At 73.7% G+C, this 54,950-nt stretch carries 55 protein-coding genes (2 of these 55 cut by a window edge); 29 read left to right on the top strand and 26 right to left on the bottom strand.

Annotated elements, in window-relative coordinates:
* On the top strand, positions 1-256 hold the final stretch of the coding sequence (locus tag ACGF3A_RS05135) for a multifunctional oxoglutarate decarboxylase/oxoglutarate dehydrogenase thiamine pyrophosphate-binding subunit/dihydrolipoyllysine-residue succinyltransferase subunit (RefSeq protein WP_393725889.1). The gene continues 3,584 nt to the left of window position 1, outside the view; 256 of the gene's 3,840 nt are visible here — the last part of the coding sequence; its start codon lies beyond the left edge, outside the window; its stop codon occupies positions 254-256.
* 62 nt (positions 257-318) lie between these two features.
* Here the strand turns inward: ACGF3A_RS05135 and fxsT are convergent, their stop codons facing one another.
* The 7 genes from fxsT to ACGF3A_RS05100 all read right to left on the bottom strand — a co-directional run bounded on the left by fxsT (position 319) and on the right by ACGF3A_RS05100 (position 12,366).
* The gene (gene fxsT, locus ACGF3A_RS05130) at positions 319-3,357 is read right to left on the bottom strand and encodes an FxSxx-COOH system tetratricopeptide repeat protein (RefSeq protein WP_393725887.1); all 3,039 of its coding nucleotides are present in this window, start codon (positions 3,355-3,357) and stop codon (positions 319-321) included.
* A gap of 51 nt (positions 3,358-3,408) precedes the next feature.
* Positions 3,409-4,866: an aKG-HExxH-type peptide beta-hydroxylase gene (locus ACGF3A_RS05125; protein WP_393725885.1), complete on the bottom strand. Its 1,458-nt coding sequence runs from the start codon at positions 4,864-4,866 to the stop codon at positions 3,409-3,411.
* 252 nt (positions 4,867-5,118) lie between these two features.
* Entirely contained in the window at positions 5,119-5,328 is a 210-nt protein-coding gene (locus tag ACGF3A_RS05120; protein WP_393725883.1) for a hypothetical protein, read from the bottom strand.
* 165 nt (positions 5,329-5,493) lie between these two features.
* Complete coding sequence (locus tag ACGF3A_RS05115) at positions 5,494-8,568, bottom strand: SAV_2336 N-terminal domain-related protein (protein ID WP_393725881.1); 3,075 nt, start codon at positions 8,566-8,568, stop codon at positions 5,494-5,496.
* A 6-nt stretch (positions 8,569-8,574) separates the two neighbouring features.
* Complete coding sequence (locus tag ACGF3A_RS05110; RefSeq protein WP_393725879.1) at positions 8,575-9,675, bottom strand: AAA family ATPase; 1,101 nt, start codon at positions 9,673-9,675, stop codon at positions 8,575-8,577.
* 17 nt (positions 9,676-9,692) lie between these two features.
* Positions 9,693-11,864 (bottom strand): trypsin-like peptidase domain-containing protein, encoded by a 2,172-nt coding sequence (locus tag ACGF3A_RS05105; protein ID WP_393725877.1) that lies wholly within the window; start codon positions 11,862-11,864, stop codon positions 9,693-9,695.
* A 124-nt stretch (positions 11,865-11,988) separates the two neighbouring features.
* Positions 11,989-12,366 (bottom strand): CU044_2847 family protein, encoded by a 378-nt coding sequence (locus ACGF3A_RS05100; protein ID WP_393725875.1) that lies wholly within the window; start codon positions 12,364-12,366, stop codon positions 11,989-11,991.
* A gap of 17 nt (positions 12,367-12,383) precedes the next feature.
* On the opposite strand from ACGF3A_RS05100, the gene ACGF3A_RS05095 reads away from it, so the two are divergent.
* Positions 12,384-13,229 carry an endonuclease/exonuclease/phosphatase family protein gene (locus tag ACGF3A_RS05095; RefSeq protein ID WP_393725873.1) on the top strand — a complete coding sequence of 282 codons (846 nt, stop codon included), beginning with the start codon at positions 12,384-12,386 and terminating at the stop codon, positions 13,227-13,229.
* Positions 13,230-13,437: 208 nt separating this feature from the next.
* Here ACGF3A_RS05095 and ACGF3A_RS05090 read toward each other — a convergent pair whose 3' ends face one another.
* Positions 13,438-13,800 (bottom strand): nuclear transport factor 2 family protein, encoded by a 363-nt coding sequence (locus tag ACGF3A_RS05090; protein ID WP_393725871.1) that lies wholly within the window; start codon positions 13,798-13,800, stop codon positions 13,438-13,440.
* 134 nt (positions 13,801-13,934) lie between these two features.
* On the opposite strand from ACGF3A_RS05090, the gene ACGF3A_RS05085 reads away from it, so the two are divergent.
* The 3 genes from ACGF3A_RS05085 (at position 13,935) to ACGF3A_RS05075 (ending at position 19,462) form a co-directional block, all read left to right on the top strand.
* Positions 13,935-14,855, top strand: a complete 921-nt coding sequence (locus ACGF3A_RS05085; RefSeq protein WP_393725869.1) for a LysR family transcriptional regulator — start codon at positions 13,935-13,937, stop codon at positions 14,853-14,855.
* Positions 14,856-14,993: 138 nt separating this feature from the next.
* On the top strand, positions 14,994-17,375 hold the full coding sequence (locus ACGF3A_RS05080) for a dynamin family protein (RefSeq protein ID WP_393725867.1): 2,382 nt from the start codon (positions 14,994-14,996) through the stop codon (positions 17,373-17,375).
* Positions 17,376-17,377: 2 nt separating this feature from the next.
* Entirely contained in the window at positions 17,378-19,462 is a 2,085-nt protein-coding gene (locus tag ACGF3A_RS05075; protein ID WP_393725865.1) for a patatin-like phospholipase family protein, read from the top strand.
* 43 nt (positions 19,463-19,505) lie between these two features.
* On the opposite strand, the gene ACGF3A_RS05070 is transcribed toward ACGF3A_RS05075, so the two are convergent.
* Entirely contained in the window at positions 19,506-20,684 is a 1,179-nt protein-coding gene (locus ACGF3A_RS05070; protein ID WP_393725863.1) for a sensor histidine kinase, read from the bottom strand.
* A 156-nt stretch (positions 20,685-20,840) separates the two neighbouring features.
* Between ACGF3A_RS05070 and ACGF3A_RS05065 the strand changes: the two genes are divergently transcribed.
* A complete protein-coding gene (locus ACGF3A_RS05065) occupies positions 20,841-21,056 on the top strand; it encodes a hypothetical protein (RefSeq protein ID WP_393725861.1) in 216 nt (71 codons plus the stop codon).
* Positions 21,057-21,100: 44 nt separating this feature from the next.
* On the opposite strand, the gene ACGF3A_RS05060 is transcribed toward ACGF3A_RS05065, so the two are convergent.
* A complete protein-coding gene (locus ACGF3A_RS05060; RefSeq protein WP_393725859.1) occupies positions 21,101-22,564 on the bottom strand; it encodes an MFS transporter in 1,464 nt (487 codons plus the stop codon).
* A 183-nt stretch (positions 22,565-22,747) separates the two neighbouring features.
* Here ACGF3A_RS05060 and ACGF3A_RS05055 point away from each other — a divergent pair, with 183 nt between their 5' ends.
* The 3 genes from ACGF3A_RS05055 to ACGF3A_RS05045 all read left to right on the top strand — a co-directional run bounded on the left by ACGF3A_RS05055 (position 22,748) and on the right by ACGF3A_RS05045 (position 24,924).
* Positions 22,748-22,933, top strand: coding sequence for a DUF6104 family protein (locus tag ACGF3A_RS05055; protein ID WP_393725857.1), 186 nt, complete (start codon positions 22,748-22,750; stop codon positions 22,931-22,933).
* Positions 22,934-23,063: 130 nt separating this feature from the next.
* Positions 23,064-23,981 carry a DUF4097 domain-containing protein gene (locus ACGF3A_RS05050; RefSeq protein WP_393727155.1) on the top strand — a complete coding sequence of 306 codons (918 nt, stop codon included), beginning with the start codon at positions 23,064-23,066 and terminating at the stop codon, positions 23,979-23,981.
* Position 23,982: 1 nt separating this feature from the next.
* Complete coding sequence (locus tag ACGF3A_RS05045) at positions 23,983-24,924, top strand: helix-turn-helix transcriptional regulator (RefSeq protein WP_393725855.1); 942 nt, start codon at positions 23,983-23,985, stop codon at positions 24,922-24,924.
* A gap of 187 nt (positions 24,925-25,111) precedes the next feature.
* Here the strand turns inward: ACGF3A_RS05045 and ACGF3A_RS05040 are convergent, their stop codons facing one another.
* Positions 25,112-25,690 (bottom strand): PadR family transcriptional regulator, encoded by a 579-nt coding sequence (locus ACGF3A_RS05040; RefSeq protein WP_393725854.1) that lies wholly within the window; start codon positions 25,688-25,690, stop codon positions 25,112-25,114.
* A 66-nt stretch (positions 25,691-25,756) separates the two neighbouring features.
* Between ACGF3A_RS05040 and ACGF3A_RS05035 the strand changes: the two genes are divergently transcribed.
* The 3 genes from ACGF3A_RS05035 (at position 25,757) to ACGF3A_RS05025 (ending at position 27,802) form a co-directional block, all read left to right on the top strand.
* A complete protein-coding gene (locus tag ACGF3A_RS05035; protein WP_393725852.1) occupies positions 25,757-26,476 on the top strand; it encodes an SDR family NAD(P)-dependent oxidoreductase in 720 nt (239 codons plus the stop codon).
* The gene (locus tag ACGF3A_RS05030; RefSeq protein WP_393725850.1) at positions 26,473-27,213 is read left to right on the top strand and encodes a leucine-rich repeat domain-containing protein; all 741 of its coding nucleotides are present in this window, start codon (positions 26,473-26,475) and stop codon (positions 27,211-27,213) included. The genes ACGF3A_RS05035 and ACGF3A_RS05030 overlap by 4 nt, the downstream gene beginning before the upstream one ends.
* A 64-nt stretch (positions 27,214-27,277) precedes the next feature.
* A complete protein-coding gene (locus ACGF3A_RS05025) occupies positions 27,278-27,802 on the top strand; it encodes a hypothetical protein (RefSeq protein ID WP_393725848.1) in 525 nt (174 codons plus the stop codon).
* 120 nt (positions 27,803-27,922) lie between these two features.
* Here the strand turns inward: ACGF3A_RS05025 and ACGF3A_RS05020 are convergent, their stop codons facing one another.
* Together ACGF3A_RS05020 and ACGF3A_RS05015 are read right to left on the bottom strand one after the other, a co-directional pair.
* Entirely contained in the window at positions 27,923-28,903 is a 981-nt protein-coding gene (locus ACGF3A_RS05020; protein WP_393725846.1) for an acyl-CoA dehydrogenase family protein, read from the bottom strand.
* A 1-nt stretch (position 28,904) separates the two neighbouring features.
* Positions 28,905-30,050 carry an acyl-CoA dehydrogenase family protein gene (locus ACGF3A_RS05015; protein WP_393725844.1) on the bottom strand — a complete coding sequence of 382 codons (1,146 nt, stop codon included), beginning with the start codon at positions 30,048-30,050 and terminating at the stop codon, positions 28,905-28,907.
* 66 nt (positions 30,051-30,116) lie between these two features.
* Here ACGF3A_RS05015 and ACGF3A_RS05010 point away from each other — a divergent pair, with 66 nt between their 5' ends.
* Genes ACGF3A_RS05010 through ACGF3A_RS05000 form a run of 3 tightly spaced genes read left to right on the top strand, consistent with a single transcriptional unit; the run spans position 30,117 to position 32,850 of the window.
* Positions 30,117-30,935 carry an SDR family oxidoreductase gene (locus tag ACGF3A_RS05010; protein ID WP_393725842.1) on the top strand — a complete coding sequence of 273 codons (819 nt, stop codon included), beginning with the start codon at positions 30,117-30,119 and terminating at the stop codon, positions 30,933-30,935.
* A gap of 28 nt (positions 30,936-30,963) precedes the next feature.
* Positions 30,964-31,623 carry a TetR/AcrR family transcriptional regulator gene (locus tag ACGF3A_RS05005; protein ID WP_393725840.1) on the top strand — a complete coding sequence of 220 codons (660 nt, stop codon included), beginning with the start codon at positions 30,964-30,966 and terminating at the stop codon, positions 31,621-31,623.
* A gap of 45 nt (positions 31,624-31,668) precedes the next feature.
* Positions 31,669-32,850: an acetyl-CoA C-acetyltransferase gene (locus tag ACGF3A_RS05000; protein WP_393725838.1), complete on the top strand. Its 1,182-nt coding sequence runs from the start codon at positions 31,669-31,671 to the stop codon at positions 32,848-32,850.
* Positions 32,851-32,864: 14 nt separating this feature from the next.
* On the opposite strand, the gene ACGF3A_RS04995 is transcribed toward ACGF3A_RS05000, so the two are convergent.
* From ACGF3A_RS04995 to ACGF3A_RS04980, 4 genes are all read right to left on the bottom strand, one after another.
* Positions 32,865-33,014 (bottom strand): 2OG-Fe(II) oxygenase family protein, encoded by a 150-nt coding sequence (locus ACGF3A_RS04995; protein WP_393725834.1) that lies wholly within the window; start codon positions 33,012-33,014, stop codon positions 32,865-32,867.
* Positions 32,978-33,346 carry a 2-oxoglutarate and iron-dependent oxygenase domain-containing protein gene (locus ACGF3A_RS04990; protein WP_393725832.1) on the bottom strand — a complete coding sequence of 123 codons (369 nt, stop codon included), beginning with the start codon at positions 33,344-33,346 and terminating at the stop codon, positions 32,978-32,980. The genes ACGF3A_RS04995 and ACGF3A_RS04990 overlap by 37 nt, the downstream gene beginning before the upstream one ends.
* A gap of 118 nt (positions 33,347-33,464) precedes the next feature.
* Complete coding sequence (locus ACGF3A_RS04985) at positions 33,465-34,340, bottom strand: hypothetical protein (protein ID WP_393725830.1); 876 nt, start codon at positions 34,338-34,340, stop codon at positions 33,465-33,467.
* Entirely contained in the window at positions 34,337-35,566 is a 1,230-nt protein-coding gene (locus ACGF3A_RS04980) for an FAD-dependent oxidoreductase (RefSeq protein WP_393725828.1), read from the bottom strand. Before ACGF3A_RS04980 ends, ACGF3A_RS04985 begins: the two co-directional genes overlap by 4 nt.
* 81 nt (positions 35,567-35,647) lie before the next feature.
* On the opposite strand from ACGF3A_RS04980, the gene ACGF3A_RS04975 reads away from it, so the two are divergent.
* Together ACGF3A_RS04975 and ACGF3A_RS04970 are read left to right on the top strand one after the other, a co-directional pair.
* On the top strand, positions 35,648-36,100 hold the full coding sequence (locus tag ACGF3A_RS04975; protein ID WP_393725826.1) for a MarR family winged helix-turn-helix transcriptional regulator: 453 nt from the start codon (positions 35,648-35,650) through the stop codon (positions 36,098-36,100).
* Positions 36,101-36,134: 34 nt separating this feature from the next.
* Positions 36,135-36,536, top strand: a complete 402-nt coding sequence (locus tag ACGF3A_RS04970; RefSeq protein ID WP_393725824.1) for a GNAT family N-acetyltransferase — start codon at positions 36,135-36,137, stop codon at positions 36,534-36,536.
* Positions 36,537-36,565: 29 nt separating this feature from the next.
* Here ACGF3A_RS04970 and ACGF3A_RS04965 read toward each other — a convergent pair whose 3' ends face one another.
* Positions 36,566-37,507, bottom strand: coding sequence for an SDR family oxidoreductase (locus ACGF3A_RS04965; protein ID WP_393725822.1), 942 nt, complete (start codon positions 37,505-37,507; stop codon positions 36,566-36,568).
* A 32-nt stretch (positions 37,508-37,539) separates the two neighbouring features.
* Positions 37,540-38,340, bottom strand: a complete 801-nt coding sequence (locus ACGF3A_RS04960; RefSeq protein WP_393725820.1) for an SDR family oxidoreductase — start codon at positions 38,338-38,340, stop codon at positions 37,540-37,542.
* 52 nt (positions 38,341-38,392) lie between these two features.
* Here ACGF3A_RS04960 and ACGF3A_RS04955 point away from each other — a divergent pair, with 52 nt between their 5' ends.
* Genes ACGF3A_RS04955 through ACGF3A_RS04935 form a run of 5 tightly spaced genes read left to right on the top strand, consistent with a single transcriptional unit; the run spans position 38,393 to position 42,490 of the window.
* Entirely contained in the window at positions 38,393-39,142 is a 750-nt protein-coding gene (locus tag ACGF3A_RS04955) for an enoyl-CoA hydratase family protein (RefSeq protein ID WP_393725818.1), read from the top strand.
* The gene (locus tag ACGF3A_RS04950; RefSeq protein ID WP_393725816.1) at positions 39,139-39,999 is read left to right on the top strand and encodes a CoA transferase subunit A; all 861 of its coding nucleotides are present in this window, start codon (positions 39,139-39,141) and stop codon (positions 39,997-39,999) included. Before ACGF3A_RS04955 ends, ACGF3A_RS04950 begins: the two co-directional genes overlap by 4 nt.
* Entirely contained in the window at positions 39,996-40,724 is a 729-nt protein-coding gene (locus ACGF3A_RS04945; RefSeq protein ID WP_393725814.1) for a CoA-transferase subunit beta, read from the top strand. The genes ACGF3A_RS04950 and ACGF3A_RS04945 overlap by 4 nt, the downstream gene beginning before the upstream one ends.
* Before the next feature lie 26 nt (positions 40,725-40,750).
* Positions 40,751-41,806, top strand: a complete 1,056-nt coding sequence (locus ACGF3A_RS04940) for an NAD(P)H-dependent flavin oxidoreductase (protein WP_393727153.1) — start codon at positions 40,751-40,753, stop codon at positions 41,804-41,806.
* 45 nt (positions 41,807-41,851) lie between these two features.
* Complete coding sequence (locus ACGF3A_RS04935; RefSeq protein ID WP_393725812.1) at positions 41,852-42,490, top strand: DUF1266 domain-containing protein; 639 nt, start codon at positions 41,852-41,854, stop codon at positions 42,488-42,490.
* 29 nt (positions 42,491-42,519) lie between these two features.
* On the opposite strand, the gene ACGF3A_RS04930 is transcribed toward ACGF3A_RS04935, so the two are convergent.
* Positions 42,520-42,852, bottom strand: coding sequence for an antibiotic biosynthesis monooxygenase family protein (locus ACGF3A_RS04930; RefSeq protein WP_393725810.1), 333 nt, complete (start codon positions 42,850-42,852; stop codon positions 42,520-42,522).
* A 138-nt stretch (positions 42,853-42,990) separates the two neighbouring features.
* On the opposite strand from ACGF3A_RS04930, the gene ACGF3A_RS04925 reads away from it, so the two are divergent.
* The 4 genes from ACGF3A_RS04925 (at position 42,991) to ACGF3A_RS04910 (ending at position 45,742) form a co-directional block, all read left to right on the top strand.
* Positions 42,991-43,803 (top strand): hypothetical protein, encoded by an 813-nt coding sequence (locus tag ACGF3A_RS04925; protein ID WP_393725808.1) that lies wholly within the window; start codon positions 42,991-42,993, stop codon positions 43,801-43,803.
* Positions 43,800-44,480, top strand: coding sequence for a DUF4166 domain-containing protein (locus tag ACGF3A_RS04920; RefSeq protein ID WP_393725806.1), 681 nt, complete (start codon positions 43,800-43,802; stop codon positions 44,478-44,480). Before ACGF3A_RS04925 ends, ACGF3A_RS04920 begins: the two co-directional genes overlap by 4 nt.
* Positions 44,477-45,136 (top strand): TetR/AcrR family transcriptional regulator, encoded by a 660-nt coding sequence (locus tag ACGF3A_RS04915; protein ID WP_393725804.1) that lies wholly within the window; start codon positions 44,477-44,479, stop codon positions 45,134-45,136. The genes ACGF3A_RS04920 and ACGF3A_RS04915 overlap by 4 nt, the downstream gene beginning before the upstream one ends.
* Before the next feature lie 84 nt (positions 45,137-45,220).
* Entirely contained in the window at positions 45,221-45,742 is a 522-nt protein-coding gene (locus ACGF3A_RS04910) for a DUF6624 domain-containing protein (protein ID WP_393725802.1), read from the top strand.
* Here ACGF3A_RS04910 and ACGF3A_RS04905 read toward each other — a convergent pair.
* The 3 genes from ACGF3A_RS04905 to ACGF3A_RS04895 form a co-directional block, all read right to left on the bottom strand.
* Positions 45,733-47,163, bottom strand: a complete 1,431-nt coding sequence (locus tag ACGF3A_RS04905) for a selenium-binding protein SBP56-related protein (protein WP_393725800.1) — start codon at positions 47,161-47,163, stop codon at positions 45,733-45,735. The genes ACGF3A_RS04910 and ACGF3A_RS04905 overlap by 10 nt on opposite strands.
* A gap of 123 nt (positions 47,164-47,286) precedes the next feature.
* Positions 47,287-47,910 (bottom strand): GNAT family N-acetyltransferase, encoded by a 624-nt coding sequence (locus tag ACGF3A_RS04900; protein WP_393725798.1) that lies wholly within the window; start codon positions 47,908-47,910, stop codon positions 47,287-47,289.
* 50 nt (positions 47,911-47,960) lie between these two features.
* Positions 47,961-48,923, bottom strand: coding sequence for a zinc-binding dehydrogenase (locus ACGF3A_RS04895; RefSeq protein WP_393725796.1), 963 nt, complete (start codon positions 48,921-48,923; stop codon positions 47,961-47,963).
* 106 nt (positions 48,924-49,029) lie between these two features.
* Between ACGF3A_RS04895 and ACGF3A_RS04890 the strand changes: the two genes are divergently transcribed.
* Together ACGF3A_RS04890 and ACGF3A_RS04885 are read left to right on the top strand one after the other, a co-directional pair.
* Positions 49,030-50,301: a histidine kinase gene (locus ACGF3A_RS04890; protein ID WP_393725794.1), complete on the top strand. Its 1,272-nt coding sequence runs from the start codon at positions 49,030-49,032 to the stop codon at positions 50,299-50,301.
* A complete protein-coding gene (locus ACGF3A_RS04885; RefSeq protein ID WP_393725792.1) occupies positions 50,265-50,909 on the top strand; it encodes a LuxR C-terminal-related transcriptional regulator in 645 nt (214 codons plus the stop codon). The genes ACGF3A_RS04890 and ACGF3A_RS04885 overlap by 37 nt, the downstream gene beginning before the upstream one ends.
* A gap of 10 nt (positions 50,910-50,919) precedes the next feature.
* Here the strand turns inward: ACGF3A_RS04885 and ACGF3A_RS04880 are convergent, their stop codons facing one another.
* From ACGF3A_RS04880 to ACGF3A_RS04870, 3 genes are read right to left on the bottom strand one after another with little or no spacing between them, the layout of a single operon-like run.
* Entirely contained in the window at positions 50,920-51,681 is a 762-nt protein-coding gene (locus ACGF3A_RS04880; protein ID WP_393725790.1) for an amino acid ABC transporter ATP-binding protein, read from the bottom strand.
* Complete coding sequence (locus ACGF3A_RS04875; protein WP_393725788.1) at positions 51,678-52,607, bottom strand: amino acid ABC transporter permease; 930 nt, start codon at positions 52,605-52,607, stop codon at positions 51,678-51,680. The genes ACGF3A_RS04880 and ACGF3A_RS04875 overlap by 4 nt, the downstream gene beginning before the upstream one ends.
* A 52-nt stretch (positions 52,608-52,659) precedes the next feature.
* Positions 52,660-53,604, bottom strand: a complete 945-nt coding sequence (locus ACGF3A_RS04870; RefSeq protein ID WP_393725786.1) for an ABC transporter substrate-binding protein — start codon at positions 53,602-53,604, stop codon at positions 52,660-52,662.
* A gap of 502 nt (positions 53,605-54,106) precedes the next feature.
* Between ACGF3A_RS04870 and ACGF3A_RS04865 the strand changes: the two genes are divergently transcribed.
* Positions 54,107-54,950 carry the 5' portion of an NADP-dependent malic enzyme gene (locus tag ACGF3A_RS04865; RefSeq protein WP_393725784.1) on the top strand. 353 nt of this gene lie beyond the right edge of the window, so 844 of the gene's 1,197 nt are visible here — the first part of the coding sequence; the start codon lies at positions 54,107-54,109; its stop codon lies beyond the right edge, outside the window.

The following is a 54,950-nucleotide window of genomic DNA, read 5'->3' as shown; positions in this document are numbered from 1 at the left end:
GGCCGAGATGGCCCGGTTCAGCAACGCGGAGAAGTACCTCTGGGCCCAGGAGGAGCCCGCCAACCAGGGCGCGTGGCCGTTCATCGCGCTCAACCTGGTGGACCACCTGGACCTGATCATCGGCTCCGAGCCGGTGCCGAACGCGGACCGGCTGCGCCGGGTCTCGCGCCCGTCCTCGTCCTCGCCCGCCGTGGGCTCGGGCAAGCGGCACGCGCAGGAGCAGCAGCAGCTGCTCAACGACGTGTTCGACATCTGACCCGCACACCGTGAGAGGGCCCCGCCGGTTTTCCGGCGGGGCCCTCTCGCGTAGGCGGCTCGTCAGCCCAGGAACGGCTCGAAGTTCCAGTACGGCCGCGAGCGCTGGCGCGCCGAGAGCGTGTGGTGGTGCTGGACACCGAGCGTGGCGGTGAGCCGCTGGAGCGCGTCCTCCTCCTGCTTGTCGGCCTCCGTACGCTCGTGCAGGACCCGGAGATCGGCGGCGAGCGCGATCTGGCAGGAGAGCGTGAGCGGGTGGTCGGTCCCGAGGACACGGCGCGCACGGCGCAGCGTGTCCCTGTCGAGTTCGGCGGCCTCCTCGACGCGGCCGGTGAAGTTCCGCCCGCCCGCGGCGTTCAGGGCGCACCCCAGGGTCAGCGGGTGCTCCTCGCCGAGCACGGTCGTCAGCCCGGTCAGCGCCTGCTCGAAGAGGTTGAGCGCGCCGTCCCTGTCGCCCTCTGCCTGGAGGATGAGGCCGACGTTGGACTGCATGCCGGTGGGGATGGGGTGGGCCGTGCCGACCAGGGTGCGGTAGCCGTCCTCGGCCTCGACGATCAGGTCACGGGCCTCGGCGACATGGCCTCGGGCGCGGAGGAAGTTCCCGTAGTCGGTGATCAGGCCGAGGATCCTGTCGTCGCCCTGCGGGAAGACCCGCTCGTGCGTCCGTTTCAGGTCCTCGAAGACCACACGGATGTCCTCGGTGTCCCGGCCGGCGCGGTACTGGCACATCGTCAGGTTGTGCCGGGCCCACAGGGTCTGGGGGTGCTGCTCGCCCAGGACCTGGACGTGCAGGCGCATGCCCAGCTCCTGCCGGGCGACCGCCTCCTGATAGCGGCCCATCATGCGCAGGTCGCGGGCGCAGGCGGTGCCCGAGTGCAGCGTGGCGGAGTGCCGGGCGCGCAGCACCTGCTCGCGCTTGCGGAGGTTCTCCAGGTCGACGTCGTAGGCCTCCTGATAGCGGCCGTGGAGGCGGAGCGTGGCGCCGAGGTTGTGGCGGGCGTTGAGGGTGAACGTCTCGTCGGGGCCGAGGAGGCGGGTCGCGTCCTCGACGACCTGCCGCTGGTTGGTGAGCGCCTCGGAGTACTGGCCGAGGAAGCGCTGGGAGGCGGCGAGCCCGCTACGGGCGCCCAGCAGCGCGATCTCGTCGGGTTCCGGCGCGGCCTCCAGCATCTGGAGGCGGGCCGTGTCGAGTTCGTACGCCTCCCGGTAGCGGGAGATACCGCGCAGGATGGTGGCCTGCTGCGAGGTGAGGCCGAGCATCGGCTGCGAGTCCGGGGCCATCCGGGAGGACCAGTTGGCGCGCGCCCGCTCGGCGAGCTCGGTGCCGACGGTGTACTCACCGCTGTTGTAGCAGTAGCGCAGGCAGCTCAGGACCAGGGCTGTCGCGGCCTCGCTGCTGCTCCCCAGCACCCCTGACGGCGCCAGATGGGGCATGAGCTCGGCGTAGCGGGCCCAGTTCCGGCTGTCGGCCGGGTCGCCGGGGTCGGCGGCGGCGAGGACCTGGATCACCACGTCGCGATAGCTGTCCCGGTCCTCGTCACTGCCCGTCAGTTCGTCGACGATGCTGTGCACGACGCGGTGCATCAGCACGGACTCCTGCTGGAAGCCGGGCTCCCTGGCGGAAGTGACGGACAGGCTGCGGGAGTCGCGGGTGAGGACGGAGTAGTTGACGAGGGCGTCCAGCGCGCGGGGCCAGTCGGGCCGGTCCGAGGTGATCCAGCGCAGGTCCTCCGGGAGCCCGGCGGCGTGCATGCCGCGCACCAGGCCGATGGGGATGCGGCCGGGCGCGAAGCGCGTGCACAGCTTCAGCAACTGCACGGCGCGCGGTTCGCTCCGCCGCAGCTTGTTGATCAGCACAGAGGTGGACGTGAACATCTTGTGCGGGTAGTCGCCGGACGTCGCCTCCTGCTCCAGGGTGCTCAGCTCGCCCGAGCGGACCCGGCGCAGATACTCGGCGGCGTCCATCCGCTCCTGGCCGAGCCAGGCGGCGGCGTGTGCGAGCTGCAGCGGCAGGTCCTGGAACTCGACGGCGACCTCGTCGGCCTCACCGGCGCTCAGGTGCGGGGCACGGCGCATCAGATAGCCGGTGGACTCGTGCCGTTCGAAGACCGGCACCTCGTGGAGGTCGGCGATGTCGCGCCAGCCCCGGTTGCGTGAGGTGATCAGCACGTGGCCCGTGCCGCCCCGGGGCAGGGTCCGGGCCGCCTCCTCGGTCTCCTCCCAACCGTCGAAGATCAGCAGCCAGCGCCCGGACGGCTCGCCCTTGCGCAGCGCTTCCCGGACGGCGCGGATGCGCTCGCCGGGCTCGGAGCCGGTGCGCAGGCCCAGCTCGGTGGCGAGCTCGGCGTAGCGGTCGCGCTGAGTGCCGCGCTGGTCGGAGTTGACCCACCAGACGACGTCGTAGTCGGAGCTGAAGCGGTGCGCGTACTCGACGGCCAGCTGTGTCTTGCCGATGCCCGCCATGCCGACGAGCGCGCAGACGGAGGCGTCGTGCTCGGCGTCCATGAGCCGCTGCTGCACCTCGTTGAGCAGCTCGTCGCGGCCGGTGAAGCGGCGGTTGCGGCGCGGGACCTCGCCCCAGACCTCGGGCGGGTCGTTGGGGTAGCGGAAACCGGAGCCGACGCCCGTGACCGGGGAGGGCGAGTGGGCGAGCGAGAGGCGGCTGAGCAGGCGCCGTTCGGCCTCGTCCTCGGCGATGCCCCACAGGTCGACCGGTTCGAGGACGGAGACGGCGGGCAGCAGCGGCTTGTTGGTCAGGTTCACCGCGGCGAACTGGTCGGCGTGCTCGGCGATGAAGCCGCGCAGCGCCGCGTTCCACTCGCCCTCGCCACGCGGGCCGATCTGGAAGAACCACTCGCTGAGCACCAGCAGCACCCGGCCCCTGCCCAGCGCCAGATCGCCGAGCGCCTCCTCCAGCGGCTGCTCGCGCGCCGGGTCCCAGCGGTGCAGGCCCGCGCGGTGGCCATGGGCCTCCAGCCGGTGCGCGATCCAGGTGGCCCAGGGCCGCTGATAGCCGGCGTAGGCCACCACGAAGTACTCCGGCACCTGGCCGGAGGGTGTGGTGCCCCGTACGTTCCCGGCCTGGTTCCGCTGTGCGGCCATGCGCCCTCTCCCTCGTCGTTCTCGGCGCCTTCAGCAAATACGGCGCGAATGCTATCGAAAGTGGCGAACCGGAAGGCCGCGGCGTGCGGCCCGGCTCCCCGTCGTTCCGATTCTCCCCAGCTCCGCGTGGTGCTCCCTCATGCCTATCGTGAACTCACGTCCGGCGGGAGTCAGTTGGCCGGATCGCAGAAGCAGGTCCAGCGCCTCGGCGACCTGCGCGCGCCATTCTTCGCCGCGTGCCCTCGCGGCGCCGCGCGCGGCGGGGCTCGCGCCGGGGCGTTCCGCCAGCCGGTAGGCGAGGTCGGCGAGCCCCAGATGGGCGTACGTGCCCTGGAGCACGCCCACCAGCGGGCGCCGGTCGGGACGCCAGCCGACCCGGTGCACGGGCGCGTCGCCGGCCTCGTGCAGCGCGACGAGGTCCGTGAGGACGGCCAGCTTGCTGTGCTGCAGCTCGTGCACCAGCACCTCGGCCAGCCGCAGCGCCGTGGCCGGGTAGGTGGTGAACACGGCCCAGGGCGCGGCCCGCAGGGTCGCGCTGGCGGCGGCCCCCGGAGCCGGCTCCAGCGGCACCAACGCGCGGGTCAGCGCGGTGACTTCGGCGGCACGGTCGGGGTCGGCCGAGGCCAGCAGCGCCAGCGCGGCCTGCCAGCGGCGCCGCCACCCCTCCTCGCCCACGCCCGCGCGGTGCACGCGGCGGGAGGGCACCAGGCCGAAGGGCCCGGAATCGAGCGCGGGCAGCCGGTAGGGGTCGACGCCGTCGAGCGTGGCGCTCGTACCGGACAGCGGGGCGAGCCCGGACCAGCCGGGCGGGTCCGTGTGCCCGCCGTGGCGGCCGTGCGGGGACTTGCCGTACGGGGCCCCGGCGTACGGGGCCCTGACGTGCGGGGCCCCGGCGTACGGGGAGCTCGGTACGCGTGGCGTCATCAGCGGCAGCACCGCGCTCGTGCGGCCTTCCTCCTGCGTGAGGCGGAGGGAACGCGGTCCCGCGACGAGCCGTACGCGAGCCGCACGGGTGCGGTAGACGCCGATGCCGGGCAGGGCCAGGACGCCCTCCGGCGTGTCGAGCGTGCCCCGGTAGCCGACGCGGGCACGCAGTGCCGCCGCGGCGGCCACGGCGCCGAGTTGGGCGAGGACTCCAGAGGCCCAGGAGGCCCATGAGGCCCAGGAAGCCTCAGGGTCCCCGGAGCCGTTGCCCGGATCGCCGACGGCACCGCCCCCGGCGCCGAGCGCGGCCACGAGCCAGACGCCGACCGACGGATAGCCGAGCACCGCGCGCGCGGCGGCCGGGTCACGGCGCTCGACGTCCTCCAGAACGCGCCAGTGCCGCGCGAATTCGGCGCGCGCCGCCTCCGGCACCGCCTCGCTCTCCATCCGGCGCTGGAGCGACTTCAGCAGCACCAGGCGCCGACTGTGCAGGCCCGCGTCGAACAGCGCGCGGTCCCGCTCGTCCGGCCGGGTACGGGACAGCCGGGCGAGCGTGTCCGGATCGATCGCGAACGGACCGCGCACGGCTCACCCCCCTTCCGAACGGGGCCTGCCTGACCGGAGGCGTCCCGCGCTGTTCAGGTCTTCCTGACGGTGTTCTCCTGGGCGCCCCTGCGGGCCTGCGTCTCCGGTCGGGGCCCGGGGCGTCCCCCGGAAAGACGCGGCGATGTGGCCGGATTCGATACCCCTGCCGCCGGTCTCCGCCGCGCCGTTCCGCGTGCGGTTCGCCCGTGCGCGGCGGGAACCGGTCCGGTCCGGGTGTCACTGCGTGCCGGTTCACTTCCCCTCTGGGTCGTCCGAGCACTTCCAGGACTCGGCGAACTGCTCCGTGCGGCTCAGCGCGTGGCCGACGGCGGCGGACAGCACCGCGTCGTCCATGCGGTACAAGGTGTGCAGGTCAACACCGGTGAGATCGGGCAGCGGCGGCGCCTCCGTGGACCCGCTGCCGGCGCCTGCCGCGGACGGCTCGTCGCGCTCGTGCAGCACGCTGTTCTCCTCCCTGCCGCCCGTGGGGGGCTCCTCCCCGGCACCAGGCCAGGGGATCGTCCGTGGATGCTGACTTCTTCCCGAGCGCACCCATACGGAAACCCGTTCGGATCCCGGCGCGTGGGGTTCCGGCCGCCCGTCGGCCGCCCTTCGGCCGCCCGCCCGTTACGGGCCCGTCAGCCGCTCGTCCGTCGCCCGTACCTCGTCCTCCGGCGGCGAGACGCCCGAGGCCGTCAGCCGCCGCCACTCGTCCCGGGCCGCGCGGAAGTCGGCCCGCGCCGCGCGCTCGCGGCCCATCAGCGCGTAGAGCACGCCCCGGCCGTGCCAGGCGCGGGCGACCGTCAACGAGGGTTCGTCACCCGCGAGTTCGCTTTCGCGCAGGGCCTCGGCGTAGGCGGTGTGCGCCTGGTCGAAGTAGACGCCCGGGTTGGGGCCGCGCACCGCGGGAAAGGTGAGGCGCGCGTCGCCGAGCGCGAGCCACGCCTCGGCCCGCGCCCGCGCCGTACGGCCGCCGCGCGCGGCCTGCTCCAGCAGGTGGCAGCCCTCGTACAGGTCCGGCAGGAAGCCGTCGCGGCCCGAACGCTCCCGCTCGTCGCCGAAGCGGCGGACCAGCGCCCGCCCTATCAGCAGGTTCAGCCGCTGCGTCAGCCCCTCGTCGCCGGACGGGGTGCTGGTCAGCGCCTCGCGGAGGATGCCCTCCGCGCGGGTCGTCTCGCCCGCCTCCACGAGGAGCATCTCGCCCCATTCGGCGAGGAGTCCGCCGCGCCGGGCGCTGTCGCGGGCGGTGAGCCGCTCGGCCTCCGCGTACGCCTCGTCGGCCCGGCGCCAGTCGCCGCCGTCGCGGTGGACACGGGCGCGCTCGCGGACGCAGCGCAGCCGCAGCGCCCTGCTGTCGCCCGCCGCCTCGTACGCCCGCTCGACCGCGGCGAGCCGCTCCTGGGGCGCCGCGCGGATGAGGCGCAGCGCGGTGGCGAGGTCGAGGAGCGCGCCGCTCAGCCGCCCGTCGGCCGCTTCCGGGACCGGGCCCGCCGCCAGGCGGTCGGCGGCGGCGCGCAGCGCGTCGGCGGCCTCGGCGGCGTGGCGCTCCCGCTCGGGGCCCGCCTCGGCGAGCGCGAGCAGCACCCGGCCGTGCCGGAGGACGCGCGCCGTCTCGGCCTCCTCGGGGAGCGTGTCGCCGTCGAGGGCGCGCAGGGTCTCCTCGGCCCCGGTGAGGTGCGCGAGGTCGCCGTCGGCCCGCCACAGGTCGTAGCGCACGGCGGCGAGTTCGAGCCGCGCCTCGGCGCTGCCGCCGGGCCCCGCGGGGTCCTGGTCCAGCAGCGTGAGGGCCTGGCCCAGCAGGGCGCGGACGAGGTCGGGGCTGCGGCGGGTGCGGGACGTGCCCGCGGTGGCGCGCAGCACGCGGGCCAGCACCAGCCGCGTCCTGGCGGTGTCGGCGGAGGCCAGCGCGCCCTCCGCGACCGTACGGGCCTCGCGGAGGAGTTGCGCGTCGCCCTGCGCGTGCCACTGCTCCAGCAGGCGCTCGGCCTCCTGGGTGCGCTCGGGGGCCGTACCGGAGGGCAGGTAGAAGCGGACGACCTCGGCGGGGATCTCGGCGAACAGCTCGTCAGCGGCGGTCTCGGAGTCGTCGTCCGCGCCGTCGGTCCCCTCCGCCGCGTCGGTACGGTCGGGCGCGGCAGGCCCGGCGAGCTCGGCGTCGTCCACGGGCGGCCCGGCGCGGCCGGTCAGCCGGGCGACGGCGACCGCCGGGAAGTTGCGGGTGCCCTTGCCGAAGCGCTGGGAGACGTACCCGGACAGGTGCTTCATAACGAGCGTCGCCGCGCCCTTGTCGAGGGACTGGAGCAGCAGTTCGCGGACGCCCGGCAGGTACTGGTAGCGGGGCCCCGCCCCCTCGCGGTCCGGCATCCGCTCCAGCAGCCCGCTCAGCAGCACCTCGGCCAGCTCCATGGAGCCCGTGTCGGGCAGCATCGCCTCCTGCACGAGGTGCACGACGGGCATCAGCAGCGGGACGACGGCCAGGTGCACGGCCAGGTCCAGCGCGCCCGGCGAGGCCGTGGAGCGGAACTCGGCGAGCAGCGTGCGGGGCGGCACGGTGCCGGGCGTGGCGGCGGGCGGCGGCATGGCGGGGTGCCGGGGCCGCACCCACGCGGCGGCGCCCGGCACGGAGAGCTGTCCGCTGCCGCCCAGCAGCCGCGCCCAGTTGCCCAGCGCGCGCGGGGTCGGCAGCAGTACGGGGACGGGCAGCGCGTCGGGCGCGGCCCCGGGCCCGTACCCGTCGGGCTCGAAGGTGACGCGGCCGCGCGCGCCCCGGTCGCTGACGAGCGTGCCGGGCTCGGCGGGCAGCGCCGTACGGGGCCACAGGCGGGGCGGCAGCGGCTGGACGACGGCGAGCGGCGAGCCGCCCGTCCAGTGGTGCAGCAGCGACTGCGCGCGGCCCTCCTGCCACAGCGGCCCCACGCAGTCGCTCAGGACGAGCGTGAGGCGCCGCCCGGTGGTGTCGCGGTACTGGTCGGCGGGGCGCAGCCGGGTGGGCCCGGGGTCGGGGCCCGTGCCGATGAGCGGGGAGCCGTCCCGGGCGCGGTGCAGATAGCGCACCTGGACGTCGCGGAACGCGCCGAGCTGCTCGAAGGTCTGGCGGAGCCGGTCGAGGGTGGGCTGCCACACGGAGGTGGTGGGCGAGGCGTCCATGAGGAGCTGGATCTCGGTCACGCGCCGGTCCGTCGTCCCGAACACGGGCTGTACGGCCCCGCCGCGGGCGCTGAGATCGGCGGTGGCCTCCTCGTCGAGCGGTCCGGGGAGGGGTGGCAGCGGCGGGCGGTAGCCGTGCAACGGGCGCAGCGCGAGCTGGAGTTCCCGCAACCCGGAGAGGGCGCCCGCGACCGGGGCGCGGACCGGGAACCCGCCGCCGGCCGCACCGTGGTGGCGGCCCGAGGCGTAGAGCGAGACGGGCGAGGCGGGCGCCTCGGCGGGCGGGCGCGTCTCCCCCGGCTCCGGGGTGACGGCCGGGGGCACCGGCGGCTCGTCCGGGGACGGCCGCCCCGGGGGGCCGGGCCCGGCGGCGGGTCCGGCGGGGCTGTCCCGTGCCGAACGGCCCGTCCAGCGCGCCAGCCAGACGGCCTCGGCCACCTCCTCGGACGAGAGGTCCCAGCCCGCGGCGCGCAGGCGCGCCACCAGCTCGGCGAGGTGTCCCGTCAGACGCGCGTCCGTGCCGTCGGCGGCGCCGTCACCGGGGCGGTCTGCCATCGCCCGTCACCTCGGACGGTCCAGCGGACGCAGCAGCATCTCGGCGAGGCGCTCGCGGGTGACCCGCTCGGTGCCGGAGGCGCGCTGCGTGAGGAACAGGGCGTTGAGCAGCTGGTCGGTGGCGACGACCTGCCCCGGCTCGCGCCGCAGGAACCGCTCGACCAGCTCCTCGCCCTCGGCGAGGGCCTCCTCCCCCAGGTGGGCGGTGACCATGGCGGCGAGCTGTTCGTGCCCGGGCGGTTTGAGTTCGAGCTGGATGCAGCGGCGGAGCAGGGCCGCGGGGAAGTCCCGTTCGCCGTTGGAGGTCAGGACGATGAACGGGAAGACGGTGCAGCGCACCCTGCCGCCCCGTACGGGCACGCGGTCGCCGTCGGCGGTGAGCACCTCGGCGACCGGCTCGCGCTCGGCGATGCGCTCCAGCTCGGGGATGGTGAACTCGCCCTCCTCCAGCACGTTCAGGAGATCGCTGGGGAGGTCGATGTCGCTCTTGTCCAGCTCGTCGACGAGCAGCACGCGCGGCCGGGGCGCCTCGCCGTCCGCTGCCGGGGGCGCGGGGAGCAGCGCGGTGCCGAGGGGGCCGAGGCGCAGGTACGAGCCGATGGGCGGGCGTTCGGCCGGTGCGCTCCCGTTCCCGCTCCCGCTCCCATTCCCGCTCCCGTTCCCATTTCCGTTCCCGTTGCCGCCCGCGACCGCGCGGTCGAGCTGGACGTCCTGGAGCCTGCCGATCGCGTCGTAGTGGTAGAGCCCGTCCTTGAGCGTCGTACGGCTGACGACGGGCCAGCGCAGCACTCTGCCGAGCCCCAGCTCGTGGGCCACGGCGTGCGCGAGGGTGGACTTGCCGGTGCCGGGGTTGCCCGTGACGAGGAGCGGACGCCGCAGATAGAGCGCGGCGTTGACGGCCTCGACCTCCTCGGGCCGCGGGTGCAGGTTCTCCACCAGACGCCGCTGGGCGCCCAGCCTGCGCGCCGCGTCGGCACTCTCCGCCTGGTCCTCTTCCTCCCCGGGCTCCCGCGCCCCCGCGAAGTCCCGCCAGGGCGGCGGTCCCGGCAGCTCCGACACTCCCTCGTGCGGAACGCCCGCGCCGCGGTAGATGCGCCAGTCGCTCATGATCTGCTCCTCCTTCATCAGGCAGATGGCCGGTGGATGAGCGGGGGCTCGCGCAGCGGCCCGTCCCGTGGGGGCCGGTGGGGCGGATCGTAGAGCAGGACGATGTGCCGTGCCCAGGCCGTTCCGGGGTCGGTCGCCTCCTCGTCCGCGTTGCCGTTCCGGAGGGTACGTATGCGTTCGGGGAGGTGTTCGGCCGCGCGAGCCTCGCTCAGCATCGCATCGGCGCGCTCGTGGAAGTCGGTGCAGTCCGCGTGCCCGCCGTCGGTGTGTCGCCACAGCGCGACGGCGTGACCAGCGGTGAGCGCGGCGGCCATGGCGCGCTGCCCGGGACCGCCGCCGGTGCGGGAGCAGTAGACGGGGACGGCCCCGGCGGGGGCCGCCAGCAGGCGTCCGTACGCGGCCTGTCCACCCTCGGGGGACGGCGCGTCGTGGCCGTGCTCGGGCACCTCGCGGCGCAGCGGTACGGCGTGCAGGGGGCCCTCCGCTACGCCCGCGGCCCGCGCCCGCCACTCGGGGGTGGGCCCCTGGTCCTTGCGCATCCGGTCGCGGACGACGACCAGGCGGCGCTGGCCCAGCGGCAGGGTGTGCGGGTTGAACGGGTCGACGGGGTCGTACGGCCGGGCGCGCCAGCGGTCGACGGGCAGGTCGAACAGCGGCCGGGGCAGCATGAATTCGACGGCGGCCACGTGCTCGTCCACGTCGCACTGGTCGAGCGCGATGGACAGGGCCTCGCGTATCTCCTCCTCCAGCCGCTCGCGCGGCACCTCCTCGCGGCTCTGCGCGACGGGGGACAGCGTCTGCTCGTCGCCGGTGCCGCGCTGCAGGAGGACGCGCCAGGTGTGGCCGCCCGCGCCGTAGAGGTCGAGGTCGATCTCGACGCGCACGTCGGCGCGGGTCGCGGCGCGGTCGGCCGGGGCCGGGCCGCGGCCGTCGAGGATGTCGGGGACGCGGGCGCGGATCACGTCGTTCGCGAGCGTGACGGCCGTCGTCTCGATCCAGGCGCGGAGGTGGGTGAGCGTGTCCGCGCAGGCGGAGGTGCCGGGCGCGCCGGGGACGCCGGGTGCGCCGGGTCTGCCGGATGCGCCGGGTCTGCCGGGGCGGGCGAGCGCGGCGTGGATCATCGCCGCGTACAGCACCACGGCCTCCAGGGCGAGGTCGCGGGCCGGGCCGTCCTCGGGCGTACGGCCGTCGCGCGGGTCGTAGAGCAGCCCCGCCCCCTCGCGCCAGCTCCGGGGGTCCTGGTCGCGCAGGGTGTAGGAGGACTGGAGCACGAGGTCCCGCGCCTCGGCGGCGAGTCCGAGGACCTGGCCCGCTCCGGACGGGGGCTCCAGCTCGGCGAAGAGCGCGTAGAGCTGGGCGCGGCGCTCGGCGGTGAAGCCGTGCGCGGGCTCGCCCGAGGCGGCGCCGAGGCGGGCGTGCAGGCGGGGCCAGCTGGCGCCGAAGCCGTGGTAGCGCCGCAGGTGGTGACGGTCGTGCGCGGAGAGCACCTCGTGCAGGACGGCGCTGCCCGCCGGGCCCGCGTCGCACAGCCGCCGTAACCCGGTGACGGGCGTGGCGATCGCGGGGCCTGGACCGCGCCCCTTGGCCTTGCTGACGGCGATGACGGCGCCGCGCCGCACATCGACCACCGGGCCGCCGGAGCACCCCTCGACCAGCTGGCTGCCGCTGAGGATCACGGGCGAGTCGGAGCCGCCGCCCGCCGAGCCGCCCGTCGCGGTGCCCAGGCCCGGGAAGTAGAGCGGCTCGTCCTTCACCGCGCCCGGGATCCAGCCGTACAGCCCCACCTCGGCGGGGCCGAACACCGAACGGTCGCTCAGCCAGAGGCAGTCGGGGTCGGTGGCCTCCGGCACCCGGACCAGCGCCAGGTCGGGCAGCCGCCAGGGGGAGGACGGGCGCGGAGCCTCGGGGTCCTCGGGCGCGGGCAGGCCGAACGCCAGCTCACCGGTGAGTACCTCGGCCTTGTCGGGGTTCCCGATCATGATGCCGATGGCCCGCTCCCCCCTCCACACGCCCGCACCGCCCTTGTCGACGACATGGGCACAGGTGAGCACCCACCCGGGGGCGACGAAGAAGCCGCTGCCCCAGAACGCCGGCCCCCGTCCGCTCAGTCGGTCATACCCGCCGCCCGGCGCGCCGATGCGCACGACAGCGGGACGGACGGCGCTTTCGAGGCCGATGGGGGCGTTCACGGGACACGGGACGCGCACGGGGGCACACCGGACCGCACGGTCCCGCCGGACGCGGCACACCCGGCTCGTCGCTGCCGCACAGACACCCCCATGTACGCCCCTCTCCGTCACCGGCCCCAGCAGGCTAGTCCTCAGGTGTGACGGGTGGGAGGGGTTGTGCCCCGGGACGCCAGGTCAGGGTCACGGTGACGGACGCCTTGGCCTCCCCGTCGGCGATCACCGCGGCGAGCGCCCTGCCCGGGCGGACGGCCAGCTCGACGCCGAACGTCGCGCTCACCTCGTCGGGCCCCGCCGCGCGCGCCGCCTCGACCACGGCGGAGCCGACGCCGCTGATCACCTCGTTGAGCTGCTGGGCCCGCGCGAGGAGCTGGTCGCGGGTGCCGACGTCGTCGAACGCGAACTCGTCCAGGTCGTCCGGCACTTCGTCGTCGTCCAGCACATGCACGCGCGCCAGCACGGTCTCGCCGCCGGGCAGCGTGATCTCCCGAATCTCCCGTTCCACGCGGAGACACTGTACGGATGCGGGTGATGACATGGAACGTGTGGTGGAGGTTCGGTCCGTGGCGGGAGCGGCGGGAGGCGCTGCTGACGGTGCTGAGCCAACTGCGCCCGGACGCCGTGGGGTTGCAGGAGGTATGGGAGGAGCGCGGCGGCGAGAACCTGGCCGGGTGGCTCGCGGACGAGCTGGGGATGCACTGGACGTGGGAGCCGTCGCCGGAGCCGGAGGGGTGGCAACGGCGCGTGGGCGACGACTCGTCGGCGATCGGCAACGCCGTGCTCAGCAGGTGGCCCGTGGCCGAACGGGCGGCGACTACGCTCCCCTCGGACCGGAACGACGGACGGCTCGCCCTCTACGCGCTGCTGGACCGGCCCGGCGCCCGGGTGCCGTTCTTCACCACTCACCTCACCTCGGCGCCCGACGCGTCGGGGGTCCGCTGCGAGCAGGTGCGCGCGCTGGTCCCGTTCCTGGACCGCTGCCGTACGGCGTCGCCGTACCCGACGGACTTCCCGGTGGTGCTCACCGGTGACCACAACGCCTGGCCGGACTCCGACGAGATGCGCCTCCTCGGCGGCTACCGGACCGCGCCCGTGGTGCCGGGCCGGGTGCTGCTGGACGCCTGGGAGTACGCGGAACCCGGCGCCCCCGCGGCGACCTGGGACCCCTCGAACCCGTACGTCGGGCCCGACCCGGCCGTGCGCGTCGACCATGTGCACGTCGGACCGCCGGGGCCCGGCGGGCTCGGCCATGTGCGCGCAGTGCGCCGCGCGGGGCACGGTCCGGTCGGGGGCGTATGGCCCTCCGACCACGCGGCGGTGCTGGCCGATCTGGCGGACGGGGACGAGGACGACGAGCGGGAGGAGTGACGAGCGGGAGGAGTAGAGGAACGGAAGGAGTAGGGGAAGCCGTCGACGGGGAGGACCCGTACGCGTGGGACGCGACTGCCCCGTGACAGCCGCGTCCCCGCACTCCCCCGTTCCCCGTTTCCCCCGTACCGTCCGTCCCCCGCGAGCGGACGGCTGCTCTCCTCCTCGCCGCGCTGGAACCGCCCCCCGCGCGGCTCCGGCACAGCGCTCAGAAGGGCGCCTTGTCGAGGAATCCGTGGATCGCGGTGATCCGCCCGTCCTCCGCGAGGACGGCCACGTCGGTCCCGGCGAGCACCGCCTCCCCGTCCTTGGGGCCGAGGCCCCAGGTGAAGCGGGCGAGGGCGTGGTGCGCGTCCACCTCGCCGGTGAGGCTCAGGACGAAGTCCGGGTACTGCCGCTGCGTCACCGCGATCATCGCGTCGATCGCGTCGATTCCCTCCGCCACCGACAGGGGATGGACGTAGAGCGCGTCGCCCGCCCACAGCTCGCCGAGTGCCCTGCGGCGCGCGACGGGGTCGTGCTCGTTCCACGTCGCCACATAGCGCTCGACGAGTTCGCGCACGTCGCGCACGGTCCGCCCCTTCCCCTCCCGTCGGCGGAACCATCGTCTCCGGATTCCGGGACGCGAACAACGGCCGATCGCGCAAGGTTCGATAATCTTCCGGTTATCGATTCGGTGCACGTGCGGAGGACAGGGGTGACGCGGTGGAGCTGCGGGACATCGAGATCTTGCTGACCCTGGCCGAGGAGCTGCACTTCGGGCGGACGGCCGAGCGGCTGCACGTCTCGCAGGCGCGCGTGAGCCAGGCCGTCAAGAAGCAGGAGCGCCGCATCGGCGCGACGCTCTTCGAGCGGTCCAGCAGGCGCGTGGAGCTCACGCCGATCGGCGCCAAGCTGGTCGAGGACCTGCGCCCGGTCTACCAGGGCCTCCAGGACGGCCTGGAGCGCGCCGCGCTCGCCGCGCAGGGGCGCAACGGGGTGCTGCGGCTCGGCATCATGGGCGCCGTCGGGCACGAGATCCGCCATACGCTCGCCGCGTTCCGCACCCGCTACCCGGGCTGCGAGCTGCGGATACGCGAGGCCCACATGAGCGACCCCTTCGGCCCGCTGCGCGCGGGCGACGTCGATGTGCAGGTCACCTGGCTGCCGGTGCGCGAGCCCGATCTGACGGTCGGCCCGGTCCTCTTCCGCGAGACGCTGGTCCTCGCCGTGAACGCCGAACACCCGCTCGCCTCCCGTACCTCGGTGACGTACGAGGACATGGCGGACCACGTCCTCATCGACCTGCCGCCGACGGCGCCCGACTACTGGTTCGACGCCAAGCTCCCCCGCCACGCGCCCTCGGGACGGCCGATCCGCCGCGGCCCGGTGATCTCCACGCTCCAGGAACTGCTGGGCGCGGTCTCCACGGGCGAGGCACTGTCGCCCGCGCACGCCCAGGCCGCGCGGTACTACGCCCGCCCCGACATCGTCTTCCTCCCCATCGACGACGCGCCGCCCACCGAGTGGGTCCTGGTGTGGCGGACGACGGGCGAGACGGGCTTCGTCCAGGCCCTCGCACACCTCGTGGCGGAGGCCGGGGAGGACGTCCGGAAGGCGGGACCCGCCGGGCCCTCCGAAGACTGAGGCCCTCGAAGGCCGAAGCCCTCTTCGCCCCGGTCCGCCGACGGCGGCTCCCGGCCATTTGACGCACTGTTTACCTCGTTGCCTGACGCCCCATAAGATTGCCCGCCGATCAAGGAGTCGCGCAGGGGGAGTTTGACGATGGTTCACGAGGATCCCAGGCTGTCCGACCGGCTGGGAGCGCTCCATCAGGATGTGACGGACCTGCTCTCCCGCGTGGCGGCCCTGTTCCAGCGCGCCGAGAGCGAGTTGCACAGGGAGGGCACCCATGGATACGCGGACCTGACCGAGACGATCTCCGGTGCGCAGCAGTCCGTGCGGGACCTGGAACTGCGGATGGCGGTCGTCGCGCCGATGAAGGCCGGGAAGTCCACCATCGTGAACGCCCTGGTCGGCTCCGACCTGGTGCCCAGCCGGGCCGCGGCGATGACGACGCTGCCCACCGAGATCGTGCTGTCCACGTCGCCCGGGCACCGGCAGCCGACGCTCACCGTCGACTCCCGTGACCGCGAGCTGTTCCGGGAGGCGGTCCGCCGGATCGAGGACGAGCTGGATCCGGTCAACGGGGACCCGCACTTCCGCGACCGTATGAGCGGGCGCTACCCGTACCTCGCGCCGTTGCTCGACTCGATCCAGGAGGACTGGCTGGCGGACCGGGACCGGCCGGCCTTCGTCGGCCTGGAGGACATCCGCGGCGCGCTCGCCGCGTACAACGACGTGGCCAGGCTCGCGGCCGAACTCCGCCAGCCGTTCCCGATGGCCGAACGGCTGCACGCGGTGCCCCGGATCACCGCCGCGCACCAGTGGTCCGGAACCGACGCCGGCGACGCCTTCGGCCGCCTCGTCCTGGTCGACACCCCAGGGCCGGACGAGGCGAGCAGCGGACTGAGGCTGTCGGAGGTGCTGCGCGGGCAGTTGGAGAAGTGCTCGGTCATCCTGGTCGTGCTGGATTTCACCAAGCTCAACAGCACCGCGGCCGTCGAGATCAAGGAGACCATGGGTCCGGCGCTGTCGGTGCTCCGCAGGGACCAGTTGTTCGCCGTGGTGAACAAGGTCGATCAGCGGCGGGTGGCGGACGGCGACATGACGCGGGACCAGCTGCGCGACTTCGTCATCCACGACCTCGACCTGGTCGACGACGCGCAGGCGGCCGACCGCGTCTTCGAGATGGTCGCCGTCCGCGCCCTGCTGGCAGCACGTGTCCTGGACGAGATCAAGGAGGTGGAGGCACGGCGCCCCGGCAGCTTCGATCCCCGTACCAGCGGGGACGTCCAGGCTCTCTACGAGCTGGTGCACTCCTTCGAGTGGGAGGAACTGCTCGCCGAGGCATCTGTCGACGACGTCAGAAAGCTTGCCGAGAGGGCACGGGCCAAGTCCGGGCTGGACGACTTCCTCCGCCAGGCGATCACGGTGCTGCGCTCGCAGGCGGGCTCCCGTGTCCTGCGCGGCGCGCTGCACCGGGCGCTGGCCGGGATGAGCGAGCTGGCCGCCGATGTGCAGCTGCGGCGAGCGGCGCTGGAGACCAGCCGTGAGGCGGTGGCCGACGAGATCGGGCGGCTGGACGAGGATCTGCGGACCGTCGCGGAGATCCGCACCGAGCTCGACAACACCGCCGCCGTCGCCGACAAGCTCCGCGCCAAGGTCGGAAAGATCCTGCGCAAGGCGCAGAAGGAGTGCGCGCGGATCGTCCAGGAAATCTCGGTGACCGGCGAGCCGGCCGGGCTGTACGGCGACGTCAGGCAGCTCACCCTGCAGCTCCGCCCGGACCGGCGCACCACGGATGTGGACACCCTGGAGTTCGACTCCGTGGATGATGCGCAGCGGTATCTGTACGCGCTCACCGAGCCCTTCATCGAGCAGGTGGACGCCGCGCTCAAGGAGGCCCGGGACGAGGCCGTAGGCGCGGTGAAAGAGCGTGTCGGCGCCGAAGTCAGCCGCCATGGCGCACGCCTGAAACCCATTCTCAACGAGGCGAATCGCCGGCTGGAGACCACGTTCGACGTCAGGTTCGACGTGCCCCAGGCGGAGTTCTCCGAGGACATCGACGCGTGGGCGCCCATTCCGGTGCACAGCGAGCAACGCATGGTCGAGGTCGCGGTGGAGAAGACGCTGCGCCGCCGGACCTGGTACACGCTCTGGCTGGGGCGGGCCACCTACCGTGAGCCCTACCGCACGCAGGAGCGGAGGTCCTTCCACCGCCTTGACGTTACCCAGGTACGCGACCAGCTCACGGAGGAGGTCGGACGCAAGCTCAGCACCATGGGAACAGAGTTCGACACCTATCTGACCGACGATCTCTCCCACAATGTGAACGCCTACTACACGGGGCTCAACCACTACCTCCAGAAGTACCGCGAGGCGCTCGTCGGCTCCCTCAAGGACCGCGAGCGGGAGCACGACGCGACAGGACGCTGGGTCGAGCGGATCGACGACTTCCACAAGGATCTCCAGGGCGAGATCACCGTGGCGGAGGGGTTCCGCGACGGCCTCATGTCGATCACCTCGGCCCAGGACGGGGTGTGACCATGACCGACACGCCCAGCCCCGTTCCCCGAGCGCTCTCCGAGGTCGCCAAGAGCATCCCGCTCGTGACGGACGAGGAGCTGCTGACGCTGGTCAACTGCCTCACCGTCTCCTCGGATCTCACCCGCTTCCGGCGCGACGACGGGTTCTTCCGGACCTTCTTCACCCGAGCCCTCGGGCTGGACGCCCAGCCGCTGCTCAACCAGAACGTGGTGGAGACGCAGCGGATCCTGACGAACCGCATCGAGGAGCTGACCGCACAGGGAGTGGCGTCCAATCTGGCCCTGGCCCGCGCCGGAGACGTGGTGACGGAGATCCGCCAGGACCTCAGCGCGCTGGGGCAGGCGCAGGACGCCCGGTTCCAGACGCTCGACGCGAGCCTCGTCAAGCTGCACACCCTCTGCGTGGAGCAGCAGCTCCGGTGCGACGCCGAGCGCCACCTGGACCAGCTGATCGACGCGTGGTCCGCGAAGGAGACCTACCGCGGTCTGCCCTGGGCGCTCCAGATCGTCCTGCTGGTCCAGGAGATCTACCGGGGTGCCGTCGGCGAGCACGAGTTCCGCACCGGCGGCGAGACGTACCGGCCCCGGATCGTCAACAAGATCCTCATCGGTCCGCGTACCCAGCTGCCCCTGCTCGCTCTGCTGCATGAGGAAGTCCTCGCCCCCTGCCTCCGGCTGGACCCTCCCGACCGACCCGTGCTCGCCGAGCTCGTCCGGCCCTTCGCGCTCCTGACCGAGGCCGAACGGCGTGAGCACCCCCTCCCGTTCGCCGTCGGCCGGTGCGTGACCCTGGCCGCCGCTTCCCCCGGAGCCCCGGACAGCGTGGAGCGGGCGGTGGCCGAGGCGCGTCACCACCAGCCCCGGCTCAGCCTCACCATGCATCCGCGTGTCTTCGTCCAACAGGTCGTCGCCGCCACGGCCGCGGCCAACATCGCGGTCCGCGAGGCGCTGCACAGCGGCCCCGCCGAGCCCGCGCCCGGCTCCGCGCCCGCCTCCGCGCCGGCACTCCACGGGGCGGTGCCCGTCCCGCGTACGGAACCCTCCGGGCCGTCCGTCCGGGAGGAGAGCGCTCCGCCCGACGTCACGACGGCACCCGACGCCCCGCTGCCCGGACCCAGCTGGGGGCTCGTGCTGGCCGGAGGCGGCGCGAAGGGCGCCTACCAGGTCGGCGTGGTGGAACGCCTCGCCGAGGCCGGGCTGAGGCCGAGTGCCCTGGCGGGAACCAGCATCGGCGCCCTGAACGCCGCGGTGCTCGCCGCCGCCCCCGACCTCGCCGAGGGCGCGTCCCGGTTGCGCGAGGTGTGGAGGGACATCGGAGAGCGCACCTCCGATGCCTTCCCGGACGACGTGGCGCGACTCTCCGTGCCGGACAGCGCCGAATCTCCCCCGCCCGGCCTGCTGGAGCTGCTCCAGCGCAGACGCAGCCCCATCCTGCGGTCCGACTTCATCGAGGGACTGCTCGACGAGTGGGTCGACCCCGAGGCGCTGCTGAGCGGACCCGACCTGTGGGTGGCGGCCTTCCCCTCGGCCACCGGCTGGCGGGGCCTCGGCTGGCTGGTCGATCTCTCCCGGTCCGCCGCGGGCGCCGAGGCCGAGTGGTTCCACGTCCAGCGGATGCGCGGCGACGACGTGCACGGCGCTCTGCTCGCGAGCGCCGCCCTGCCCGGGGTCTTCGCGCCGCAGCAGGTCGCCGGCCGCCCCTACCGGGACGGCGCCCTCGCCGACAACGTTCCTCTCCGTCCACTGGCCACCGAGACGGGCTGCACCGGCGCCGTCGTGGTGCACCTGGGCAACGGGCTGGTGTGGGACGGCGCCGCGTACCCCGACTGCGTTCCTCTGGAGATCCGGCCGACCGAGAACATCGTGGAGCATCCGCGGCACCGCCTGGGCAGCATCGGCGCGCTGCTGGACTTCAGCCCCCGCCGTATCGAGGAACTGCGCGCGCGGGGTTACGCCGACGCGTCGGCCCTGATCACCGAGGTCCACGGCCTGCTGGAACGCGCGCACGCGCTGCGGGAGTCCGGGGACCGGGCCACCGAGGCGATCGACCGCGCCGAGGGCACGGACCGGCCCGCTTCCGAGTAGGGGGCGCTGACGGGCGCGCGCGCTGAAGGAGCGGGCCCTGGGTTCAGTCGGGCCAGGGCAGCCAGGCGTAGAGGCGGAAGCCGCTGTCGTCCCAGCCGTGTTCGAGGCGGCCGCCCGCGAGGGAGGCGCGTTCGGCGAGGCCGATGAGGCCCTGGCCCGCGCCGGGGATCCCCGAGTTCGAGCCGCCGTGGCCGCCGGGTCCGGCGGGGTTGCGGAGCTCGACGCTGAGGCCCTCCCCCGCCGCGCCGCGCACCGCGAGGGTCACGGGCGCGTCGGGCGCGTGCTTGCGGACGTTGGTCAGGCCCTCCTGCACGACCCGGTAGGCCGTACGCCCCGCGACCGGGGGCGCCGCCGCCGCGTCCGCGACCTCCTCCCGTACGGTCACGCGCAGCCCGCCCTCGCGGGACTCGGCCACCAGCTGCTCCAGGTCGGCGAGGACGGGCTGCGGCCGGTCGGTCTCCCCGGGCGAGCGCAGCACGCCGATGATCTCCCGCAGGTCCTCCAGCGCCTGGTGCGCGCTCTCCCTGATCACCCCGGCGGCCCGCTTCACCTGCGCGGGGTCGCCGCCCGGGTTGAACTCCAGCGCGCCCGCGTGGACGCTCAGCAGCGACAGCCGGTGCGCGAGCACGTCGTGCATCTCGCGCGCGATGTCCTCGCGGGCCTCCCGCCGCGCCTCGGAGGCGACGCGTGCGGCGCGTTCGGCGCGCGCGGCGCGGCGCGCGCGGACGTAGAGGCCCCAGCCGATCGCGCAGGCGAGCAGCGTGAAGTAGGTCACCGAGGACTCGGTCTTCGGGTCGTCGGCGCGCGGGCTGTCCGCGAGGAAGATCAGCACGGGCGCGAGCGCCATCACGGCCAGCCACTTCGCGACGCGCGGCCCCCGCTGCGAGACGGCGGTGAAGAGCGCGACGAGGCAGGCGCCGGTGAAGAAGTGCCCGAAGGGCCCGAGGATCAGCAGGATTACGGCGAGCTGCACGGGCCAGCGGCGCCGCCAGAAGAGCGCCGCGCAGGCACCCGCGCCCGCGACCTGCTCCAGCAGCAGCGCCTTGTCCGAGAGATCGGAACCGATCACGACCCGGTCGGAGGTGAGCACCAGGAAGCAGGCGGCGAAGAGGAACGCGCCGATGTCGGCGGCCCACTCCCGCCTCGTACGGCGTTCGCGTCCGCCTCCGCCTCCGCCTCCCGTACCGCTGTCCGCTGTACCGCTGTCTCCCGTGCTGTGCATACGGCGAATCTACGTGCGCACGGCGCCGTCAGGACGTCCCGCGTGCCCTCCGTAGACCTTGGGAGGACACCGCGGCGCCGGGTCCGCGACTTTGGTCGCACTCCCGGCGCCCTCCGCCCGATACCGCGCGACGCCGCCGGTCAGCAGCCTGGAGCCATGAAGAATCTGCTCGGCTTCGCGTGCTTCGTCCTGCTGGCCCAGGGCGTCGGTGGGCTCCTCAGCGAGTTCACCGACGGCTGGTGGACCCCGTGGACGGTGGTGCACAAGATCGGCTTCCTGCACGGTTACGAGGTCTACGTCTGCGTCCTCCTCATCGTGCTCGGCGTCGCGGTGGGCGCCGCGAGCGACACGGTGGGGAAGAAGCGGACGTAGCCCCTCCCGGACTTAGCCCCTCTCGGACGTAGCCCCCCGGTGCGCTACGTCCGCGGCCGTACGGCCGGTGCCGGGCGGGGCAGCAGCGCGACGAGGAGCATCGCCGCCGCGGTGATCGCCGAGGCCGCGAGGAAGGCGGCGGCGTAGCCGTCGGCCGCCGCGCCCTTCGTCGTCCCGCCGTCCGTCGCGTGCGCGGAGACCGTGCCCAGGATCGTCAGGCCGAGGGCGCTGCCGATCTGGCGTGAGGTGTTGACGAGTCCGGCGACGACCCCGGCCTCCTCGGGCGCCGTCCCCGTCGTCGCGGCGTCCGTCATCGGCGTCATGAGCAGCCCGAAGCCGCCCGCCATCACCACGGCCGGGCCCAGGATCGTGCCGAGGAACGTGCCGTCCGCGTCGAGCGCCAGCCCCTGCCACGCGAAGCCCGCAGCGGCCGTCACACCGCCGGCGGCGATCATCGTCCGGCTCCCGAACCGGGCCATCAGCCGGGGCGCCGCCTTCGAGCCCGCGATGATCGCGAGCGTGTGCGGCAGGAACGAGAGCCCGGCGCGCACCGCGCTGTAGCCGAGGACGTTCTGCATGTAGAGCGAGAGGAAGTACCACATCGCGAAGCCGCCGACCATGCTGACGAGCGTCACCAGGTTCCCCGCCGTCACGCTGCGCAGCCTGAACAGGCCGAGCGGCACCAGCGGTTCGGCGCTGCGCTTCTCCACCGCCACGAAGGCGGCCAGCGCGAGCAGCCCGCCCACGAGCGGCAGCAGCGTCCCCGGCGCGTCCCAGGCGTGCGACTCCGTCTGCCCGATCCCGTACGCGAGGGCCGCGACGCCGACCGTCACCAGCGCGGCGCCCGGCAGGTCGAGGCCGCGGCCGGTGCGCTCGTGGCGTTCGCGCAGCGACACGGCGACGAGGGCCACGACCACGGCGCCGACCGGCACGTTGACGAGCAGCACCCAGCGCCAGGAGAGCAGGTCGGTCAGCAGCCCGCCGACGAGGCCGCCCGCGGCGCCGCCCGCCGTGCCCACCGCGGCCCAGGTCGCGATGGCCCGGGTCCGCGCGGGGCCCTCGGGGAAGGTGGAGGTCAGCAGCGAGAGCGTGACGGGCGCCAGCACGGCGGCGCCGACGCCCTGCGCGGCCCGCGCGGCGATCAGCGTCCCCGGGTCCTGCGCGAGCCCGCCCGCGAGGCTGGCGGCGGTGAAGAGCCCGAGGCCCGTCAGATACACGGGCTTGCGCCCGAACAGGTCGGCGGCGCGCCCGCCGAGGAGCAGGAAGCCCGCGAACGTCAGCGCGTAGGCGTTCACGACCCACTGCAGCGCGGAGGGGCTGAGGCCGAGGCCGTCGCGGATGCCGGGCAGCGCGACGTTCACCACGGACACGTCCAGCACCACGAGGAACTGGCCGATGCTGGAGGCGAGGACGACGGCCCAGGCGCGCGGCGCGGGCACGCGCCCGCCCGGGCCGTCCGGGCCCCCGTCCGCCGTGTCCTCCGCGGGGGAGGCGGTTGAGGAAGACATGACGACCATCCTGGCGACGCGGGTACGGGCGCCGCATCGGGACAACGGCCGAGCGGGGTCCGGACTTGGACCTAGGTCGAAGTCCGCACCCGCGCGCCCGCATACCCTGGTGCGGAACCCCGGAACCCCGGAACCCCGGAACCCCCGAATCCCGGAACCCCGTTTCCCGACCAGGAGCCAGCCGTGTACTTCACCGACCGTGGCATCGAGGAGCTCGCCAAGAGGCGTGGCGAGGAGGAGGTCAGCTTCGAGTGGCTGGCCGAGCAGCTACGGACGTTCGTCGACCTCAACCCGGACTTCGAGGTCCCGGTCGAGCGCCTGGCGACGTGGCTGGCCCGGCTGGACGACGAGGAGGACGAGGACGACTGACGTCGTCCGCACGGAGAACTCCGGGCTTCTTGCCACAACGCGATACGCGACATATCGTGTCTCCCCAGAGACGCGATATGTCGTCGTGTCGTCGTTCGTCCACGCCTACGCCTACGCCCGGGAGGCCACCGTGCCCGCCGAACACTCGTGGCAGATCTCCGAGCCGCAGAAGATCGAGTTCACGGAATCCGTGACGGAGCTGCATGTCCGCGCCGTCAACGGGACGGTGAACGTCGTGGGGACCGACGAGCCCGCCACCCGGCTGGAGATCGGCGCGGTCGAGGGCCCGGCACTGGTCGTCACGCGCGAGGGCGGCAAGCTCGTCGTCGCGTACGAGGACCTGCCGTGGAAGGGCTTCCTCAAGTGGCTCGACCGCAAGGGCTGGCGGCGCTCGGTGGAGGTCTCGGTCTCCGTCCCCGCGCGCGCCTCGCTCAACGTGGGCGTGGTCGGGGCCAGCGCGGTCGTCTCCGGGATGCGCGGGCGTACGGACGTGCGCGGCGTCTCCGGCGACTCGACCCTCGTCGGGCTCGCGGGCCCCGTGCGCGCCGAGACCGTCTCCGGCGCCGTGGAGGCCCAGCGGGTGACGGGCCCGCTCCGCTTCCACTCCGTCTCCGGGGACCTCACCTTCATCGACGGGGGCTCGCACGTCCACGCCGAGACGGTCAGCGGCTCCGTGGTGCTGGACGTCGGCCCGGACGCGCCCCGCGAGGCGGACATCAAGCTGACGACGGTCTCCGGCGAGGTCGCCATACGGCTGCCGGAGGACGTGGACGCCGCCGTGGAGGCGCGTACCACCAGCGGCGGTCTCTCCAGCGCCTTCCCCGAGCTGCGCACCGACGGGCAGTGGGGCGTGCGCCAGGCGCACGGCACGCTCGGCGCGGGCGCCGGGACGCTGCGGGCCGAGACCGTCTCGGGCGGCCTCGCGCTGCTGAAGCGCCCGAAGGAGGAGCCACCCGGCCCCGATGTGCCGCCGAGCGGCGCGGAAGGTGATACTCCGGATGCGCCCGCGGCACCCTCTGCGGCCCCCACTGCACCGAAGGACCTGTGACATGCCCCCCGTCTTCGCCCACGGACGTCTCCGCCTCTACCTGCTGATGCTGCTGGACGAGGCGCCCCGGCACGGCTACGAGGTGATCCGGCTGCTCGAAGAGCGCTTCCAGGGGCTGTACGCGCCCTCGGCCGGGACCGTCTACCCGCGCCTCGCCAAGCTGGAGGCCGAGGGCCTCGTCAGCCACACCACCGAGGGCGGCCGGAAGGTCTACGCGATCACGGAGGCGGGCCGCGCCGAGCTCGCCAGCCGCCAGGCCGAACTGGCCGAGCTGGAGATCGAGATCCGCGACTCCCTCTCCGCGCTCGCCGCCGACCTCCGCGAGGACGTCAGCGGCTCCGCGGACGACCTCCGCCGCGAGATGCGCGAACAGGCGCGCAGCGCGGGCTCCGCCTCCGGCGAGGAGGCCGTCTCCGGGGACTGGGAGTCGTGGAAGACGGCCAAGGAGGAGATGCGGCGGGCCAAGGACGAGTGGAAGGAACAGGCCCGCAAGGCCAAGCAGGAGGCCCAGCAGGCACGCCGCCGCGCCCGCAAGGAGCGTGAGGCGCACACGGAGGCGGTGGAGGAGGTGCAGCGCATCGCGCGCCAGGTGCAGGACCAGATCCAGTCGCACATGCGGTCCGGGGACTGGCAGGGCGCCGTCCGTGAGGGCATGTCCGAACTCTCCCGCGAGATGGGCAACCTGGGCCGCGTCGCGGGCCACACCACGAGCTGGCCGCCGTACGTCCGCCCGGCCCCGGAAGAGCCGGAGCCCGCGCCCGAGGAGGCCGAGGAGGCCTCTGGCGATCCGGCGAGGGACCTGGAGCGCGCGCTCGACCGCTTCCGCGACGACGTCCGCGACACCGCCCGCGACAACGGCGTCACCGACGACCAGCTCCGCGAGGTCCGCCGCCACCTCTCGACTGCCGCCGCCCATATCGCAGCGGCGCTACGCAAGAGCTGACGCCTGTCCGCGCCAGCGGCAATGAGACGTGCCCCGATAGGGGCGCGGGGAACTGCGCGCCCAGCCACCGCGCACCCGCACCCGGCAGCGGCCGGGCAGGGGCTGCCCCTTGGCGTGCGTCGCGGGACGCGCGTGTTTCGGGGCCGGGCGCGCAGTTCCCCGCGCCCCTGGAGGGCGTGCCCGGCGGTCAGCGGTTGAGGTCTTCCAGGTCTTCGAGCATGCGGGCGGCGAGGTCGCGTTCGGCCTCGTAGTAGCGCTCGGACCAGCGGAGGACGAGTTCGGGGTAGGCCCAGGAGGGGTCGTCGCGGGCGGCGTCCGCGTCCGCCGCCGCGCGCTCGCGCATCTTCTCCGCGTACGCCTGATGTTCGCGGAGGACATCGCCCGCGGCACCCGGTTCGAGCAGGTGGCCGAGCCAGAGGCGGAGCATGACCCCGTGCTTGAGGACGGGCGGCTCGACGGGCGCGCCGCGGGCCCATGCGCGTACCGCCGCACGTCCCTCGTCCGTGATCGCGTAGACCCGCTTGTCCCGGTTGCCGGTCGCCTGCGGAACGGTCCGCGAGGTGACGTACCCGGCACCTTCCAGCCGCTTCAGCTCGCTGTAGATCTGGCTGAAGGACGGCGACCAGTAGAAGAAGCCGAGGGACTTGTCGGCCCACTTCTTCAGGTCGTAGCCGGACAGCTCCCTCTCGAAGGAGAGCAGCCCCAGCACGGCCCAGCTCGTCGGCGGCAACGGCCGCCCGTCCTCGGACTCACGCTTTCGTGCCACGCGGCGACTCTACGCCGGGAGACCACCGCTCTTCCTCCCTCGGGGTATTCCTGTTAGGAACAGCGCATGGAGTTCGATCTGACGGGGCGCGTCGCCGTCGTCACGGGCGCGGCACGCGGGCAGGGCGCGGCGCACGCCCGTACGCTCGCCGCCGCCGGCGCCGCGCTCGTCCTCACGGACCTGGACGAGGCGGGCGGCGCCGCGGTCGCGGGCGAGCTGGACGAGGCGGTGTTCGTGCCGCACGACGTCGCCTCGGCGGCGGGCTGGGCCCGTGTCACGGACGCGGCCCGCGCCCGGTTCGGGCGGATCGACGTGCTGGTCAACAACGCGGGGCTGTGGCGTACCGCGCCCGTCGGGGAGCAGACGGAGGAGGGGTTCAGGGCGCTGCTGGACGTCAATCTCCTCGGGCCGTTCCTCGGCATCCAGGCCGTGCTGCCCGCGCTGCGCGAGGCGGGCGGCGGCTCGGTCGTCAACATCTCCTCCACGGCGGGGCTCACCGGCATCCCGGGCCACAGCGCCTACGGGGCGACGAAGTTCGGGCTGCGGGGCCTGACCAGGTCGGCGGCGCTCGACCTCGCGCCCGAGGGGATACGGGTCAACTCCGTGCACCCCGGCGCCGTCGACACCCCGATGATCGCGGGCGTCGAGGGCGCGGGCGCGCGCGTGCCGCTGGGGCGGATCGGGGCCCCGCGCGACGTGACGGGGCTGGTGCTCTTCCTCGCCTCGGACGCCTCCTCGTACGTGACGGGGGCCGAGTTCGCGGTGGACGGGGGCTCCACGGCGTGACGACGGCCAAGGGCTCCGCCAGCCTCGACCTGTGGCGGCACGGGCTCGGCACGCTCCCCGACTCCCTCTGGGAGCGTACGGAGCTGCGCGTGCTGATCCTCGCCGACAACGCGCTGACGCGGGTGCCGCCCGGACTGGGTCGCCTCACCCGTCTCCGTACGCTCGACCTCGGCCACAACCTCCTCACCGGGGTCCCGGACGAGCTGACGGGGCTGCCGCTGGCCGACTGCCTCTATCTGCACGCCAACCGGCTCACCGCGCTGCCCGCGTCGCTGGGCCGCCTCTCCGCGCTCCGTTATCTCAACGTCGGCGAGAACCGGCTCACCCGCCTCCCCGAGAGCCTCGGCGCGCTCGCCTCGCTCGTCGAGCTGCGCGCCCCGCACAACCGCCTCACCGCCCTCCCCGAGACGCTCGGCGGCCTGCGCGCCCTGCGCGAACTGTGGCTGCGCGGCAACGCGCTCACCGCCCTCCCGGCCGCCGTCTCCACGCTGGCGGAGCTGCGCCACCTCGACCTCCGGGAGAACGCGCTGGACGAGGTCCCCGCGCCGCTGGAGGGCCTGCCGCGCCTGCGCCACCTGGACCTGCGCGCCAACCGCCTGCGCACGCTCCCCCACTGGCTCGCCGCGCTCCCGGCCCTCGAAAAGCTCGACCTGCGCTGGAACCCCCTCGAACCGGACCCCGCCCACCTGCCCCTCCTGGACGCCCTGCGGGAGAAGGGGTGCTTCGTCCTGCTCTAGCGCTCTGGCCGGATAGGTTCGCCGGGTTGGTGTCCGTGGGCCAGCGCCCGGTTTGCTGACCGGCATGAATGCTTCCTCGACGGCAACGAGCGTACTGCTGGTGGTGGTTGGTGCCGCCGTAGGTCTCATCCCGGCCTACGCGATGGAGAGGAGGAAGGAGCGGCATGCCCTGGCGGTGCGTTGGGACGCGTCGCTCTACGACCTGTGCAAGGAGTGCGCCGCCTCGGTGCGGCAGCTCGTTCATCTGAGCCATCGCCTCGACCGGCTCGCGGACCGTGACGAGCAGCGCAGGAAGGTCGATGACGAACTCGCCCGGCTCCGGTCCGTGGTGCAGCAGCTGCGCATCCTGGGGACGGCGGAGCTCCAGCAGGCGGCCAGGGAAGTCGAGCACCACGCCTGGTGGGTGCGCGCCGTGCACGAGGGCCGTCCGGACGAGCTCATCGGTCATTACGGTGGCCGTGCGGTGGAAGACCGGCTGAGAGACGCGATGCGCAGATTGTTCGTGGCCACACGCCGTCAGCTTGGCGTGAAGGACCCCGACGCCGTGGTCTCGGACGATCCGATCGACCCCAGGCGCCCGGCTCCCTGACCACGTCAGCGGCGGGCGGTTGGTGCGTCGGCCGTGAGCGTGCGTGACGTCCGGGACGTCGGTCTCCTTCCAGGTGCACCGGAAGGAGATGCGGGAGCGGTGCGGCAGCACCGGGCCCCGTCACCGTGAGGCGTCCGCCAGCGTGGCCCGGCAGGCGTCGGGGGTGCCCCAGGCGGAGCGGAGGGCCGTGGCCTTGCGGAGGAGGAGGGTGAGGTCGTACTCGTCGGTGTAGCCGAGGGCGCCGTGGACCTGGAGCGCGGCGCGGGCCGCGGCGTACGCGGCGTCGCAGCAGGCGGCCTTCGCCGCCGGGAGGTCGCGCGGGTCGGTGCCCGCCTCGTCGCCCCGTACGCGCAGCGCCGCGGCGAAGAGCAGGGGCTCGGCGTACTCCAGCGCGACGGCGATCGTCGAGAGGCGGTGCTTGACGGCCTGGAAGGAGCCGATGGGGCGGCCGAACTGGGCGCGGACCTGGGCGTGTGCGACCGTGCCGTCGAGCAGCGCCCGGCCCGCGCCCAGCGCCTGCGCGGCGGTCAGCAGCGTGGCCAGCTCCCGTACGCGTGAGGCGGCGCCCGGCGCGACGCGCTCCGAGGGCGTGACGCGGACGAGGCGCCGTGCCGGGTCGACGGAGGCCACGGGCTCGTCGGAGGGGATGGCGAGGCAGAGCCCGTCCCCGGCGAGCGCGAAGGCGGCGTCGGCGACGTGCGCGTCGAGCGCGTGCCGCGCGGCGGGGTCGGCGACGGTGGCGAGGAGCTCGCCGGAGAGCAGTCCGGGGAGCCAGGGCAGGTTCCCGGCACCCGCGGCGCGGGCCAGACCGAGGCCCGCCGCGACCGCGACGGTCTCGACGAGCGGTCCGGGGGCGCCCGCGCGGCCGATCTCCAGGAAGGCGGAGGCGAGTTCGGGCGGGTACCAGCCGAGCCCGTCCGCCTCCTCCGGCACGGCGAGCGCCGTCAGGCCCGTATCCGCGAGGGAGCGCCACAGCGCGCGGCCCTGCTCCGGGTCGCCCGCCGCCCAGGCGCGGTCGGCCTTCAGCGGCGCGGCGTCGTCGAGCAGCCGCCGCACCGTGGCGGCGTACGTACGGTGGTCCTCATCGGGCCGGAAGTCCACGTCAGCGTCCTCTCGGCAGGCCGAGCCCGCGCTCGGCGATGATGTCGCGCTGTATCTCGTTCGTTCCCGCGTAGACGGGTCCCGCGAGAGCGAAAATCCAACCCTCTGTCCAGGGATCCTCCGCGAACTCTCCTTCGGGGCCGCGCAGTTCGCGTGCCGTCTCGTGGAGGGCGAGGTCGAGCTCGGACCAGAAGACCTTGTTCATGGAGGATCCGGCGGCCCCCGCCCCCGCGTCCGCTGGCCCCGGCGGGCCGCCGGACGCCGCCGCGTACCCGGCGAGCTGGTAGGCGCGGGCCGCGCTCCAGGCGTCGGCGACGCGGTCCCGGTACGCCTCCGGGGCGCCGCGCTCGCGCCAGAGGGCGAGCAGCCGGTCGGCCGACGCCGTGAAGCGGCCCGGCGAACGGAGCGTGACGCCGCGCTCGTTGCCCGCCGTCGCCATCGCCGCGCGCCAGCCCTGGCCCGGCTCGCCGATCACGTCGGCGTCGGGGACGAAGACCCCGTCGAGGAAGAGCTCGGCGAAGGCGGGCTTGCCGTCGAGCCGCCCGATGGGCCGCACCGTCACGCCCTCGGCGTCGAGCGGGAACATCAGATACGTCAGGCCCCGGTGCCGCTCCTGCGCGGGGTCGCTGCGGAAGAGCCCGAAGGCGCGGTCGGCGAAGGCGGCGCGCGAGGACCAGGTCTTCTGGCCGGTCAGCAGCCAGCCCCCGGCCGTGCGTTCGGCGCGCGAGCGGAGCGAGGCGAGGTCGGAGCCCGCCTCGGGCTCGGACCACGCCTGGGCCCAGACGGTCGCGCCGGAGGCCATCGGGGGGAGGATCCGCGCGAGTTGCTCCTCCGTGCCGTGCGCGAAGAGGGTCGGCGCGAGGAGGTTGACGCCGTTCTGGCCGACCCGGCCGGGGGCGCCCGCCGCGTAGTACTCCTCCTCGAAGACCAGCCACTCGGTGAGCGTGGCCCCCCGCCCCCCGTAGGCGCGCGGCCAGGTGAGCACCGACCAGCCCCCGTCGTACAGCTCGCGCTCCCAGGCGCGGTGGGCGGCGAAGCCCTCGGCGGTCTCCAGGGACGGGAGCGGCACGGCGGGCACGTGCGCGGCGAGCCAGGCGCGGGCCTCCGCGCGCAACTCCCGCTCGGCGGTGCTGGGTTCGAGATCCACGATGCCTCCCTAACAATTGTTTGGTAGGTTAGCGTCAGGCCCGTCAGCCCGTCGAGAGGTGCTCGGATGGCTCGGAAGGCTCCGAAGACGCGAGACACACCCGCCCCTCCCCCCTATGTGCCGGGACACGGCCTCCTGACCGGCAGGACCGCGGTCGTCACGGCGGCGGCGGGCAGCGGCATCGGCGGCGCCACCGCGCGCCGCCTCCTGGAGGAGGGCGCCGAGGCCGTCGTCCTCGGGGACGCGCACGAGCGGCGGCTCGCGGAGAGCTCCCGCGCCCTCGCGGAGGAGTTCGGCGAGAAGCGCGTCTCGGCGCTGCCCTGCGACGTGACGCGGGAGGACGAGGTGCGGGCCCTCCTCGCGCGCTGCGCCGAGCGGCACGGCCGGCTCGACGTGCTGGTCAACAACGCGGGACTGGGCGGCACGGCGGAGCTCGCGGAGATGACCGACGAGCAGTGGTCGCGCGTCCTCGACGTCACGCTGAACGGCACGTTCCGCTGTACGCGCGCCGCGCTGCGCGCGATGCGGGACCAGCCCGGCGGCGGCGTGATCGTCAACAACGCCTCGGTCGTCGGCTGGCGCGCCCAGCGCGGCCAGGCGCACTACGCGGCGGCGAAGGCGGGCGTCATGGCCCTCACCCGCTGCGCCGCGCTGGAGGCGGCGGAGCACGGCATCCGGGTCAACGCGGTCGCGCCGAGCCTCGCCCTCCACCCGCACCTGGCGAAGGTCACCACGCCCGAGCTGCTGGAGGAGCTGACCACGCGCGAGGCGTACGGGCGGCACGCCGAGCCCTGGGAGGTGGCGAACGTGATCGTGTTCCTGGCCAGCGGCTACTCGTCGTACATGACGGGCGAGACCGTCTCCGTCAGCAGCCAGCATCCGTAGCCACGTGGGACTGGCCGAGAATGGGCGCATGGGAAGCACGGGAACCACGGGATCGACGGGATCGACGGGATCGACGGGATCCACGGTGACGCCGAAGAAGACCGCCCCGCCGACGGGCCGCAGGGCGGAGCTGCTCGCGACCGCCGCCGAGGTCTTCGCCGAGCAGGGCTACAGCGCGACGACGGTCCGTACGATCGCCGACCGCGCGGGCATGCTCGCCGGAAGCCTCTACTACCACTTCGACTCCAAGGAGTCGATGGCGGACGAGATCCTGAGCGGCTTCCTCCACGACCTGTGGGCCGGGTACGAGCGGATCGAGGCGGCCGGGCTGGCGCCGCGCGCGACGTTCGAGGGGCTGGTCGCCGAGTCGTTCGCGCAGATGGAGCGGCACCGCCCCGCGGTCGTCATCTACCAGAAGGAGGCCCGCGGCCTGGCCTCCCTGCCGCGCTTCGGCTATCTGACGGAGTCCCAGCGGAAGTTCCGCGAGCTGTGGACCGCGACCCTGGAGCGCGGCGTCGCCGACGGCAGCTTCCGGGCCGGTCTGGACGTGCCCCTCGCCTACCGGTTCGTCCGGGACACGGTGTGGGTGGCGGCCGTCTGGTTCCGGCCGGACGGCAGGAAGAGCGCGGCGCAGGTCGCCGAGCAGTACACCTCGATGGTGCTGGACGGCATCGCGACGCAGACGTAGACGCAGACGGCGTAGACGCAGTCGACTCGGAGGAGCGTGGGCACGATGACGGCGAACGGTGAGGCGTACGTGATCGGGGCGGTCCGCTCCCCCGTCGGCAGGCGCGGCGGCGCGCTCTCCACGGTCCACCCGGCCGACCTCGGCGCCCACGCGCTGCGCGCGCTGATGGAGCGTACGGGCGTGGACCCGGAGGCCGTCGAGGACGTCGTCTTCGGCTGCCTGGACGCGGTCGGCCCGCAGGCCGGGGACATCGCGCGCACCAGCTGGCTCGCCGCAGGGCTCCCCGAGTCCGTGCCCGGCGTCACCGTCGACCGGCAGTGCGGCTCCTCGCAGCAGGCCCTGCACTTCGCCGCGCAGGCCGTCATGTCCGGCACCAGCGACCTGGTGGTCGCGGGCGGCGTCCAGAACATGTCGCAGATCCCCATCGCCTTCGCCAGCCGCCAGGCCGCCGCGCCGCTCGGCCTCACCGAGGGCCCGTACCAGGGCTCGGAGGGCTGGCGCGCCCGCTACGGGGACGCTCCCGTCGACCAGTTCCACGGCGCCGAGACGATCGCCCGGCAGTGGGGCATCGAGCGCGAGGAGATGGAGCGCTGGGCGCTCGGCTCCCACCAGCGCGCCGTCCGCGCCCAGGACGAGGGCCGCTTCGCCCGCGAGATCGCGCCGTACGTCACGCCGTCCGGGGACGTCGCCGCCGACGAGGGGCCGCGCCGCGACACGAGCCTGGAGAAGATGGCGGGGCTCGCGCCCGTCGTCGAGGGCGGCCGGATCACGGCCGCCGCCTCCTCCCAGATATCGGACGCGGCCTCGGCGCTGCTGCTGGCCTCACCGGAGGCCGTCCGCGTCCACGGCCTCACGCCGCGCGCCCGGATCCACCACCTCTCGGCGCGCGGCGAGGACCCCATCCGGATGCTCTCGGCCCCGATCCCGGCGACCGCGTACGCGCTGAAGAAGACCGGCCTGTCCATGGACGACATCGACCTCGTCGAGATCAACGAGGCATTCGCGCCCGTCGTCCTCGCCTGGCTCCACGACACCGGCACCGACCCCGACAGGGTCAACGTCAACGGCGGCGCCATCGCCCTCGGCCACCCCCTGGGCGCGACGGGGGCCCGCCTGATGACCACGCTCCTCCATGAACTGGAGCGCACGGGCGGCCGGTTCGGCCTCCAGACGATGTGCGAGGGCGGCGGCCAGGCGAACGTCACGATCGTGGAGCGGCTGGCCTGAGGCTCGTGGAAGCGTCATGAGTACGTGGCGTTCATCTTCGCCGCGAGCCGGGAATTCACCGTCCCCTCCGCCGGATTACGGACCCGGTGCACGGTGGAGACCCAGTGCCCGTTCGTCCAGAACGCCATCAGGTCGCCGATGTTGATGACGAATCCGCCGGGCACATGGGGAACGTCGTCGTGAGGCTCCCCCAGTCGGTGTGGGGGCCCATGCGCCGCTGCCCGGGCAGCGGCGGCGCGGAAGTCCGCGGGCTCCTCCGGCCAGGCGTTCGCCCGCGTCCAGGGCGCGTCCTTGCCGCCGCATCGTGCCCGGTGCTCCGGGGCGTGGCCGCGTACACGCGTCCCGTCAACTCCTCCGGAACGCCGTGCCCGACGACGGTGAAGAACCCGGAACTCTCGCACGCGCGCCCGATCTCCCGCGCGACGGAGATCCGGCCCCTTTCGCCGTTACCCGCCGACAGATCGACGACGGGGACGAATTCGCTGTCATTTCCCATACGTTCAAGGGTTCCGTTGAAGCGACCCCGGAGACCCGTCGTCACGTCCGCGCGGGAAGGCGGCCACGGGCCCGCCCGTAACCCTCAACCCCGCGCTTGAACCGTCCCCTCCACCGGCTCAGACGTTGACCGTGTCCGACGCCTCGTCGAAGCGGTCGTCCGGGGAGACGGCGACGGCCTCGGGGCCCGCGCCCGACAGCAGGGCCTCGGCCAGGGCCGCCGAGCAGGCCATGTAGGTGGAGTCCAGGTCGATGTCCGTCGCGACGACCCACGCGCGGTCGGTGGGCCACCACAGGTGAGGGCCCTCGCGGAACTCGTTCGCGTACGGGCGTCCCAGGCCGACGCCCACCTGCCGTACGGCGCCGACGGGGCCCGTGAACAGGACGTGGTCGCGGTGCGGGAGCTCCAGGCGCGGCGCCTTGGAGACGTCCAGGCCGGGCGGGGGCATCGCGGCGGCCCTGGCGGCGCGGAGCTCCTCCTCGGTCTCCGTCCCGTCGCCGATCACGGAGACGACGCACGACGAGCTGTTCTCCCGCGCGTCCCCGAGGAAGCCGAAGCCGTCCCACACCGTGAAGACGCAGGCGTCCGGCGTCCCGGTGTGCGCGGCGAGCACCGGGACGAGCGCGTCGAGCTGGCCGTCGGCGAGCTGGCCCCCGCACGGCTCGTCGTCCTCGTCCCAGGGCGCGGGCCCCTCGGGCACATGTCCGGGCGCGGGGCGCGAGAGCCGCTCCCACTGCGCGGTGGCGTGCAGCGTCCGGCCCGTCCACGCGGCGACCGCGCCCCAGGTCAGCTCGCGGTCCTCGTCGAGCAGCACGGAGTGCGGCAGCCGTACGTACGCCTCGTACCCGGGCGGCACGAGCGAACCGGCCACCGGACCGCCGAAGTCGGTGACGGCGGCGCGCAGCCAGCCGCCCAGCCGACGGCACTCGGCGCGCTCGCGCACGGGCAGCAGATCGGGGGCTCCGGGCGCGGTCCCGGACGCGTGGGAACTCATACCCGGAAGTATCCCGGTGCCCGGCCGGATGCTGCCCCTGGAGGGGTGTGAGGGGTGTTCCAGTCGATGTGGTGGCCGTACGTCTCCTGAATCCGCTTGCCGTTCGCCATGCGCGGCAGGAGCAGCGGCATCAGCAGGTCGCGGAAGACGCGGGCGACGGGCCCGGCGGCCTTGTTGCTGTTGACCCGGGCGGCCTGCTTCGCGATCCGCTCGACGCGCGGGCGGCGCAGCGTCTCGTACGCGGCGAAGGCCCGCTCGACGGTGGGGAGATCGCGCAACGCCCTGGCCAGCTCCACGGCGTCCTCGACGGAGAGCGAGGCGCCCTGGCCGGAGGAGGGCGAGGGGGCGTGGGCGGCGTCGCCGATGATGATCATCCGGCCGCGGTGCCAGGTGGGCACGCCCGGCATGGCGTGGATCGGGCCGGCGGGCATGATCTCCCGGCTCGCGCGGACCAGTTCGGCGGCGGGACCGGCGTCGTCGGCGAAGAGCTCCACGAGGCGGCGGCGCCACTCCTCGGCGCCGGTGGCCTCGGCCTCGCCGCGGGCGGGCTCGTCGGGGCGCGGCACATTGGCGAACCACCACACCTGGCCGTCGGGGGCGAGCGCGTAGCCCAGGAAGGCGCGCTTGCCGAACACCATCCGGTAGCAGCCCGGTTCGGCGTCCACGGGCACCCCGCGGGTGTAGCCGCCGAGCCCGACGAGACCGGCGTACGCGGGGGCCGGGGCGGCGGGGTCGATGAGCGTGCGGACCGTCGAGTGCAGGCCGTCGCAGCCGATCAGCAGGTCGCCGTGGGCCTCGCCGCCGTCGGCGAAGACGGCACGGACGCCGTCGCCGGTGTCCTCCGCGTCGACCAGGCGCGCGCCCTGCTCGATCCGCACGCCACGGCGCCGCGCCTCGTCGTGCAGTGCGCGGCAGAGGTCGGCGCGCTTGAGGGTGCGGCTGGTGAAGCCGCCGTCCGGGCCGCTGGTGCGGATCTGCCCCAGGGCCTTGCCGGTGGTGGAGAACAGGTCGATGCGAGGGGTCGGGAAGCCCGCGGCGACGGCCGGCTGGTCGGCCTCTATCGCGCGCAGGGCGTCGATGCCGTTGGAGCCCAGGGTGAGGAAGACGCCGACGCCGTCGGCACCGGTGGGGCGGGCTTCGTGGACCGTCGCCTCGATGCCCGCCCGCTGCAGGGCCATGGCGGCGGCGGGTCCGGCGATGCCGCCGCCGATGATGAGTGCCTTCACGATGCGTGTCCCTTCGCGGCGTTGTTGCAACGGACAGTTATTTAGCTTGATCTAACTAAATAGTAGGGCTAGGATGTCGCCGTGACAAGTCGTGAGGAACGCGTGAACGAGGTCCTGCTCGCGGGCCGCAAGCTCTCCACCGCCGCGGTGCTCTTCCACTCCGCGCTCGCCGCCGGTCAGGGGCTGAGCGCCACCGACACCAAGGCCCTGGACCTGGTCCAGCGCCTCGGCCCGATGACGGCGGGCGAGCTCGCCCGGCACCTGAGCCTGAAACCGGCCTCCGTGACCGCGCTCATCGGACGGCTGGAGAGCAAGGACGCGCTGCGCAAGGTGCCGCACCCGCAGGACGGGCGGAAGGTGGTGCTGGAGTTCGACGAAGCGTTCGCGGCCCGCACGGCGCATCTCTTCGACGACCTGGTCGGCTCACTGCGGGAGCTGTGCGAGCACTACACCGACGACCAGCTCGACACCATCGCGCAGTTCACGACGGAGGCGGCGCGACGGCAGACGGACGCGACCCGGAAACTCACCTGACCCGGACGGCGCCGTGGCCGTAGGTTCCGTACGCATGGCGACCGTGATCTGCACCTGGCGCGAGGACTTCGACAACGCGGACGTGAACGCGCTGCACGCCGAGGGCTTCGGGCATCCCCCGCTCGGCATCGACTGGTGGGCGCAGGTGCGCCGTCACAGCCTGGGCTGGGTCTGCGCGCGACGGGATGGGGGCGCGCTCGTGGGCTTCGTCAACGTGGCCTGGGACGGCGGCGTGCACGCCTTCGTGCTGGACACCGTGGTCGCCGGTGCCGCGCGCCGCGAGGGGGTCGGCGCCGAGCTGGTGGCGGCGGCGGTGCGGGGCGCGCGGGAGGCGGGCTGCGAGTGGCTGCACGTCGACTTCGACCCGCACCTGCGCGACTTCTACCTCGGCGCGTGCGGCTTCACGCCGACGGACGCGGGCCTGATCGCGCTCTGAGTCCTGAGTCCCTGAGGAGGCCCCGGGACTCACTCCGGCGGCTGGGCGCCGTAGACGGGCTCGGGGTCGGGGGACTTGGACAGCAGCGCGCGCAGCGGGGCGTCCAGCTCGGCCGGGTCCCAGCGCGCGGCCTTGTCGGTGGTGGCGGCGCGGCGCCAGCCGTCCATGACGGTGATGCGCCCGCCCTCGGCCTCGAAGACGCGTCCCGTGATGCCGTGCGAGGCGGGCGAGCCGAGGTAGACGACGAGAGGCGAGACGTTCTCGGGGGCCATGGCGTCGAACGCGTCGTCCTCGGCGGGCGCCGCCATCGACTCCGCGAAGGTCCCCTCCGTCATCCGCGTACGCGCGGCGGGCGCGATGGCGTTGACCTGCACCCCGTACCGCGCGAATTCCTCGGCGGCGACGAGCGTGAGCGCCGCGATCCCCGCCTTGGCCGCCGTGTAGTTGCCCTGCCCGACCGCGCCCAGCAGCCCCGCACCCGAGGAGGTGTTCACGATGCGCGCGGCCTCGGGCCTGCGCCCCGACTTGGTCTCCGCGCGCCAGTGCGCCGCGGCCTGCCGCATGGGCAGGAAGTGGCCCCGCAGATGGACGCGGACGACGGCGTCCCAGTCGTCCTCGTCGAGGTTGACGAGCATACGGTCGCGCAGGAAGCCCGCGTTGTTGACGAGGGTGTCGAGGCGGCCCCAGCGTTCGAGGGCGGTGTGGACGAGGTTGGCGGCGCCCGTCGTGTCGGCGATGTCGTCCGTGGAGACGGCCGCCTCGCCGCCCGCGGCCCGTATCTCGCCCGCCACCTGGGCCGCCGGGGTCTCGCCGCCGTCCGCGCCGTCCAGGGCCACGCCCAGGTCGTTGACGAGCACCCGCGCGCCCGCGCGGGCGAACGCGAGGGCGTGTGCCCGCCCGAGTCCGCGCCCCGCTCCGGTGACGACGACGACACGGTCCTTCGCGAGAGGGTTCGCAAGAGGGTGGTTCATCGCGCTCTCCTTGTAGGTCGTTGCCGTTCCGTTCAGGGCGCCTCCGGCGTGCGGGCCGTCGCTTCGTGCAGGGCCAGCCGCTCGCCGCCGCCGTGCACCGCGAGCGACGCGCCCGTGACGTACCGGGCGCGCGGCGAGGCCAGGAAGAGGCACGCCTCGCCGACCTCCTCCGGCTCCGCGAGCCGCCCCGCGGGGATCGTGCGGGCGAGCGCCGACAATTCCGTGCCCGAGTCCGTGCCCGGGGCCGTGTGCCGGTCCTTCCCCTCCCCGAAGTGTTCCCGGAGGCGCTCCGTCCCGACCATCCCGAGCACGAGAGTGTTGACCCGTACGCCGTCGGGCGCCCACTCGGCGGCCAGTGAGCCCGCGAGGGAGGCGAGGCCCGCCTTGGCCGCGCCGTACGCCGCGGTGCCCGGCGAGGGGCGGGTGCCGCTGACGCTGCCGATCATCAGGACCGAGCCGCCGTCCGGCTGGCCGCGCATCACGCGGTGCGCGGCACGGGCCATGAACAGCGGGGCGAGCAGGTTGAGTTCGAGCACCCGGGCGTGCTGCGCGGCCTCCCCCTCGGCGACGTCCCGCCGGGGGGTGCCGCCCGCGTTGTTCACCAGCACGTCGAGCGAGCCGTGCTCGCGGGCGAGCCGGGCGCACAGCTCCTCACCCGCCCGCGCGTCCCGTACGTCCAGGGGCTCGTACCGCGCCTCACGTGCGCCGTCCGTGATTCCACGCTCCGGCGCGTGTCTGCCACACACGACCACGTCCGCGCCCTCGCGCAGGAAGACGCGGGCAATTCCCGCCCCCACGCCGCGCGTTCCGCCGGTGACAAGTACGACCGCCATGGCTTACCTTTCCACCAAACAAACGTTAGGTGGAAAGGTAGCTGATACCGCCATGTCTGTCTCCACCTCCCGGCCCCGCGACGGCGTCGCCGTCGTCACCGTCGACCATCCGCCCGTCAACGCCCTGCCGGTGAAGGGCTGGTTCGCGCTCGCCGACGCGGTGCGCGCCGCCGGGCGCGACCCCGACCACCGCGTCGTCGTCCTCACCGCGGCGGGCCGCGGCTTCAACGCGGGCGTCGACATCAAGGAGATGCGCGCCGACACCGGGCACGAGGCCCTGATCGGCGCCAACCGCGGCTGCTACGAGGCGTTCGCGGCCGTCTACGAGTGCGAGGTCCCGGTGATCGCCGCCGTGCACGGCCACTGCCTCGGCGGCGGCATCGGCCTCGTCGGCAACGCGGACGCGCTCGTCGCCACCGAGGACGCCACCTTCGGCCTGCCCGAGCTGGACCGGGGCGCGCTCGGCGCCGCGACCCACCTCGCGCGCCTCGTACCGCCCCACCTGACGCGCGCGCTCTACTACACCGGGCGCACGCTCACCGCGCGCGAGCTGGAGCGGCACGGCGCGGTGTGGGCGCTCGCGCCCGACGCCGGCCGGCTCCTGGACACCGCGCTGGAGCTGGCGGAGGAGATCGCCGCCAAGGACGGCTATCTGCTGCGCCTGGCCAAGGAGGCGCTCAACGGGATCGACCCCGTCGACGTCCGCCGCAGCTACCGCTACGAGCAGGGCTTCACCTTCGAGGCCAACCTCTCCGGCGTCTCCGCCCGCCACCGGGCGCATTTCGGGAAGGACGACCGATGACCGACAAGACACTCACCGCTGACGAGGCGGTGGCCGGGATCGAGTCCGGGATGACCGTCGGCATCGGCGGCTGGGGCGCGCGCCGCAAGCCGATGGCGCTCGTACGGGCGCTGCTGCGCACCGACGTCAAGGACCTCACCCTCGTCAGCCCCGGCGGCCCCGACGTGGGGCTGCTGGCGGCGGCCGGGCGGCTGCGGAAGCTCGTCGCGCCGTTCGTGACGCTCGACTCCGTGCCGCTGGAGCCGCACTTCAGGGCGGGCCGGGAGACGGGGGCCTTCGCCTTCGAGGAGTGGGACGAGGCCATGTTCCTGTGGGGGCTGACCGCCGCCGCGAACCGGCTCCCTTTCCTGCCCGTCCGCGCGGGCCTCGGCTCCGACGTGCACCGGCTCAACCCCCGGCTGCGCACGGTCAGATCGCCGTACGAGGACGGCGAGGAGCTGCTCGCCGCGCCCGCGCTGCGGATGGACGTGGCGCTGCTCCATCTCAACCGCGCCGACCGCCGGGGCAACGCGCAGCTCCTCGGCCCCGACCCGTACTTCGACGACCTCTTCTCCGAGGCCGCCGACCGTACGTACGTCTCCTGCGAGGAGATCGTGGACACTTTCGAGGGCCCGCCGCAGTCGCTGGTGATCCAGCGCCAGCACGTCACCGGCGTCGTACGGGCGCCGCGCGGGGCGCACTTCACGAGCTGCGCGCCGGACTACGCGCGGGACGAGGCGTTCCAGCGCGCGTACGCGAAGGCGGCCGGGGACCTGGACGCCTGGCGGGCCTTCGAGGAGCGGTTCCTCGGCGGCGGCGAGGACGACTACCAGCGCGCCGTCGAGGCGTTCGGCGCGGAACGGGAGGGCGAGCGGTGATCACCCGGGCCGAGTACTGCGTCGTCGCGTGCGCCGAGGCGTGGCGCGGCGACGGCGAGATCCTGGCGGCGCCCATCGGGACGGTACCGCGCCTCGGCGCGCGCCTCGCGCGCCGTACGTTCAGCCCCGACCTGGTGCTCTCCGACGGGGAGGCCACGCTCGTGGACGAGGAGGGGCGCGTCGAGGGCTGGGCGCCGTACGCCAAGCAGCTCACCATGGCCACGGGCGGCAAGCGGCACGTGATGATGGGCGCGAGCCAGCTCGACCGGCACGGCAACCAGAACATCTCCTGCGTCGGCGACTGGGCGCGCCCCAGGCGCCAGCTCCTCGGCGCGCGCGGGGCGCCCGTGAACACGCTGAACAACCCCGTCTCGTACTGGGTGCCCCGGCACTCGCCGCGCGTCTTCGTCGAGCGCGTCGACATGGTCAGCGGCGTCGGCTACGACCGCGCGGCGGAGGCGGGCCCCTCAGCGACCCGCTTCCACGGGCTGCGCCGCGTGGTGACCGACCTGGCCGTGCTGGACTTCGCGACGCCGGACCACCGGATGCGGCTCGCGAGCCTGCACCCGGGGGTGACGGCGGAGGAGGTCCAGGAGCGTACGGGCTTCGCGCTGGAGGTGCCCGCCGAGGTGCCGGAGACCCGCGCGCCCACGCCGGACGAACTCCGGCTGATCCGCGAGGTGCTGGACCCGGAGGGGGCCCGCGAGCGCGAGGTGCCCTCGTGACGGAGCCGGGCCAGGGGGTGCCCGTGCTGCCCACGCCGCTCACGGAGCTGACCGGGGTGCGGCATCCCCTCGTGCAGACGGGCATGGGGTGGGTCGCGGGGCCGCGGCTGGTCTCCGCGACGGCCCGCGCGGGCGCGCTCGGCATCCTCGCCTCGGCCACCATGACGCTCCCTCAACTGAGGGACGCCGTACGGGAGGTGAAGGCGCGGACCGACGCGCCGTTCGGCGTGAACCTGCGCGCCGACGCGGAGGACGCCGACGCGCGCGCGGAGCTGCTGATCGAGGAGGGCGTGCGCGTCGCCTCGTTCGCACTCGCGCCCACCCGCGCGCTGATCGCCCGGCTCAAGGACGCGGGGACCGTCGTCGTCCCGTCCGTCGGCGCGGTCCGGCACGCGCGCAAGGTCGAGGAGTGGGGCGCCGACGCGGTGCTCGTCCAGGGCGGCGAGGGCGGCGGGCACACCGGGCAGGTCGCCACCGGCGTGCTGCTCCCCCAGGTCGTGGACGCCGTCGGCATCCCCGTGATCGGCGCGGGCGGCTTCCACGACGGCCGGGGCCTGGCCGCCGCGCTCGTCTACGGCGCGGCGGGCGCGGCCATGGGCACCCGCTTCCTGCTGACCCGGGAGTCGACGGTGCCCGACGCGGTCAAGGCCCGCTATCTGGCGGCCGAGGTCACGGACGTCACGGTCACCACGAAGGTGGACGGCCTCCCGCACCGGATGCTGCGCAGCGAGATGGTCGAGGCGCTGGAGTCCGGAGGCCGTACGGCCGCGCTCGTACGGGCGGTGCGGCACGCGGCGGCGTTCCGGCGGCTGTCGGGGCTGTCGTGGCGCGCGATGCTCCGCGAGGGGCGGGCGATGCGGCACGGCAAGGACCTCACCCTGAGCCAGACCCTGCTCGCCGCGAACACCCCGATGCTGCTCAAGGCGGCGATGGTGGACGGCCGTACGGACGCGGGCGTGATGGCGGCGGGCCAGGTGGCGGGGGTGATCGAGGACCTGCCGTCGGTGGCCGAGGTGGTCGGCTCGACGGTGGAGGAGGCGGCCCGCCTCCTGACGGCACTGGCGGCCCGGGTCCGGGCGTGAGGGGGCCGGGAGGGCGCCGCGGGCGGCTGCGTAGGGTGCGGCCCCATGTGGAGACGTAAGCACACGGGACACGCCCCCGGCATCGCCCTGTCGGCGCACCAGCTCTGGATGGTCTCGCTCTGCGCCCCCGTGAACCGGGGCGACGAGTCGTCGCGGACCACCCTCTACCCGTTCACGGCGCGGGACGACGAGCGGGCCCGGAGCTGGCTGGCCGAGCAGTGGGAGCTCACCACGCTCGCCGAGGTGACCGACCGGCTCCAGGACCTGATGGAGTCGGGGTACCGGGTGCGGGCGAGCGACCCGGAGGCCCAGCCGCTCGCCTGGGACGTCGCGCTCTACGCCGACGTGGTCCGCAAGGCCTTCGCGTCCGGGCTCATGGACGAGCCCACGGCCTGGCACTTCCTGCGCGCGACCGTGGTGCCGGTCAGCGGCAGGTACGGCTCGTGGACGGCGTTCGCCGACGACTATCTGCGGGGCCGCCTGCTGTGGACGGACATGCTGCGCGCCCGGCGCGGCGCGGAGGACGAGGACTTCCCGGCCCCGCAGGCCGTCTCGGACGCGCATCTCAGGCGCCTCCTCGACCCCGCGAACCGCGCCAGCCCCTGGAACCTCGTGCCCTGGGACGCCGTCCACCGCCCCGACGGACCGCTCGGCCCGCACCTCTGGGGCCCGCGTGGGTGGTGAACGTGGGCGGTGAGCGCGGGCGGTGAGCGTCAGCGCGGGTGCACCGTGCTGACGGTGAAGGTGTGCGGGTCGACGTGCTCGGCGAGCCCCGTCGTCCGGCGCAGGTACGGGCGGGCCTCGTCGCTGTCGAGCATCGCGCGGAGGTCCTCGGCCGACTCCCACTGCGCGTAGTTCACCACCCGGGTGCCGTCGTCGCTCCCGTGGAAGCTCGCCCCGATGAACCCGGGGCAGTGCCGGACGACCTTCTCGGTGAAGTCGGCCAGCGTCTCCAGGAGTTCCCGTTGCCGTTCGGGGCGCACGGTGAACACGTTCACGAATGTCGTCACCGGGGCGCCCTCGCGGATCGTGAGGGTTCCAGACATGCGCCGCAGTATGCCCCGGAGGGAACGGTGCCGGAAGGTACGGCGACCAAGGACGGCCAAGGTTTGAGCAATCGCTCAAACACGCCTACCCTGAGGTTTGAGCGACTGCTCAAACACCAGAGGCGAGGGGGAAGCCGCATGCCGAAGGGACCGAGGAAACCAAGGGGGCTGTACGTGGAGGCCCGTGTCCGCACCGGCCTCGACGAGCTGTGGCGGCGCACCCAGGACCCGGAGCGGCACCAGCGCTGGGACCTGCGGTTCACGCACATCGCCTATCTCGACGGCGACGGCGAGGACGGCAGTCCGCGCCGCTTCACCTACGGCGTCCGGGTGCTCCCCGGCCTCATGGTCTCCGGCACCGGCGTCTCCGCGGGCGAGCGGCACCGCCCGGACGGCACCCGGACCTCGGCGCTCCGCTTCGCCTCCCCGCATCCGCTCTCCCCTCTCAAAGAGGGCAGCGGTTACTGGCGTTACGTACCGCAGGATGACGGCACCGTCCGCTTCCTCACCGGGTACGACTACGTGCCGCGCTGGGGCCGCGCGGGCGCGCTGGCCGACCGGTACGCGCTGCGCCCGCTGATGGGCTGGGCCACCGCCTGGTCCTTCGACCGGCTGCGCCTGTGGTGCGAGCGGGGCATCTCGCCCGAACGCGCGCTCGTACGGGCGCTGTCGGAGGCCGGGGCGCGGCTGCTGGCCGTGGCGGGCGCCGCGTACGGGGCGTACGCCTCACCGTCCGCGCCGTCCGTGGCCGCCGCCGCGCTCGTGGCCGTCGCGGCCGTGCTGCTGCCGCCGCTGCCCGGCACCCCGGCGGCCCGCCGCTGCCTGCGCCGCGCGCCGACGCCCGCCCGTACGCGACGCACGTCCCGCACCAGCCCCGCCGCCCCCGTCGCCCCCGTCGCCCCCGCCACTCCCGCCCCGCCCGCCCTCCTCGACCGACTGGAGCGTCCGTGACCTCGATCTTCCAGCGCGCCCTCGGCGCCGACTTCGACCGGCTGCACCCGCAGCTGCGGCGGCGCTTCGCCGTCGGGCTCGACAGCGGCGAGTCCTGCGTGGGGCGCGGCGTGATGGACCGCGTCTGGCACCGGGGCGGCTGGGTACGGCCGTTCCTCGCGGTCGGCGCCAGCCGCCACATCCTGGTGCCGAGCGCCGGGCGCGACATCCCCTTCACCATCGAGAACGTCCCGTACCTCGACTCGTACGGCCGCGAGACCGTCACCTTCGTGCGCACCTTCGCCTTCCCGCGCGGCGCGCGGCGCTTCGACGCGACGATGGTCTACAGCGAGGAGCGGGACCGCGTCGTCGACTACCTCGGCACGCACCAGCACCTCGCCACGGACCTGGAGTTCTCCGTGGACGCGCACGGCGCCCTGGTGATCCGCTCCGGCGAGCACCGCTTCCGCGAGGGCCGGATCGACGCGCGGGTGCCCCATCTGGTCGGCGCGGACGCGCGCGTACGCGAGTCGTACGACGACATGGCGGGCCGCTTCCGGATCAGCGTGACCGTCGCCAACCGGCACTTCGGGCCGCTGTTCGGGTACGAGGGCTCGTTCACCGCCGAGTACGCCGACGTGCGCGAGCGCGGCGTGCGCGCGGGCCTGCGGCCCGTACGCGAGGAGGCGCGCGCGTGAGCCCGAGGACGACCGGCGCGAAGACCGGCGGCACCTCCGAGGAGACCCGGACCAAGCTGCTGGAGGGCGCGCTGCGGACGCTCACGGAGCAGGGCATCGCCAAGACCTCGGCGCGCGCGGTCGCCGCCACCGCGGGGGTCAACCAGGCGCTGGTCTTCTACCACTTCGGCAGCGTCGACGAGCTGCTGGCCGCCGCCTGCCGCCACGGCGCGGCACAGCGCCTCGCCGAGTACCGCGAGCGCCTGGCCGAGGTGCGCTCGCTCGCCGAACTCCTCACCCTCGCCCGCGCGCTGCACACCGCCGAGCGCGCGGGCGGGAACGTCGCCGTGCTGGGCCAGCTCATGGCGGGCGCCCAGACGCACCCCCGGCTGGCGCCCGCGACGGCGGCCGGGCTGGCGCTGTGGACGGACGAGATCGAGACGGTGCTGCGGCGGCTCCTCGCGGGGACGCCGCTGGCGGAGTTCACCGACCCGCGCGGCCTCGCCTGCGCCGTGTCGGCCGCGTTCATCGGCCTCGAACTCTACGAGGGCGTCGACGGGGAGGGCGCGGAGCGGGCCTTCGCCGCGCTCGAACAGCTCGTCGGAATGGCCGCCGCGCTGGAGTCCCTCGGCCCGGTCGCGCAGCGCGCCGTACGGCGGAAACTCCGGAGGGGGTAAGTTCATTCTGCACGGCGAACGGGCCCCGCGTCACCCTCACTCAGGACGATCTTCACGCCGGATCGGCGTCCTACGGTGAAGCGCATGCAGCAGACCCCGACGGACATCACGACCGAGCTCCGCGCCATGTTCGACCTGGATCAGGCGTCGGAGTCCAAGGCCCACCACGAGGACATCGCCGAGCGGCTGGCCTGGCGGCGCCTCACCACGCTCCACGGCGACCGGCTCCGGGAGATCCTGGAGGCCCACGGCTGGCCCTCGGACCCGGCGGCGTCCGAGGCCGCCTGGGTCCTGGCCCAGCACGCCGACCACCAGATCGACGTCCAGCGCCTGGCGCTGGGCCTGCTGGAGGCCGCCGTCGAGGCGGGCGGCGCGGGCCCCGACGGCCCCCGCCACCTGGCGTTCCTCCGCGACCGTCTCGCCGTCAACGAGGGCCGCGAGCAGACCTACGGCACGCAGATCGGCGGCATCACCGACGAGGGAGCCCCCGTCCCGTGGCCGGTCGCCGACCCCGCGGGGATGGACGCGCGCCGCGCTGAGGTGGGCATCCCGCCCTTCGACGCGTACGTGAAGGCGCACGCGCCTCAGGGGCGCCCTCAGCGGTAGCAGTACGAGTCGGAGGACGCGTCGCCGCCCTGCAGATGGGTCTGGTGGACGCGGCGGCCGCGGAACTCCTCGCCGTGCGGGAAGAAGCGCGCGTCGAGCGTCAGTCCGCCGCGCTCGGGGTCCGCGTCGAGCTTGGCCAGCCAGGGTTCGACGCCGTCCGGGTAGAACTGGTCGTCCCACGAGCCGTAGAGGGAGTTCGTGAGGTAGACGCGGCGGCCGTCGCGGCTCAGCTCGACCATCTGCGGGCCCCCGGTGAGCGGCACGCCGGGCGCCGTGGGGTGCGGGACGCGGCCGACGACGCCGCCGAGCCGGACGGAGGCGGTGAGCCGGGGGCGGAACGGGTCGGAGACGTCGTACTGGAAGAGCTCGCCGGTGCCCCAGGCCGAGACGTAGAGCCAGCGGTCGTCGACCGAGAGGTTGATGTCGGTGACCAGCGGCGGCACGGCGCCGAACGGGCGCAGCGCCGGGGGCAGTTCATCCTCCTTGGCGGGCTCGGCGGGGATCGTGATCACCTTGCGCGCGGTGAACTCCCCCGTTTCCGCCTCCCGGTGCCACAGCCAGACCGAGGCGGACAGGTCCTCGACGCTCACGACGACCCCCGCGAAGCCCCACTCCGCCTCCGGGTCGTGCGCGGGGCGCAGCTCCAGCACCATCTGGTGCTCGTCCCCCAGGTCGACGCGGCGCAGATGGCGGCCGGTGTCCAGCTCCCAGAAGTGCAGCGCGTGCCCGTACTTCCGGCCCAGCAGCAGCTCGGGGTCGACGCCGTCCTCGATCATCGAGGGGGTGCCCCACTCGCTGGTCACGGCGGTGTTGTGGCGCAGGTGCCACCACACGTCGTACGCCAGCCGCTGCGGTCCCCGCTCGGTCTCCCAGGCCCGCAGCACCTCGAACGTCCCGTGGTCGAGCAGCGCCACGCCGCCCGGCCCGTCGGCGCCGTGCGCGCCGCCCAGGCAGGAGAGGAAGACCCCGTCGGGGCCGCAGTGCAGGGTGTGCGGGCGCGAGTAGCCCGCACGGTCGGCGAGTTCGTCGGGCTCGACGGTCCTGACCAGGCGCGGCCTGGCCGGGTCGGGGTGCGTGTCGAAGACGTGCAGCCGCGAGGAGCGCAGCCCGGGGGCGAGCAGATAGCGCCGCTCGGCATGGTGGTGGCCCTCGTGGGCGAGCGCGCTGGAGCAGGCGTTCCAGCCGAAGTGGTGCAGCTCGTCCCCCGTCCCCGGCGTCTCCGCCACGCTCAGCACGCGGCCGTACGAGGGGGAGGCGGGGTCCGTGTCGAGGGTGAACAGCGCGTCGGGGAGCCGGGCCTCGCGGTCGAAGCCGACGACGTAGGCGAGCTTCTCCGGCGGCGCGGCGACGGCGTCCGCCGGGGTGCGGTAGAGAGTGCCGGCGCCGGGGTGGTGGCCGTGGTCGTGCGCGGTCGAGGTCATGCGGAACTCCGCATCTCGTCAGGGGGCACGGGGCGGGCGGTACGGGGTGGTACGGGCGCTCTGCCGGTGCGGCACCGATCGTTCCACGCGGCGCACGGCCCGCCAAGGGCCTTCATGCGGACGTCATACGCCCGTAGCGCCCCCGGCGCCCGGCTCCCGCCACATCGGCCACATCGGCGGGCCCCCGTCCGGCAGGCGGAGGGGTGCGCCGCGGAGGGCGAAGCCGTGCCGCTCGTAGAAGGCGCGGCTGCGCGCGGAGCTGGCCTCCAGGTAGGCGGGCAGCTCCTCCTTGTCGCAGCGGTCGAGGGTGAGGCGGAGGAGGGCGCCGCCGATGCCCCGGCTCTGCAGGCCGGGGCGGACGGCGAGCGCCTGGAGGTAGGCGTGCGGCTCGTGCGGGTGGATCCCTCCGGTGGTCTCGCCGATGCCGTGGACCCGGGGGTTGGCGGGGTCCACGCCGCCGAGCAGCTCGCCGGTCTCCTCCAGCCCCGGGGGTTCGTTCCGGGTGTCGAACCAGAGGGCGACGGCCGTCCCGTCCGCCGTCATCTCGGCGGTGCCGTAGCGGCGCGCGCCCTCCAGGAAGGCGCTGAACAGCAGCGGGTGCCAGGTCTCGCAGTGCTCCTCGCCGGGGAAGATCCACCGGCTGACGGGGTCGGTGCGGAACGCCGCGTGCAGCAGCTCCCGCGCCCCCGGCACGTCCGCATCCCGTACCGCCCGCACCGCCCGTACGTCCCGCGAGCCCGCGCCCATCCCCGCACCGCTCCCCTCAACTGGCCTTCGCCGCATACCGGTTGGGGACGCTACACCGTCAGGACGACCTTGCCGAAGAGGTCTCCCCCGGCCATCTTCGCGAAGCCCTCGCGGGCCTCGGAGAGCGGCAGGGTGGAGTCGATGACGGGGCGTACGCCCTTCGCGGCGCAGAAGCTCAGCAGCGAGGCCAGCTCCTCCTTGCTGCCCATGGTCGAGCCGACGATCTTCAGCTCCAAGAAGAAGACGCGGTTCAGCTCGGCGGCCGGCGGGTTGGGGCCGCTGGTGGCGCCGGAGATCACCAGGGTGCCGCCGGGCTTGAGGGACTTCACCGAGTGCGACCAGGTCGCTGCGCCGACGGTCTCCATCACGGCGTCCACCCGGTGCGGCAGCCGGGCCCCGCTCTCGACGGCCAGCTCGGCGCCCAGCTCCTCGGCGCGCTTGCGCTTGGCCTCGTCGCGGCTGGTCGCGAAGACCCGCAGTCCGGCGGCGGCCCCGAGCACGATCGCCGCGGTGGCCACGCCGCCGCCCGCGCCCTGGACGAGGACGGAGTCGCCGGGTCCGACGCCCCCGTTGGTGAAGAGCATGCGGTACGCGGTGAGCCAGGCCGTGGGCAGGCAGGCGGCCTCCTCGAAGGAGAGCTCCTTCGGCTTGGGCAGCACGTTCCACTGCGGGACCGCGACGCGCTCCGCGAAGGTGCCCTGGTAGCGCTCGGTGAGGATCGAGCGGGGCTCGCGGGGACCGACGCCGTGCCCGGTCTGGCCGATGACGGAGTACAGCACCACCTCGTTCCCGTCGGCGTCGACGCCCGCCGCGTCGCAGCCGAGGATCATGGGCAGCGACTCCTCGGTGATGCCCACCCCGCGCAGCGTCCACAGGTCGTGGTGGTTGAGCGAGGCGGCCTTCACGGAGACCGTGGTCCACCCGGGCGGCACCTTGGGCTCCGGCCTCTCCCCCAGCTCCAGCCCGTCGAGCGGCTGTTCCTTGTCGATGCGCGCGGCATAGGCAGCAAACATGATCCCGACGCTACGCCGCGCCCCCCGTACCGGGAAGGTCGCACCAGGGCCGATGGGCGGGTTTTTACCACCGACATGGCGCAGGTCACCCGCCGATAATGGCGTCATGAACCTCTTCAGCGGCTTCCTCTCCCGCGGCCTGCGGGAGCTGAGGCGCAGCCTGACGCTGTGGCTCCTGTCGCTCAGGGCGAGCTGGTACGCCCTGCTGACGATGTTGTGCAGCTCAGGCCCGGCGCTGCTGCTCCTGCCCGTCGTCCACAGGTGTCTGCGCGGGCTGACCGCGCGCCAGCGCGAACTCGCCACCGAGTGGTCGGGGGTGCGGCTGCCGTCGCCGACCACGCCGCTGCCGCCCCGCGGCGCACCGCTGCGCGACCGGTTCCAGGCGATCTTCGGGGAGCGGTACGCGCGCAGGGAGTGGCTGTGGCTGCTGGTCGAGCCGCTCGCGGGCAACGCACTGGTCTCGCTGCCCCTGGCGATGGTGCTGTGCGGGGTGTGGGGCCTGGGCATGGCGTTCTACGGCGGTGTGCTCGCCAACCGGCTCGACGGGCTCTGGTACCTGTTCATCCCCGTCACGGGGCCGGTCTCCTCGCTGCTCGCCGCGCTGCTGGGCGCGGCGCTGCTGCCCGCCGCGCTCGCGGTGGCGGGGCCGGTGGTGCGCGTGCACGGACGGCTCGTGGCGGCGCTGCTCACCCCGAACGAGACCGCGGTGATGGCGGAGCGCATCGAGCACCTCTCCGCCACCCGCTCCCACGCGGTGGACACGCAGATGAGCGAGCTGCGCCGGATCGAGCGGGACCTGCACGACGGGGCGCAGGCCCGGCTGGTGGCGATGGGCATGACGCTGGACGCCGCGGACGAGCTGCTGGAGCGGGACCCCGAGGCCGGGCGGGCGCTGCTCGCGGAGGTGCGGAAGTCCTCGGCGCAGGCGCTGGAGGAGCTGCGGGACCTGGTGCGGGGCATCCATCCGCCGGTGCTCGCGGACCGGGGGCTGGGGGACGCCGTACGGGCGCTGGCCCTGGTCAGCCCGTTGCGGACGGAGGTGTCGCTCGATCTGCCGGGACGCCCTGACATGCCGGTGGAGTCGGCGGTCTACTTCGCGGTGTCCGAGGCGCTGACGAACGCGGCGAAGCACTCGGACGCCGACCGGGTCTGGATCGACATCGCCCACGACTACGCTCGGGGCGTGCTGCGGGTGAGCGTCACCGACGACGGGCGCGGGGGCGCGGACGTCTCCCGGGGCACGGGGCTGCGCGGCATCGAGCGCAGGCTCGCGACGTTCGACGGAGTCCTGGCGGTGAACAGCCCGCCGGGCGGTCCGACCATGGTGATGATGGAGCTGCCGTGCGTGTTGTCCTCGCCGAAGACCATTTCCTGCTGAGGGACGGCCTGATCCGGCTGCTCGGCGCGCACGGCCACGAGGTCCTGGCCGCCGTGGAGACGGGCCCTGACCTCTTGGACGCGCTGCTCACCCACCGTCCCGACGTCGCGATCGTCGACGTCCGGCTCCCGCCCGGCTTCAGCGACGACGGCCTGCGAGCCGCTACGGCCGCTCGCCGCGAGGTCCCCGGGCTGCCGGTGCTGCTGCTGTCGCAGTACGTCGAGCCGCTGTACGCGCAGGAGCTGCTCACCAGCGGCCGGGGCGCGGTGGGCTATGTCCTCAAGAACCGGGTGTCCGACGGGCGCGCTTTCATGTCCACGATCCGTCAGGTCGCGGAGGGCGGCACGGTGATGGACCCCGAGGTCGTCACCCAGCTCTTCGTCAGCAAGGACCGCGACGAGCGGGTGAACAGCCTCACGGCCCGCGAGCGGGAGGTCCTGGAGCACGTCGCCCAGGGCCGCTCGAACGCGGGCATCGCGGAGACCCTCGTCATCTCGGAGAAGGCCGTCGCCAAGCACATCAGCAACATCTTCCCCAAGCTCGGCCTGCACTCCTCCGATTCCGACAACCGGAGGGTGCTGGCCGTCCTGGCCTACCTGGAGCGGTAGGGCCCCTCCCTCACAGGACCTTCGAGAGGAAGGACTTGGTCCGCTCGTGCTGCGGATTGCCCAGCACCTCGCGGGGGTTGCCGGACTCCACGACGACGCCGTCGTCCATGAAGACGAGGGAGTCGCCGACCTCGCGCGCGAAGCCCATCTCGTGGGTGACGACGACCATCGTCATGCCGTCGCGCGCCAGGTCCCGCATCACGTCCAGGACCTCGCCGACCAGCTCCGGGTCGAGCGCGGAGGTCGGCTCGTCGAAGAGCATCAGCTTGGGGTCCATGGCCAGGGCCCGCGCGATGGCCACGCGCTGCTGCTGGCCGCCGGAGAGCTGCGCGGGGTAGTTGTCCTTCTTGTCGCTGAGCCCGACCCGCTCCAGGAGCTGCGCGGCGCGCTCCCTGGCCTCCTTCTTGGAGACGCCCTTGACCTGGACCGGCGCCTCCATGACGTTCTCCAGCGCCGTCATGTGCGGGAAGAGGTTGAAGCGCTGGAAGACCATGCCGATGCCGCGGCGCTGCTCGGCGACCTCGCGGTCGCGCAGCTCGTACAGCTTGCCGTTCTTCTCGCGGTAGCCGACGAGGGTCCCGTCGACGTAGAGCCGCCCGGCGTTGATCTTCTCCAGGTGGTTGATGCACCGCAGGAACGTGGACTTCCCGGAGCCCGAGGGGCCGACGATGCAGAACACCTCGCCGGACTGGACCTCCAGGTCGATGCCCTTGAGGACCTGGACGGGGCCGAAGTGCTTGTGGACGGCCTCCGACTTCACCATCGCTGTCATGCGCCCTGCGCCCCCGATCCCGTGCCGCGGCTGAGTGTGAGGACGTTCCGCCGGACCCGCTGCCACGGTGTTTCGGGAAGCTGGCGGAGGGAGCCGCGCGCGTAGCGCCGCTCCAGGTAGTACTGGCCGATGCTGAAGACCGTCGTGATGATCAGGTACCAGATCGTCGCGACGAGCAGCAGCTCGACGACGGCGCCGGAGTTGTTGCCGATGTTCTGCGCCTTGCGCAGCGTCTCCTCGTACATCACGACGGCGCAGAGCGAGGACGTCTTCAGCAGGTTGATGAACTCGTTCCCCGTCGGCGGGACGATGACGCGCATCGCCTGCGGCAGCACGATGCGGCGCATGTTCTGCGAATTCGTCATGCCGAGCGCCTGCGAGGCCTCGGTCTGGCCCTCGTCCACGGACTGGATGCCCGCGCGGCAGATCTCCGCCATGTACGCCGCCTCGTTGAGGCCGAGACCGAGCAGCGCCGCCATGAACGGTGTCATGACGTCGGTCATCTCGTCCTTGTAGATCGGCATGATGTTGAGGATCGGGAAGATCAGCGCCAGGTTGAACCAGAGCAGGAGCTGCACGTAGACCGGCGTGCCGCGGAAGAACCAGATGTAGCCCCAGGCGACGGACGAGGTCACCGGGTTCTTCGACATCCGCATCACGGCGAGGACGATGCCGAGCACCAGACCGATGATCATGGACAGCACGCTGACCACGATCGTGTTCTTGACGCCGGTGAGGACCTGGTCGTCGAAGAAGAAGTCGCCGACGGCCGACCAGCGCAGGTCGGCGCCCGCGACGGCGTTGGCGAAGAGCGCCAGCAGGGCCAGCACGATCACGGCGGCGACATAGCGGCCGTAGTGCCGTACGGGGATGGCCTTGATGGCCTCAGGGGGGCCGGCGGGCACCTTGTCGGTGGGTTGTGTCACGGGGCTTGCCTCTCAGCGTCCGTTTCGGGGTCCGTGGGGGGTGTTACCGGGCTCAGGAGCCGCCGTTGATCTTCACGGAGTCGATGGCGCCGTCCTCGACGCCCCACTTCTGGAGCGCCTTCTCGTAGGACTTGTCCTTGATCGTCGCGACGAGCGCGGCCTTGAGCGCGTCGCGCAGCTTCGTGTTGTCCTTCTTCACGGCGATGCCGTAGGGCGCGGACTCCATCTGCTCGCCGACGACCTCGAAGTCGGCGCCGCTCTTGGCCGCGTTGGCGGCCACGGGGAAGTCCGAGACGTCGGCGACGACGCCGCCGGTCTTCAGCCGCACGCGCGCCTCGTCGTCGGTGTCGTACGCCTCGATGGTGACCTTCTTCTTGCCGTCCTTCTCGCACTTCTCGGTCTGCGTCTTGAGGATCTCGTGCGAGGTGGTGCCGCGCTGGGTGGCGACCTTCTTGCCGCACATCTGCCCGACGTTCTCGATCTTCTCCGGGTTGCCCTTCTTGACCAGGATCGAGGAGCCCGCGGTCAGGTAGTCGACGAAGTCGACGCCCTTGCCCGCCTTCTTGCCCTTGTCGTCCAGGCCCTCCTGACGGTCCTTGGTGTCCGTCATCGAGGACATGATCATGTCGAAGCGGCCGGTCTGCATCGAGGTGATGAGCCCGTCGAAGGTCCCGTTCGTGAACTCGAAGCGCACGCCGAGCTTCTTGCCCATCGCCTCGGCGATGTCCGGGTCGAGGCCGACGATGTCGGCGCCCTCCTTGTACTCCATGGGCTTGTACGCGGCGTCCGTACCGACCTTGATCACGCCCGCGTCGCGGATCTCCTTGGGCAGCTTCGCCTTCAGCGAGCCGCCGCCCGAGCCCCCGGAGCCGCCGCCCGCGCCGTCCGTCTGGTCACCGCAGCCGGTCAGCAGCAGGGCGCCGGTGACCGCGAGGGCGCCCAGCGCCACGAACCGGGAACGGGCTGCGGCGGTGCGGCGAGTGGTGCTTGCGGTCATGGGCGGTCCTCCTGCGCGGATGGGGATGGCCTGATGGGGATGGCCTGGTCGGCCGGGGCACACACCTTCGGATGTCGCGACCTCGAACGGATGGGGGGCATCTTGCCATCCGGACAAGCGCATGCAGGGGGCTCGCGATGTCAAAATCGGATAACGGAGCGCGGAATCCGGATACAGGGCGCCGCACAGCACGTAAGGGCTTGCCGCGTCTCATTCCGTGGACTTGTTGTCCCTGCCGCCCGCTTTGCCTGTCATTCCCCCTGCTGACGCCCTGGTCAGGGCCGCCGGGGCCGGAAGTGGCTCGTGCCCGGCGCCCCTCGTCCGGTAGAAAGGTCGATTACACCCCTCACCCGGGGACCAGGGCGCGTGTGCGGCGCGCCCGGCGTCCGTACCTCCCTCCGGGCCGCGGCCATCCGCGTCCCGGGAAGCGGACGCGGTGCCCGCCCGTTCCTCACAGCAGGGAACGGTCACCCTCACCGACACGACTAAGGGGTCCAACACAGTGGCAGCGGAGATCGTCAATCCGAAGGACGGGCTGGAGGCGGACGTGATCGATCCGGCCTTCGCCCTGCACCGCGGGGGAAAGATGGAGGTGCGGGCGACCGTGCCCGTCCGCGACGCGGACGACCTGTCCCTCGCCTACACACCCGGCGTCGCCAAGGTCTGCGGCGCCATCGCCGAGCAGCCCGAGCTGGTCGACGACTACACATGGAAGTCCCAGGTGGTGGCCGTCGTCACCGACGGCAGCGCCGTGCTGGGCCTGGGCGACATCGGCCCGGAGGCCTCCCTCCCCGTGATGGAGGGCAAGGCCATCCTCTTCAAGCAGTTCGGCGGCGTGGACGCGGTGCCGCTCGCGCTGGCCGAACGCGACACCGACGAGCTGGTGGCGACGGTAGCCCGTCTCGCGCCCTCCTTCGGCGGCATCAACCTGGAGGACATCTCCGCGCCGCGCTGCTTCGAGATCGAGGCCCGGCTCAAGGAGAAGCTGGACATCCCGGTCTTCCACGACGACCAGCACGGCACGGCCATCGTCACCCTGGCCGCGCTGCGCAACGCGGCGAAGCTCAGCGGGCGCGAGCTGAGCTCGCTGCGCGCCGTGATCTCGGGCGCGGGCGCCGCGGGCGTCGCCATCGCGCGCATCCTCGTCGAGGCGGGCATCGGCGACGTCGCGGTCTGCGACCGCAAGGGCATCGTGTCGGCCGACCGCGAGGACCTGACGGACGTCAAGCGGGAACTGGCGTCCTTCACGAACACGGCCGGGCGCTCGGGCTCCCTCGAATCCGCCCTGGCCGGCGCCGACGTCTTCATCGGCGTCAGCGGCGGTACGGTGCCGGAGGAGGCCGTCT

It is taken from the genome of Streptomyces sp. NPDC048172, assembly GCF_043202595.1.
GTDB lineage: Bacteria > Actinomycetota > Actinomycetes > Streptomycetales > Streptomycetaceae > Streptomyces.
This window is presented reverse-complemented; position numbering and strand designations above follow the sequence as displayed.

Coding starts and splice junctions, on each gene's coding strand:
- fxsT (WP_393725887.1), bottom strand. CDS start 3,357: ATGGCCGCACAGCGGAACCAGGCCGGGAACGTACGGGGCACCACACCC.
- ACGF3A_RS05115 (WP_393725881.1), bottom strand. CDS start 8,568: ATGGCAGACCGCCCCGGTGACGGCGCCGCCGACGGCACGGACGCGCGT.
- ACGF3A_RS05110 (WP_393725879.1), bottom strand. CDS start 9,675: ATGAGCGACTGGCGCATCTACCGCGGCGCGGGCGTTCCGCACGAGGGA.
- ACGF3A_RS05095 (WP_393725873.1), top strand. CDS start 12,384: ATGCGGGTGATGACATGGAACGTGTGGTGGAGGTTCGGTCCGTGGCGG.
- ACGF3A_RS05080 (WP_393725867.1), top strand. CDS start 14,994: ATGGTTCACGAGGATCCCAGGCTGTCCGACCGGCTGGGAGCGCTCCAT.
- ACGF3A_RS05075 (WP_393725865.1), top strand. CDS start 17,378: ATGACCGACACGCCCAGCCCCGTTCCCCGAGCGCTCTCCGAGGTCGCC.
- ACGF3A_RS05070 (WP_393725863.1), bottom strand. CDS start 20,684: ATGCACAGCACGGGAGACAGCGGTACAGCGGACAGCGGTACGGGAGGC.
- ACGF3A_RS05065 (WP_393725861.1), top strand. CDS start 20,841: ATGAAGAATCTGCTCGGCTTCGCGTGCTTCGTCCTGCTGGCCCAGGGC.
- ACGF3A_RS05060 (WP_393725859.1), bottom strand. CDS start 22,564: ATGTCTTCCTCAACCGCCTCCCCCGCGGAGGACACGGCGGACGGGGGC.
- ACGF3A_RS05045 (WP_393725855.1), top strand. CDS start 23,983: ATGCCCCCCGTCTTCGCCCACGGACGTCTCCGCCTCTACCTGCTGATG.
- ACGF3A_RS05035 (WP_393725852.1), top strand. CDS start 25,757: ATGGAGTTCGATCTGACGGGGCGCGTCGCCGTCGTCACGGGCGCGGCA.
- ACGF3A_RS05025 (WP_393725848.1), top strand. CDS start 27,278: ATGAATGCTTCCTCGACGGCAACGAGCGTACTGCTGGTGGTGGTTGGT.
- ACGF3A_RS05010 (WP_393725842.1), top strand. CDS start 30,117: ATGGCTCGGAAGGCTCCGAAGACGCGAGACACACCCGCCCCTCCCCCC.
- ACGF3A_RS05005 (WP_393725840.1), top strand. CDS start 30,964: ATGGGAAGCACGGGAACCACGGGATCGACGGGATCGACGGGATCGACG.
- ACGF3A_RS05000 (WP_393725838.1), top strand. CDS start 31,669: ATGACGGCGAACGGTGAGGCGTACGTGATCGGGGCGGTCCGCTCCCCC.
- ACGF3A_RS04990 (WP_393725832.1), bottom strand. CDS start 33,346: ATGGGAAATGACAGCGAATTCGTCCCCGTCGTCGATCTGTCGGCGGGT.
- ACGF3A_RS04985 (WP_393725830.1), bottom strand. CDS start 34,340: ATGAGTTCCCACGCGTCCGGGACCGCGCCCGGAGCCCCCGATCTGCTG.
- ACGF3A_RS04970 (WP_393725824.1), top strand. CDS start 36,135: ATGGCGACCGTGATCTGCACCTGGCGCGAGGACTTCGACAACGCGGAC.
- ACGF3A_RS04965 (WP_393725822.1), bottom strand. CDS start 37,507: ATGAACCACCCTCTTGCGAACCCTCTCGCGAAGGACCGTGTCGTCGTC.
- ACGF3A_RS04960 (WP_393725820.1), bottom strand. CDS start 38,340: ATGGCGGTCGTACTTGTCACCGGCGGAACGCGCGGCGTGGGGGCGGGA.
- ACGF3A_RS04955 (WP_393725818.1), top strand. CDS start 38,393: ATGTCTGTCTCCACCTCCCGGCCCCGCGACGGCGTCGCCGTCGTCACC.
- ACGF3A_RS04950 (WP_393725816.1), top strand. CDS start 39,139: ATGACCGACAAGACACTCACCGCTGACGAGGCGGTGGCCGGGATCGAG.
- ACGF3A_RS04935 (WP_393725812.1), top strand. CDS start 41,852: ATGTGGAGACGTAAGCACACGGGACACGCCCCCGGCATCGCCCTGTCG.
- ACGF3A_RS04930 (WP_393725810.1), bottom strand. CDS start 42,852: ATGTCTGGAACCCTCACGATCCGCGAGGGCGCCCCGGTGACGACATTC.
- ACGF3A_RS04925 (WP_393725808.1), top strand. CDS start 42,991: ATGCCGAAGGGACCGAGGAAACCAAGGGGGCTGTACGTGGAGGCCCGT.
- ACGF3A_RS04910 (WP_393725802.1), top strand. CDS start 45,221: ATGCAGCAGACCCCGACGGACATCACGACCGAGCTCCGCGCCATGTTC.
- ACGF3A_RS04905 (WP_393725800.1), bottom strand. CDS start 47,163: ATGACCTCGACCGCGCACGACCACGGCCACCACCCCGGCGCCGGCACT.
- ACGF3A_RS04900 (WP_393725798.1), bottom strand. CDS start 47,910: ATGGGCGCGGGCTCGCGGGACGTACGGGCGGTGCGGGCGGTACGGGAT.
- ACGF3A_RS04895 (WP_393725796.1), bottom strand. CDS start 48,923: ATGTTTGCTGCCTATGCCGCGCGCATCGACAAGGAACAGCCGCTCGAC.
- ACGF3A_RS04890 (WP_393725794.1), top strand. CDS start 49,030: ATGAACCTCTTCAGCGGCTTCCTCTCCCGCGGCCTGCGGGAGCTGAGG.
- ACGF3A_RS04880 (WP_393725790.1), bottom strand. CDS start 51,681: ATGACAGCGATGGTGAAGTCGGAGGCCGTCCACAAGCACTTCGGCCCC.
- ACGF3A_RS04870 (WP_393725786.1), bottom strand. CDS start 53,604: ATGACCGCAAGCACCACTCGCCGCACCGCCGCAGCCCGTTCCCGGTTC.